This window comes from Mesorhizobium sp. M0772 (genome assembly GCF_040320135.1).
Taxonomy (GTDB): domain Bacteria; phylum Pseudomonadota; class Alphaproteobacteria; order Rhizobiales; family Rhizobiaceae; genus Mesorhizobium.
Map to the genome: position 1 here is coordinate 57,201 of NZ_JAMYPB010000016.1, position 57,671 is coordinate 114,871.

Annotated in this window: 48 protein-coding genes and 1 pseudogene (2 of these 49 cut by a window edge); 35 read left to right on the forward strand and 14 right to left on the reverse strand. The window is 63.0% G+C overall.

The annotated features are described in order from the left end of the window. The 11 genes from NKI06_RS13575 to NKI06_RS13625 form a co-directional block, all read left to right on the forward strand. Window positions 1-1,145, forward strand: the 3' portion of a protein-coding gene (locus NKI06_RS13575; RefSeq protein ID WP_352985741.1) for an amidase. It extends 859 nt beyond the left edge of the window; the window shows 1,145 of its 2,004 coding nt (coding positions 860-2,004); its start codon lies beyond the left edge, outside the window; its stop codon occupies window positions 1,143-1,145. Between the two features lie 80 nt (window positions 1,146-1,225). Beyond that, window positions 1,226-1,762: an isochorismatase family protein gene (locus tag NKI06_RS13580; protein ID WP_352985743.1), complete on the forward strand. Its 537-nt coding sequence runs from the start codon at window positions 1,226-1,228 to the stop codon at window positions 1,760-1,762. Window positions 1,763-1,794: 32 nt separating this feature from the next. Further along, window positions 1,795-2,259, forward strand: a complete 465-nt coding sequence (locus NKI06_RS13585) for a GFA family protein (RefSeq protein ID WP_352985745.1) — start codon at window positions 1,795-1,797, stop codon at window positions 2,257-2,259. Between the two features lie 265 nt (window positions 2,260-2,524). Beyond that, entirely contained in the window at window positions 2,525-3,538 is a 1,014-nt protein-coding gene (locus NKI06_RS13590; protein WP_352985747.1) for a LacI family DNA-binding transcriptional regulator, read from the forward strand. Then, window positions 3,535-5,052, forward strand: a complete 1,518-nt coding sequence (locus tag NKI06_RS13595; protein WP_352546133.1) for a sugar ABC transporter ATP-binding protein — start codon at window positions 3,535-3,537, stop codon at window positions 5,050-5,052. The genes NKI06_RS13590 and NKI06_RS13595 overlap by 4 nt, the downstream gene beginning before the upstream one ends. Then, window positions 5,052-6,104 carry an ABC transporter permease gene (locus tag NKI06_RS13600; protein ID WP_023705098.1) on the forward strand — a complete coding sequence of 351 codons (1,053 nt, stop codon included), beginning with the start codon at window positions 5,052-5,054 and terminating at the stop codon, window positions 6,102-6,104. The genes NKI06_RS13595 and NKI06_RS13600 overlap by 1 nt, the downstream gene beginning before the upstream one ends. 128 nt (window positions 6,105-6,232) lie before the next feature. Further along, a complete protein-coding gene (locus tag NKI06_RS13605; RefSeq protein ID WP_023689831.1) occupies window positions 6,233-7,216 on the forward strand; it encodes a substrate-binding domain-containing protein in 984 nt (327 codons plus the stop codon). Window positions 7,217-7,602: 386 nt separating this feature from the next. Then, window positions 7,603-8,901 carry a protein kinase domain-containing protein gene (locus NKI06_RS13610; RefSeq protein WP_352985749.1) on the forward strand — a complete coding sequence of 433 codons (1,299 nt, stop codon included), beginning with the start codon at window positions 7,603-7,605 and terminating at the stop codon, window positions 8,899-8,901. Continuing rightward, on the forward strand, window positions 8,898-10,031 hold the full coding sequence (locus NKI06_RS13615) for an ATP-binding domain-containing protein (protein WP_352985751.1): 1,134 nt from the start codon (window positions 8,898-8,900) through the stop codon (window positions 10,029-10,031). Before NKI06_RS13610 ends, NKI06_RS13615 begins: the two co-directional genes overlap by 4 nt. An 8-nt stretch (window positions 10,032-10,039) precedes the next feature. Then, window positions 10,040-11,473, forward strand: coding sequence for a hypothetical protein (locus tag NKI06_RS13620; RefSeq protein ID WP_352985753.1), 1,434 nt, complete (start codon window positions 10,040-10,042; stop codon window positions 11,471-11,473). A 512-nt stretch (window positions 11,474-11,985) separates the two neighbouring features. Then, window positions 11,986-12,309, forward strand: coding sequence for a methyltransferase domain-containing protein (locus tag NKI06_RS13625; RefSeq protein WP_352985755.1), 324 nt, complete (start codon window positions 11,986-11,988; stop codon window positions 12,307-12,309). 80 nt (window positions 12,310-12,389) lie between these two features. Here the strand turns inward: NKI06_RS13625 and NKI06_RS13630 are convergent, their stop codons facing one another. Continuing rightward, window positions 12,390-13,265, reverse strand: a complete 876-nt coding sequence (locus tag NKI06_RS13630; protein WP_352985757.1) for an SLC5/6 family protein — start codon at window positions 13,263-13,265, stop codon at window positions 12,390-12,392. A gap of 258 nt (window positions 13,266-13,523) precedes the next feature. Continuing rightward, window positions 13,524-13,676 (reverse strand): hypothetical protein, encoded by a 153-nt coding sequence (locus tag NKI06_RS13635; protein ID WP_352500360.1) that lies wholly within the window; start codon window positions 13,674-13,676, stop codon window positions 13,524-13,526. Window positions 13,677-13,908: 232 nt separating this feature from the next. Between NKI06_RS13635 and NKI06_RS13640 the strand changes: the two genes are divergently transcribed. The 4 genes from NKI06_RS13640 (at window position 13,909) to NKI06_RS13655 (ending at window position 15,731) form a co-directional block, all read left to right on the forward strand. Continuing rightward, window positions 13,909-14,064 carry a DUF1127 domain-containing protein gene (locus NKI06_RS13640; protein ID WP_352985759.1) on the forward strand — a complete coding sequence of 52 codons (156 nt, stop codon included), beginning with the start codon at window positions 13,909-13,911 and terminating at the stop codon, window positions 14,062-14,064. Between the two features lie 141 nt (window positions 14,065-14,205). After that, entirely contained in the window at window positions 14,206-14,379 is a 174-nt protein-coding gene (locus NKI06_RS13645) for a hypothetical protein (protein ID WP_023754596.1), read from the forward strand. A 173-nt stretch (window positions 14,380-14,552) separates the two neighbouring features. Continuing rightward, window positions 14,553-15,257: a Crp/Fnr family transcriptional regulator gene (locus NKI06_RS13650; protein WP_023685922.1), complete on the forward strand. Its 705-nt coding sequence runs from the start codon at window positions 14,553-14,555 to the stop codon at window positions 15,255-15,257. A 285-nt stretch (window positions 15,258-15,542) separates the two neighbouring features. Next, window positions 15,543-15,731: a hypothetical protein gene (locus NKI06_RS13655; RefSeq protein WP_023671412.1), complete on the forward strand. Its 189-nt coding sequence runs from the start codon at window positions 15,543-15,545 to the stop codon at window positions 15,729-15,731. 22 nt (window positions 15,732-15,753) lie between these two features. Here the strand turns inward: NKI06_RS13655 and NKI06_RS13660 are convergent, their stop codons facing one another. After that, window positions 15,754-16,494: a sulfotransferase family protein gene (locus tag NKI06_RS13660; RefSeq protein WP_023754595.1), complete on the reverse strand. Its 741-nt coding sequence runs from the start codon at window positions 16,492-16,494 to the stop codon at window positions 15,754-15,756. A 270-nt stretch (window positions 16,495-16,764) separates the two neighbouring features. Here NKI06_RS13660 and NKI06_RS13665 point away from each other — a divergent pair, with 270 nt between their 5' ends. Then, the gene (locus NKI06_RS13665) at window positions 16,765-17,979 is read left to right on the forward strand and encodes an aminotransferase-like domain-containing protein (protein ID WP_352770137.1); all 1,215 of its coding nucleotides are present in this window, start codon (window positions 16,765-16,767) and stop codon (window positions 17,977-17,979) included. A 152-nt stretch (window positions 17,980-18,131) separates the two neighbouring features. Here the strand turns inward: NKI06_RS13665 and yghU are convergent, their stop codons facing one another. Beyond that, window positions 18,132-19,001 (reverse strand): glutathione-dependent disulfide-bond oxidoreductase, encoded by an 870-nt coding sequence (gene yghU, locus NKI06_RS13670; RefSeq protein ID WP_352985761.1) that lies wholly within the window; start codon window positions 18,999-19,001, stop codon window positions 18,132-18,134. Window positions 19,002-19,376: 375 nt separating this feature from the next. On the opposite strand from yghU, the gene NKI06_RS13675 reads away from it, so the two are divergent. Next, window positions 19,377-20,567 (forward strand): integrase core domain-containing protein, encoded by a 1,191-nt coding sequence (locus NKI06_RS13675; RefSeq protein ID WP_023826017.1) that lies wholly within the window; start codon window positions 19,377-19,379, stop codon window positions 20,565-20,567. A gap of 187 nt (window positions 20,568-20,754) precedes the next feature. After that, the gene (locus tag NKI06_RS13680) at window positions 20,755-21,666 is read left to right on the forward strand and encodes a S1C family serine protease (protein WP_352985764.1); all 912 of its coding nucleotides are present in this window, start codon (window positions 20,755-20,757) and stop codon (window positions 21,664-21,666) included. Window positions 21,667-21,706: 40 nt separating this feature from the next. Here the strand turns inward: NKI06_RS13680 and NKI06_RS13685 are convergent, their stop codons facing one another. Continuing rightward, the gene (locus tag NKI06_RS13685) at window positions 21,707-22,321 is read right to left on the reverse strand and encodes a hypothetical protein (protein WP_352985766.1); all 615 of its coding nucleotides are present in this window, start codon (window positions 22,319-22,321) and stop codon (window positions 21,707-21,709) included. 171 nt (window positions 22,322-22,492) lie between these two features. Between NKI06_RS13685 and NKI06_RS13690 the strand changes: the two genes are divergently transcribed. The 9 genes from NKI06_RS13690 to NKI06_RS13730 all read left to right on the forward strand — a co-directional run bounded on the left by NKI06_RS13690 (window position 22,493) and on the right by NKI06_RS13730 (window position 35,717). Continuing rightward, complete coding sequence (locus NKI06_RS13690) at window positions 22,493-23,083, forward strand: YdeI/OmpD-associated family protein (RefSeq protein WP_031244294.1); 591 nt, start codon at window positions 22,493-22,495, stop codon at window positions 23,081-23,083. Window positions 23,084-23,294: 211 nt separating this feature from the next. Continuing rightward, window positions 23,295-24,353 (forward strand): GSU2403 family nucleotidyltransferase fold protein, encoded by a 1,059-nt coding sequence (locus NKI06_RS13695; protein WP_352840094.1) that lies wholly within the window; start codon window positions 23,295-23,297, stop codon window positions 24,351-24,353. A gap of 208 nt (window positions 24,354-24,561) precedes the next feature. Further along, a complete protein-coding gene (locus tag NKI06_RS13700) occupies window positions 24,562-25,770 on the forward strand; it encodes an ABC transporter substrate-binding protein (RefSeq protein ID WP_023743303.1) in 1,209 nt (402 codons plus the stop codon). A gap of 2 nt (window positions 25,771-25,772) precedes the next feature. Further along, window positions 25,773-26,576 carry an ABC transporter ATP-binding protein gene (locus NKI06_RS13705; protein WP_286441604.1) on the forward strand — a complete coding sequence of 268 codons (804 nt, stop codon included), beginning with the start codon at window positions 25,773-25,775 and terminating at the stop codon, window positions 26,574-26,576. After that, window positions 26,573-27,277: an ABC transporter ATP-binding protein gene (locus NKI06_RS13710; RefSeq protein WP_023743305.1), complete on the forward strand. Its 705-nt coding sequence runs from the start codon at window positions 26,573-26,575 to the stop codon at window positions 27,275-27,277. The genes NKI06_RS13705 and NKI06_RS13710 overlap by 4 nt, the downstream gene beginning before the upstream one ends. Window positions 27,278-27,378: 101 nt before the next feature. Continuing rightward, window positions 27,379-30,372 carry a sarcosine oxidase subunit alpha gene (locus tag NKI06_RS13715; protein WP_352985770.1) on the forward strand — a complete coding sequence of 998 codons (2,994 nt, stop codon included), beginning with the start codon at window positions 27,379-27,381 and terminating at the stop codon, window positions 30,370-30,372. Beyond that, window positions 30,350-30,982 carry a sarcosine oxidase subunit gamma gene (locus NKI06_RS13720; protein WP_352985772.1) on the forward strand — a complete coding sequence of 211 codons (633 nt, stop codon included), beginning with the start codon at window positions 30,350-30,352 and terminating at the stop codon, window positions 30,980-30,982. Before NKI06_RS13715 ends, NKI06_RS13720 begins: the two co-directional genes overlap by 23 nt. Before the next feature lie 349 nt (window positions 30,983-31,331). Beyond that, entirely contained in the window at window positions 31,332-33,701 is a 2,370-nt protein-coding gene (locus NKI06_RS13725) for a trimethylamine N-oxide demethylase (RefSeq protein ID WP_023704837.1), read from the forward strand. 306 nt (window positions 33,702-34,007) lie between these two features. After that, entirely contained in the window at window positions 34,008-35,717 is a 1,710-nt protein-coding gene (locus NKI06_RS13730; protein ID WP_023684441.1) for a trimethylamine N-oxide permease, read from the forward strand. 62 nt (window positions 35,718-35,779) lie between these two features. Here the strand turns inward: NKI06_RS13730 and NKI06_RS13735 are convergent, their stop codons facing one another. The 5 genes from NKI06_RS13735 to NKI06_RS13755 all read right to left on the reverse strand — a co-directional run bounded on the left by NKI06_RS13735 (window position 35,780) and on the right by NKI06_RS13755 (window position 44,404). Further along, window positions 35,780-37,135, reverse strand: a complete 1,356-nt coding sequence (locus NKI06_RS13735) for an LLM class flavin-dependent oxidoreductase (protein WP_023704836.1) — start codon at window positions 37,133-37,135, stop codon at window positions 35,780-35,782. A gap of 275 nt (window positions 37,136-37,410) precedes the next feature. After that, the gene (locus NKI06_RS13740) at window positions 37,411-40,548 is read right to left on the reverse strand and encodes an efflux RND transporter permease subunit (protein WP_023696637.1); all 3,138 of its coding nucleotides are present in this window, start codon (window positions 40,546-40,548) and stop codon (window positions 37,411-37,413) included. A 248-nt stretch (window positions 40,549-40,796) separates the two neighbouring features. Beyond that, window positions 40,797-41,936, reverse strand: coding sequence for an efflux RND transporter periplasmic adaptor subunit (locus NKI06_RS13745; protein WP_023692166.1), 1,140 nt, complete (start codon window positions 41,934-41,936; stop codon window positions 40,797-40,799). Between the two features lie 58 nt (window positions 41,937-41,994). After that, window positions 41,995-42,600 (reverse strand): TetR/AcrR family transcriptional regulator, encoded by a 606-nt coding sequence (locus NKI06_RS13750; RefSeq protein ID WP_023668564.1) that lies wholly within the window; start codon window positions 42,598-42,600, stop codon window positions 41,995-41,997. Window positions 42,601-42,763: 163 nt separating this feature from the next. Then, window positions 42,764-44,404 (reverse strand): acyl-CoA synthetase, encoded by a 1,641-nt coding sequence (locus tag NKI06_RS13755; protein ID WP_352985775.1) that lies wholly within the window; start codon window positions 44,402-44,404, stop codon window positions 42,764-42,766. Between the two features lie 190 nt (window positions 44,405-44,594). Between NKI06_RS13755 and NKI06_RS13760 the strand changes: the two genes are divergently transcribed. The 5 genes and pseudogenes from NKI06_RS13760 (at window position 44,595) to NKI06_RS13780 (ending at window position 48,899) form a co-directional block, all read left to right on the forward strand. Continuing rightward, window positions 44,595-45,566, forward strand: a complete 972-nt coding sequence (locus tag NKI06_RS13760; protein ID WP_023709943.1) for a sugar-binding transcriptional regulator — start codon at window positions 44,595-44,597, stop codon at window positions 45,564-45,566. Window positions 45,567-45,659: 93 nt separating this feature from the next. Beyond that, window positions 45,660-47,714, forward strand: coding sequence for a bifunctional aldolase/short-chain dehydrogenase (locus NKI06_RS13765; RefSeq protein WP_352985777.1), 2,055 nt, complete (start codon window positions 45,660-45,662; stop codon window positions 47,712-47,714). A gap of 215 nt (window positions 47,715-47,929) precedes the next feature. Continuing rightward, window positions 47,930-48,264: pseudogene (locus tag NKI06_RS13770) on the forward strand (D-alanine--D-alanine ligase A); the annotation flags it as partial. A 94-nt stretch (window positions 48,265-48,358) separates the two neighbouring features. Then, on the forward strand, window positions 48,359-48,619 hold the full coding sequence (locus tag NKI06_RS13775; RefSeq protein ID WP_023823503.1) for a ribbon-helix-helix domain-containing protein: 261 nt from the start codon (window positions 48,359-48,361) through the stop codon (window positions 48,617-48,619). After that, window positions 48,612-48,899: a type II toxin-antitoxin system RelE/ParE family toxin gene (locus NKI06_RS13780; RefSeq protein WP_352985779.1), complete on the forward strand. Its 288-nt coding sequence runs from the start codon at window positions 48,612-48,614 to the stop codon at window positions 48,897-48,899. The genes NKI06_RS13775 and NKI06_RS13780 overlap by 8 nt, the downstream gene beginning before the upstream one ends. Window positions 48,900-48,971: 72 nt before the next feature. On the opposite strand, the gene NKI06_RS13785 is transcribed toward NKI06_RS13780, so the two are convergent. From NKI06_RS13785 to NKI06_RS13795, 3 genes are all read right to left on the reverse strand, one after another. After that, a complete protein-coding gene (locus NKI06_RS13785) occupies window positions 48,972-50,024 on the reverse strand; it encodes a substrate-binding domain-containing protein (RefSeq protein WP_023692173.1) in 1,053 nt (350 codons plus the stop codon). 46 nt (window positions 50,025-50,070) lie between these two features. After that, window positions 50,071-51,066 (reverse strand): ABC transporter permease, encoded by a 996-nt coding sequence (locus tag NKI06_RS13790; RefSeq protein WP_352985781.1) that lies wholly within the window; start codon window positions 51,064-51,066, stop codon window positions 50,071-50,073. A gap of 74 nt (window positions 51,067-51,140) precedes the next feature. Next, a complete protein-coding gene (locus NKI06_RS13795) occupies window positions 51,141-52,652 on the reverse strand; it encodes a sugar ABC transporter ATP-binding protein (RefSeq protein WP_352985783.1) in 1,512 nt (503 codons plus the stop codon). Window positions 52,653-52,789: 137 nt separating this feature from the next. On the opposite strand from NKI06_RS13795, the gene mtnK reads away from it, so the two are divergent. From mtnK to fba, 3 genes are all read left to right on the forward strand, one after another. After that, a complete protein-coding gene (gene mtnK / locus NKI06_RS13800; RefSeq protein WP_352985785.1) occupies window positions 52,790-54,064 on the forward strand; it encodes an S-methyl-5-thioribose kinase in 1,275 nt (424 codons plus the stop codon). After that, window positions 54,061-55,155: an S-methyl-5-thioribose-1-phosphate isomerase gene (gene mtnA / locus NKI06_RS13805; RefSeq protein ID WP_352985787.1), complete on the forward strand. Its 1,095-nt coding sequence runs from the start codon at window positions 54,061-54,063 to the stop codon at window positions 55,153-55,155. The genes mtnK and mtnA overlap by 4 nt, the downstream gene beginning before the upstream one ends. Window positions 55,156-55,476: 321 nt before the next feature. Continuing rightward, window positions 55,477-56,541 (forward strand): class II fructose-bisphosphate aldolase, encoded by a 1,065-nt coding sequence (gene fba, locus NKI06_RS13810; protein ID WP_023749737.1) that lies wholly within the window; start codon window positions 55,477-55,479, stop codon window positions 56,539-56,541. A 161-nt stretch (window positions 56,542-56,702) separates the two neighbouring features. Here fba and NKI06_RS13815 read toward each other — a convergent pair whose 3' ends face one another. Beyond that, window positions 56,703-57,671, reverse strand: the 3' portion of a protein-coding gene (locus NKI06_RS13815; protein ID WP_352985789.1) for an isopenicillin N synthase family dioxygenase. It continues 138 nt past the right edge of the window; the window shows 969 of its 1,107 coding nt (coding positions 139-1,107); its start codon lies beyond the right edge, outside the window; its stop codon occupies window positions 56,703-56,705.

Consider the following 57,671-nt stretch of genomic DNA (forward strand, 5'->3'; position numbering starts at 1 on the left):
TGTATATCGGCCGCGATGGCGGCGCGCCCAAACCCATCGAGACCCGCGCCTCGGTGCTCGACCTCTGGCGGCAGGCGGCGCGTGACCTGGAAAAGCTCGGCGCGGAGGTGGTCGAGGTCGATTTCCCCGTCGTCTCGAACTATGAGCGCGACCGTCCGGGCACAAAAACCATGGTCGAACGCGGGCTGGTGCCGGAAGCCTTCGCCGAGCGCGAAATCTGGGATCTCTGCATGTGGGGCTGGGACGATTTCCTGCGCGCCAATGCCGATCCGGCGATCCCCGATCTGGCTGCGGTCGACGGCCCAAAGATTTTCCCGCGGCCGCCGGGCGCGCTGCCGGACCGCTATGGCGACGACGGTTTCGATCTGGCGGACTATGTCACACGCGCCAAACAGGGCGTGACGCCATTGCTGGATATTCCAAGGCTGGCGGAAGGTCTGAAGGGATTGGAGGCGACGCGGCGCATCGACTTCGAGGACTGGCTGGACGAGCACAGGCTCGACGCTGTCGTGCTGCCGGCGGTCGCCGATGTCGGCCCGGCCGATGCCGACGTCAACGAGACCTCTGCAGCAATCGCCTGGCGCAACGGCACCTGGGTTGCCAATGGCAATCTGGTGTGGCGTCATCTTGGCATCCCGACCGTCACCGTGCCTATGGGAACGATGGCCGATATCGGCATGCCGGTCGGGCTGACCTTTGCGGGCAAGGCCTATGATGATGCGGAGTTGCTGCGGCTCGCCGGCGATTACGAGCGCGCCACCCAACGCCGCACGGCCCCGCCGCGCACGCCGGAATTGCCGGGCGATGTGTTTGCGCAACATGGTGGATCGAAGTCCAGCGATGCGCCGCCGCCGGCACTCAGGCTTGTTGCGGAGACGATGGGGCAAGGAGACCAGGCCGAGATCGCCGTGACGGTTGAACTCGATGCGGAGACCGCTGATCTCAAGGTTCACGTCAATGGCGAAGCCGTTGTCATGGAGCGAAGCGGCACAAGCTTTCACGGTCGCATCCTGGTGCCGGCCGGCGAGCATGAAAGAATGCACAGTGTGTGGCGAGGCGCTTACGGCTCGATCGTTACGGCCGTCATGCGGCTGGAGGATGGACGCACGGCTGGTGCTTACGTGGTCGCGGGTGGAATCGGGTGAGGGTACAGGTAATCTCCCTAAGTGGGAGATCAGCAGCTTCGCCGTCTTGACCCTCCGATCGCCCGCGTTATCTTCGCGCCATGCCAAACCTCGCTCCCCTCATCGTCATCGACCTCCAGACCAACATGTTCGACGGCCGCGTCGAGCCGCCGATCCATGATGCGCCGGGTATCGCCGAGCGCACCCGTTCGCTCATCGGCTGGGCGCGGCGCGAGGGGCGCCGGATCGCGTTCGTCCGGCATGACGGGCCGGCCGGCGATCCGCTGGCTCCGGGCGAGCCGGGTTGGCCGGTATGGCCGGAACTCGGCCAGGCCAAGGACGAGCCGACATTCTCCAAGACCGTCCGCAACGCCTTCTCGAATGCCGAGCTTGGCGCCTGGGTGGCCGGGCAGGGGGCCGGCGAAGTCGTGCTTGCCGGAGCGCAAACCGATTTCTGCATCGCCGGCACCGTTGAGGGCGCCCTGGCCGAAGGCCTCGCCGTCACTGTCGTGTCCGATGCGCATTCCACGCTGGACACTGAAGGCGAGACCGCGACCGAGATCATCGCCCGGTACAATGCGGACTTCACCGATGCCGGCGTCACGCTGGTGACGACGAAGGCGCTGACGGGCGACTGAACCGCCGGCGGTTCGAAGACTGGGAGACTGCCGTGCCAACCCTGACCTTGCCGGCCGAAGGCGGATGCCGCTGCGGACGCGTGCGGCTCAAGATTTCCGCAAAACCGCTTTTGACCATGGCTTGCCATTGCACCGGCTGCCAGCGCATGTCGGCCAGCGCCTATTCGCTAAGCGCCGCCATTCCCTCCGACGGCTTCGAGATCACGCTAGGCGAGCCGGTGATCGGCGGGCTGCACGGCGCCTCGAAACATTTCTTCTGCCCACATTGCATGAGCTGGATGTTCACGCGCCCCGAAGGGCTCGACTGGTTCGTCAATCTGCGTCCGACCATGCTTGATGAACCCGGCTGGTTCACGCCGTTCATCGAGACATGGACCAGCGAGAAGCTGCCTTGGGCAACCACGCCTGCGGTGCACAGTTACGAGGCGCTGCCGGCCTTTGAGGAATATGAGGGGCTGGTGGCGGAGTTCGGTGAAACTGCGAATCTCCCCCCTTGATGAGGGGGAGATGGCCAGGAGGCCAGAGGGGGTCGCATCGCGTGAAGCGCCAACCTCCATCTGCCGCACGAGGCCGAGCCTAGTCGAACCGACCCCCTCTGTCGCTTTCGGCGACATCTCCCCCTCGAGGGGGGAGATAAGCCCCCCTAAAATTTCATCGAATCGATTGCGCAAACGTTTCGATCACCCTAAGCTCGCCCTGAAATCCGCCAACAGAGCGGATGGGAAACGCATAGGGAGGAGCGCTTGCAGGCGCTTAGTTTTATTGCCGACAATGGCTGAAGTGGCGCGGCGCGCCGGCGTGTCGGTGTCGACCGTCTCGCATGTCGTCAACAACACGCGCTTCGTTTCGCTGGAAAAGGCGAGGCTGATCAACGACGCCATTGCCGCCATGGGCTACCAGCCCAACGAGCTGGCGCGCTCGCTGAAGGCCTCGACCACCAACAGCGTCGGCCTGGCCATCTCGGCGATCTCCAACCCTTATTTCACCGACATCATCTGCGCGGTCGAGGCCGAATGCGCGCGGCTCGGGCTGATGGTCTTCCTGTCGGACACCCAGGAAGATCCCGACCGCGAACTGCAGGTGGTGCGCGCTTTTCATCAGCGCCGCGTCGACGGCGTCATCCTGGCGCCCTCGGGCTCGCCGCAGCGGGCCATCGATTACCTCGCCGACAAGAAGATGCCATGCGTTCTGATCGACCGTTTCGCCGACCAGCGCTTCGATCAGATCGGCGTCGAGAACGAAACGTCGATGCGCGCGCTGATCGACCATGTCGCCTCCTTCGGCCACAAGCGCATCGGCTATATCGCCGGACAGCCCGGCCTGACGACGACGCGCGAGCGCATCGAGGCGTTCCAGGCTTCGCTCGCCGCCAATGGACTTGAGTGCGTGCCGCGCTATCTCTCGGCCGAGAATGTCGACACGGCGGCGGCGACCGCATCCACCCACGCCATCCTGTCGCTGCCGTCGCCACCAACCGCATTGGTCACCGGCAACAACATGACGACGATCGGAGCCGTCCGCGCCATCCGCGAAAAGGGCCTCAGCATTCCGGGCGATCTGTCGCTGGCCGGCTTCGACGATTTCGAATGGGCCGATTGTTTCGAGCCGCGGCTGACGCTGGTCGCGCAGCCCGGCACCGAGATAGGCAGGCAGGCGGCGGCGCTGCTCAGCGCCCGTATAGCCGCGACCGGTTCCGCGCCGCGCTCGGTGCGGCTGCAGGCGACGCTGCGGGCGCGCGCCTCCTGCGGGAGGCCGACCCACACGAGGCTAACATGAGCGCGCCGCTGCTGGTAATGACCGGCGCCGTCAAACGCTTCGGCGGCGTGCAGGCGCTGCGCGGTGTCGACTTCGATCTCAAGGCCGGCGAAATCCATGCGCTGCTCGGCGAAAACGGCGCCGGCAAGTCGACGCTGATGAACCTTTTGTCGGGCGTCTACACGCCGGACGAAGGCACCATCGAGATCGACGGCAAACCCGTGCGCTTCAACAACCCGCGCGAGGCGCAAGCGGCAGGCATCGCCACCATCTTCCAGGAGCTCGACCTGGTGCCGTCGCTGGATGTCGCGGCCAATCTTTTCCTCGGCCGCGAACTGATGCGTCCGGGCGGCTTCCTCGACGTGCCGGCAATGCGCCGCGAGGCCAAGAAGCGGCTGGAAGCCATCGAGATCGCCATCGATCCGGCCGCCATGGTGGCGGATCTGTCGATCGGCCAGCGCCAGGTGGTGGCGATCGTCAAGGCGCTGTCTTACGCCTCGCGCGTGCTGATCATGGACGAGCCGACGGCCGCACTCACCGTCGGCGAAGTCGAGCGGCTGTTCGATATCATGCGCAAGCTCGCCGCCACCGGCGTCGGCATCGTCTACATCTCGCACCGGCTGGAGGAAGTGCCCGGCATTGCCGACCGGGTGACGGTAATGCGCGACGGCCGTGTCGCCGGCATCACCGAGCCGCACGCGCCGCAGGCCGAGCTGGTCAGGCTGCTGGTCGGACGTCCGCTGGACGAACTCTATCCGCAACGCGCCAAGGCCGCGGGCAAGCCGCTGCTCAGTCTGAGGAACGCCAGCTTCAAGCTCGCCCGCGACAGCGCCGGCTGGCAGGCGCCGCAAGGCGTTTCGCTCGATGTCCATGAAGGCGAGATCGTCGGTCTTGCCGGCATCATGGGGGCAGGGCGCACCGAGCTGCTGTCCGCCCTCTACGGCACCGGCCTGTCCGGCCGCTGGGAGGGCGAGGTCGCCATATCAGGCCGCCCGGTAAAACTGGATTCGATCAGTGCTGCCCGCCACGCCGGCATCGCATTCGTCACCGACGACCGCCGGGGCTCGGGCCTGATGCTGCGCATGGCGGTCGGCCTCAACCTGGTGATGTCGGTCATATCCCGAATCTCGCCGAACTGGCTGGTCTCGCCGCGCCGCCAGGCCGAGGCGGTGAAGGAATCCTTCGGTCAGTTCGATATCCGGCCGAAGAACCCCGATATCGCCGTCGGCGCGCTGTCTGGCGGCAACCAGCAGAAGGTGGTGCTGGCCAAGGAGATCCTCGGCAATCCGCGCCTGTTGCTGCTCGACGAGCCGACACGCGGCGTCGATGTCGGCGCCAAGGGCGAGATCTACCAGCGGCTCAGGGCACTCGCCGCGCAAGGGCTCGGCATTCTGGTGGCGTCCAGCGAGATGCCGGAGCTGATCGGTCTGTGCGACCGCATCGTGGTGCTGCGCCAGGGGCGCAATGTGGCGGAATTTTTGGGCGGCGTCGACGAGCACACGGTGCTGGCCGCGGCTAACGGCAGGGAGGCCTGATGTCTCAGGACAACAATCCAGTGGCAGCGAGCCCGGTGATGGCGGCGCCTCAAAAGCATCGCGACCCGCTGGCGCTCATCGTGCGCTTCCAGAGCCTGATCGGCCTGGTGCTGGTGGCGATCGGCGGCATCATCTTCTCGCCGCGCCGCCACGGCGAGATCCTGTTCCTCAACCCCGACAACATCGCCAACATCGTGCGCGCCGTGTCGGAGACCGGCATCATCGCCATCGGCATGACCTTCGTCATCATCACCGCCGGCATCGACCTGTCGGTCGGCGCAGTGCTTGGCCTGTCCAGCGTCGTCACCGCCTCTATGATGATCTCCGGCGGCTTCGGCCTGATCCCCACCATCCTCGCCGTGCTCGCTTTGGGCATCGTCTTCGGCGCCATCCAGGGCACCATCTCGACGCGCTTCCGGCTGGAGCCGTTCATCGTCACGCTGGCTGGCCTGCAGGCCGCGCGCGGGCTGGCGCTGGTCGTCTCCGGCAACCAGTACATCAACATTTCCTACGGCGAAGGGCCGGGCCTGGCGCCGCCGGTGTTCGCCGTGCTGGGCGAGCGGCTGTTCAACAACACCGTGCCGGTGGCGACGCTTGTGTTCGTCGTCTTTGCCGCGATCGCCACCATCGTGCTCAACACCACGCGTTTCGGCCGCTATGTCTTTGCCGTCGGCGGCAATGAGCGCGCCGCGCGCATATCCGGCGTGCCGGTGTCGATGGTGAAGATATCGGTCTACGCCATCACCGGCTTTGCCGCCGCCCTTGCCGGCATCGTCCATGCCGGCCAGTTCAATTTTGGCAGCGCCAATGACGGCATGGGCTATGAGCTGACGGCCATCGCCGCCGTGGTCATCGGCGGCACCAGCCTGTTCGGCGGCGCCGGCTCGATGGTCGGCACCGTTGCCGGCACCATCATGCTGGGTGCGCTCGCCAACATCCTGCAGCTCAACAATATCACGCCCGCCATGCAGCTGCTCGCGACCGCCGCGATCATCGTTTTGGCGGCAGTGCTTCAATCCCTCGTTCGCCGCCGCGAGGGGTTGGGTCGTTAGTGCATGTCGCGCAAAAGTGACATCGGTTTTGCGATGACGACATGCACAAACAAACAAGGAGGAGACGGCAACACGTGAACGTCAAACCAAGGTCTGGCCCCCCGGCCGGACGAGGAGGAGAGTGAGTTATGAAAACGACACTAAGAGGATCGACCCTCAAGGCCGTGCTGCTGGCCGGCGCCGGCCTGTGCATTGCAGGCTCCGCTTACGCCGCCGAGCCGCTGGTGAAAGCCTGCGCCAAGGACGGCCAGTTCGTCATCGGTTTTTCGCAGGCCAACAATGCCGAGCCCTACCGCCAGCACGTCAATGACGAGCTGGAGGCGGCCGCCAAGGAAGTGCCTGGTTTCACGCTGCAGATCGCCGACGGCGCCGGCAACGTCAACACGCAGACCTCGCAGGTCGACAATTTCATTACGCAGAAGGTCGACATCCTGCTGATCTCGCCCTTCGAGGCCGCACCGCTGACGCCGGCGGTGAAGCGCGCCATGGATGCCGGCATCCCGGTCATCGAGCTCGACCGCAAGACGGTCGGCGACCCCGGCAAGGACTACACCGCCTTCATCGGCGGCGACAATTTCAAGATCGCCGAGGAAGCCGGCAAGTACACCGCCAAGACGCTGCTGCCCGATGGCGGCGAGGCGGCGGTGCTGCAAGGTCTGCCGAGCTCGACGCCGGCGGTGGAGCGCCTCAACGGCTTCAAGGAAGGCGTGAAAGGCAACCCGAAGGTCCAGATCGTCGCCGAGCAGGCCGCCGACTGGGTGCCGGACAAAGCGCAGGTCGCCTTCGCCGCCATGCTGCAGGCACACCCCGACATCAAGGTGCTCTACGCCTCCAACGACATGATGGCCGCCGGCGCGCTGCTCGCCGCCAAGGGCGCGGGCAAGGACGTGAAGATCATCGGCACCGACGGCCTGCCGGGCCCGGCCGGCGGCATCGAGGCGGTGGCCAAGGGCGACTGGGTCGCAACCTTCACCTACCCGACCGGCGCCAAGGAAGCGATCGAAATGTCGAAAAAGATCCTGCTCGATTGCGCGACCGAGGTGGACAAGACGGTGACGGTGGAGACCACCGCGATCACGGCCGAGAATGCCAAGCAGCTGATGGGGAAGTGAGGGGGGCGGAACCGCTCTACGGCAGAGGTTGATACGCAAGGCCCCGGAAGGGGCCTTGTTGTTGAGAGGTATGGGCATCAACACTAGCTCGGTCTTCGATGCCGCTACCCGGCAGCGTCCGTTCCTTCGGCGTATAGCCATTTCCCAGCGCCGCCCGTATCACCAGTATCTACCTTAGCGAAGATCGACTTGGCGTTTGGGCGCTACTCGTTGCTTTCTTGGTCTCCTCACGCACGAAGTCAGTCGGTAGAAAGCTCATCTCCAATCCGAACGCCCATACTCTCTGTCTACCAATTTACTACTTCCGGTAACAATCGCTTTAGCGTATTAAACGCTGGGGATTGGGTGGCAGGCTACCTCAGCTTTGCCGGGCAGGGAGCGCTGTGTTGAATATTGACCGCGTAAAACAAATAGCAGAAAGATTCTGCAGAACTCAGGGTTGGGCGGCTCCAGAGTACATCGATAACGGCGCGTCCGCTGCGGTCTACAAAGTAGAGACCGCTGACGGCGTTGAAGCCCTAAAAATTTACGATCCGGAGTTCTTTGAAGGGGAAAATGCCCTCATAGAAGCCAAGCGGATCGATTTGCAGTGTGAGCTGAAAGGTCACGGATGCCCCTTTCTAGTCGAAGTTCACGATGCAGGTGAACTAGCAGAAGACGGCACTTGGTACCTCCTAATGGAGTTCTGCCCATGGAAGTCGCTCGAAAAACGACTCGCCGAGGTTCCGGACGATAAGATCCACGATCTCTTAAAGCAGCTGGTGAGTGCCGTAAAATTTTTAGATGATAAAGGACTAGTTCACCGTGACATAAAACCTGCAAATATAGTTGCCTCCGACGACTTCAATCACCTAAAGCTCCTAGATTTTGGGGTAATGCGTAAAATAGCATACGACGAAGGCAGTGGTACGGACGGAAATAAGTTTATAGCAACGGCTCAGTACAGTCCTCCGGAATTTTTATTGCGCGATGAAATTCCGGGAGAGTTGGGATTTAGGGCGATAAACCTATATCAGGTCGGTGCAGTTCTCCATGACTTAATTACAAAGACACCTATATTCGCCGAAGAAAAAGCGACGAAGAACAAGTTCAAACTCTTCAAAGCCGTCACCGAGAAACGCCCGCGGGTGATAAGTGCGTCGGTACAGCCTCGGCTGATTGCGCTCTGTTTGGCGGCGTTGGAAAAAGATCCCAATATCCGTGCAGCTAGCGTCCAACTGGATGATTTCTTGGCGGACGCTGACGATCTGGATGCACTGCGTAGACGAATCGGCAGAGGCGGACGGGGCGAAGCGGCGAGGGCAAACCCGTCTATAGCGGCTTGGAAGAAAAGGGTCCGGTCTTGGGGCCTGCAAGCTGCGCAGCTCGAATCAGAGCCACTAGGCGCAGTTACAATGAAGGAACAGGAAACCGCACGGGGAATCTGCTGGCGATTAAGTTTTGTTTCGGTGGAAGTACCTATTTACCTAGATTTGGCTCGAACTGACTACGGCTTAGCCGTGCGAGTCATTGATGTCCCTGATGCCGATCATGTGCCGGCTGTGCTGAAGATTTATTCGGAAGGACCCGATTTGCCTGAGGCGGGTATCCCCGATGTCCTGGCAGGGCAATATCTTTATACGCTGGACATTGCGCTGACAGCTCAAGCTACGTCTACATCTGTCACAGGGGAGAATATGTCTTGAATGAAACTTGGTGGGTAGACCCGTCGCAACTGGATAGTGACCAGAAAGCTGTCCTAATTGCCACTGCAGACAGTTCGCTTTTGATCGTTGGTCCACCTGGATCGGGAAAGACCAATATTCTTATGCTGAGAGCTAACTACGTCCGCCCGGTAGGAGCGCGACAAACGGTATTAACCTTCACTCGAGCACTTGCTGAACACTTGCGTTCGGGTCCCAATGTGGGTCGTGCCGATCAGATTCAGAGGGAAGAAATATCTACCTTTATGGCATGGGCCAAGTCTATCATCAGGAATCATGGCGGGACGCTGCCGGAGGAACGCGATAGTTTCGAAGAGGAACGCCTCGGGGTTGTGGCTGCGTTGGAGGACACAGTTGAACACCAAAGGCTAGGCAAGCTTTACGACGTTATTTTTGTTGATGAGGTTCAGGATTTTTTGGATCGCGAGCTTCAGCTAATTCGCCGCCTTGCGAACCGCGCCAACTTTGCAGGCGACATTAGGCAGCGGATTTGGAAGGGAGAGGGCCTCAAGACTGCTTCCACCATAGCAGATGAGACGATGGAATTGAGTCGCCACTATCGCATTGGAGAAAAGATTTGCGAATATGCCGATCAGATTTTGCCTCCCAGGGCTGACCAAGCGCCACTTCTAGAGGGGTGTAACTACCCTGAACGGCTTCGCCCGTCTTCCGTGGAACCCGTCCCTTGCGCAGATGAAAACGAAATGATTCAAAAATGCATCGCGAAAGTGAAGGAGCAGCTTCGTTACATAACTGAGGAGCCTATAGGTATAATCGGCCCTTTCAATGACTCATTGGACGAGTTCATGGCAGCGGTAGGTGCCGATGCTACACTTTCTTCAATTACGGTGCGCCACAAGAGCAACGACTACCACGCTTACGACGACAGCAGCCGTGTCCGTGTTATGACTGTTCATGCAGCTAAGGGTTCAGAATTTCGAGCAGTGCACCTCTTCCACGGCGAGGAGTTCAGAAGGCATAACAGGGAATTGGCCTTCACGGCTGTAACCCGTGCTAAGACGGAAGTGTCTGTCTATTATGTCGGCTCACTTCTCGGTCACATGGTGCCGGCAAGTGGCGAACTGACGACCGATTTGTCCACTCTGTTCTGAGATGTAAAATGCCTGAAACCTTTCGCGGTGGTCATTTCGAGCGTGACGCTCTCCCCGGAGCTATGGCGCGATTTGCGCGTGCGCCAGTAGAGCTGAACACTTGGGAGCGGTTCGTGCGCCAACGGCCGCCGTCTCGGGGTGGGGCGGTTGGCAGTTGGAGTTCCACACCAGGTGATCCGCTGGCAGAGGTGTTGGTCGTTCGTGACGAGGACTTTATTGACACCTTAGCATGGCTCAACTCGTACTTCCCGGCATTGTCTCCCGTGAGCCAGTGGTGTCGTATTCTTCCGGAATCCCAGGCTGAGCGGATTGCTAATCGACCTCCGGCTGTAACTCTTGGAAGGATGTTGGGTGCTTGGGTTGGTGTGGTTTTGGCTGAATGCAGTGTACAGGCTGGGGGCGTTCAAAATCTGCGGGATGTGCCTGGGTCTGCTGCGGCGTCGACCGCCAGTTTTGCCGCTGGACGAGCAGCAGCAGTGTGGACCAACGAGGTCAATTTCATCGAGCTGGCACGTCGTCATGACGAACTTTCGCAAAGTTTGCGCGATGGCAGCCGTCCCTTGGCGGCTAGCGCACTAGCTCCTTTGTGGTTTGTACTGAGCGGGCGGATTGACAAAGCAGCGCAGAGCAGTCATCAGGCTCTGGAGCCATTGATCAGTATCTTGTCGCACATTGCTCAGCAATCTGGAGAAGTGGAAACGGCCGAGCTTGTTTCAAGAACGGCCATGCAAGCTCGAGACTACTTTGATCTGCCTGAACTGACACTCTGCGCTCAAGGCCCCCAAGTCGAAAGAGTTCGGGCCCTTGATCGGCTGGCAGTACGCTTAGCCTCTGGACCCCGCTCTCCTGCCATTGATGCTCTGCTTGGCCTGGGTGCGTGCTTTATCGATCCGGGGGCAGCGGTGGCGCCGGAGTTGCTTCGCCAGCACGCTAATACCTTGCCGCTCGCGCCCATCTGGCAAGGCGCGTTTGCTGGCGCGATGGCACCTCTTCGAGTGATGTCTGACCAAGGCGGTTTAGGCCGTCTCGTCGCGAAAGGACTACTCGCGGCTGATGATTTTGAAGGACGTCCTTCATGCGACATCGCCTATGAGGAACTTTCTCGTTGGATAACGCCAGGCAGATCTGTCAAACTTGACGTCCGTGGCGCCTCCGCCCGTGTCTTGTCCGTAGAACTGATGTTGGGGGTTACCAGTGCCTTTCCTTACGGCCGTAGCGAGAGCGTTTCTCTGCCCTTAGTCAATTCTAAGGCAGACGCCCCACCACGTGTCAGGGGGGGACGCAGTCTTCAAGAGCTCGACTTTGCCCTACAGAACCTGCAGCAACGCATTGTGCGGCTTGAGGAGCAGGGGGGCAATTCTCAGCCCAGCCTGGCCCTCCCGGAGCCGAAAGAGAACAAGGGTCGGAAGGTGACGCGATACATCCCGGCCAAAAAGAGTTAGGTGTGGGAGTGGAGAAGCTGGCCGCAATGCCTTGCGAGCGTACGGCGTCAACAAAACTCCTGCCCTTCACCCTCAAGCCACTCGTCTGCGCTTTCCTCCCAAACCACTATGGCGGCGACATGGATAAGGTTAGAAAATGACCGCAAAGGCAGTCTATGCAGCGTTGGTCGACGACATATTCGGTGTTGGATCCGCGCGTTTCGACATATCCGTAGCCGAGAGGAACAACGTTGTCGGCGCGCTCGCTAGGCCCGACGACTTCGAGAACTTCAAAAAAACTTTGAACAAAGGCTCCGTCGACTGCACTCCGCAGTTGAGGCAGATTCCACCCTAAGAGCTGAAGTGCTCGCGGCCATCAACCGAATCGTGGATGTCGGCTGGTGCATACGCGGAATTGGTGGCGTTGGACTACTTCTTGGCCACTCCGGAAACCGGGCCTGGACAGGTCGCCTTAGATCGCACCGTGGCAGCTTCTGAAACCCTCGCCAGCGACTTGGGCATGCCCCGAGGGTGTGCGCTTTGTCGATTGGGAAGAGGCGCTTGCCGGCGCGTGGGATCTCGTCGCCATGTTCGACGTGCTCGAGCACATCCCGGACCTGGGTTTCCTCGCCCGCCTTCAGGCCCGCCATCTGGCCATCGCCGTGCCCTATTGCCGTTGGCGTGAACTCGGTGCCGAGGGCGATGCGTGGTTCGAGACGTGGCGCATGCGTCTGCCCAACGAGCACCTGCACCATTTCGACCGTCAATCGCTGGTGGCGCTGCTGGGGCACAATGGTTTTGAGTGCGCGACGCTGAACGGATTCGAAGACGGAATCAGGCTGCGGCCAGGCAAGTGAGTCCCAACATTCTGTCCGGTTTTTTCAGAAAGCTATAGGGGCGCCCTGCCGGGCGCGCCTTGAACGTGAACGTGGGTGGATTATTGCGCCGGCGCTGGCGCGGGTGCCACGGGCGCTGCGGCGGCCGCCGCCGTGAACCCGCACTGCTTCTGTTCCATCTCGATCTGCTTGGTGATGCGAATGGCGTTTTGGGCATAGGCTTCCGTCACGGTGCCGCTGTTGACGGTCTTGTCCTTCAGCGGGCTGACCGCTGCGCAGAGGTGGAAGACATGCTCGGTGTCGGACTTGGCGGCGCCGTTCGCCGGCGCGATCCAGTAGACGATATCCTGGCCATTCGGGTGTGCCGCGTCCTTCGTCGCCGCGGCCACCGTGGTGGAGTCGGTGGCGATCGCCTGCGCCTGGGCGGCGACTTCGGGCGAGCAGGCCGTGGTCGGCTGCCCCGCCTTGATCTGTTCCGCGCAGGTGTTCATGTCCTGCGTGTACTGCTCGACCGACGGCGGCTGGTAGCTGACCCCGATCAGCGTCGCCAGCACGGCCAGCACGGCGCCGATGCCGCCGGCCACCTTCTTGCTCTTCGGGTCCATGTTCTTGTCGTTGAGGATCAAGAGAACCAGCGGCAGGAAGGCAATCAGCGTGATGATCGCGCCGAGCTGGTTCTGGACGAAGAACCGGAACGTGTCGGATTCGCGGGCCGGGTCCTTCCGGTTGGCGGCCTTCCAGAGCAGGCTGCCGGCGATGGCGAAGATCGCGATCCCGACCAGGATGCCGATCAGCAGCGGCAGGTTGCCCTGGTCGAACTTGTGCTTGTAGAGCAGTACGATCCCGGCGATCTCGCCGCCAATGGCGATGACCCACGACAGCACGGCGAACAGGCGCAGCCGCGTGGCCCCGGACTTCTGGCCCTGCGTTGCCTGCCAGTCCTTGGTAACGTCTACGGTCGGCTTGTTGTCGGTCATGACCAGATCCCCCGGTGTCGACACTTTTGCGGGGCGGCGTCAAAGGCGCCCGGCGCAGCGTCATTGATCGAACGTCGCCTGCCCCGGCGCGAAAGCGCCACGGCAGACCCCATCCTTATTGCGCATGATGGGATTCGTCCATAGCCGAGGCGGGCGGACGACGATGCCGGCGATGGTGCGGAGGAGGGCAGGGCAATCGCATATGGAGCTGGCGCAATCCCATGCGATTGCCCGGGAAGAGGGAAGTCACCCCTTGGCCTACACGAACCGGCCCAGCGCATCGACGATCAGATCACAGAACTTCGCATGGTCGAGCTTCATCGCCACGCTATGGCGGAAGTCGGTCTGCTCGCTCGCCGTACCGCCGAAATGGTGCATCGCGCCCATTTTCTCGAAATTGCAGACCGTCATGCCCTTGGTCCAGCGTCCCGCAAGCTCGACGCGGATGTCGGCCCTTTGGACGCGGGCAGTCTGGCGCGGCCTCCTTAGCGACTCTCCCGTTCCCTGAATTGATTTGTATACAAATGTTTCTGGGCGGCATCGGTTTGTGAAGCGCTTCACCGTTGCCGCGCAATCGATCGGTTACAGAGGCCGTGCAAGAGCGGGCCCGAGGCAGCGCTCTGCTGCTGCATGGAGGTAACCGATGTTTGACAGTCTCAGCAGAATTCGCGCTGCCCTGGCGCGCGCCAGCAAGCACAGGAAGACCGTGCGCGCACTGAATGCGCTGCCGACGGAGATCCAGAAAGACATTGGCTGGACGGAGTCGAGGTCGATCGATGAGATAAGGCTGCCGTTCTAGGGCCGCATCCCAGCGTCGCTAATATATCGCTCGCCATCGATTGTTCGGAAGCGTACAGTATAGCATCGTCGGCCACATCAATGGGCGCTGACGCTTGGGAGCGACCATCGCACTCCTGCCCCGACAGGAGGCATTGGAGCCATGGCGGAGCAACCGAGACAGTCCGGTCTGAGCGCCGAGGCGCTCGCGGCCTTGGCGCGGGAAACCGGGGCCTCCGAGCAGCAGATACAAGAGATCGCATCGCTGATCGGCAACGATCGCCCCTCCATCGTGCGCGAAGCGCGCATGGTTGCGGCTGACCGCCCGAAGCGCTGATCCAGGAACAAGCTGCTGGATTGATTGATGGGGCGTCGCCCCTGATTTGTCGGTTTTGTACGAAGTACAATGGCTGAATCCGAGTCAGCTATCGTCCAATGACCGTTTGCATTTGGGCAGGGCGCCGACGGCTGGGAGATGACATGTGCTCTTGCCCTTGACGGGAGAGAGCGATGGACCAGTCGGTCAGCAAGGAGAAAAGCGGCCTCTTGCGCCGCATGAACCCGGCCGACTTCGCACTGCTTGCGCCGCATTTGCACCATCGTGTGCTCGATCTCAAAGCCCCGCTCGAAATGGCGGGCGAGCCGGTCGCCTCGGTCTGTTTCCTGGAAAGCGGCCTGGCCTCGGTGGTGGCGAGGAACCGGCCGGGGCTCGACACCGAGGTCGGCATCATCGGCCACGAAGGCATGTCGGGCTCCGCTTTGGTGATGGGCGCCGACTGGGCGCCCCATGACTGCTACATGCAGATGCCGGGCGAGGCGGTGTGCATCGATTCCGAGCCGTTCAAGGCAGCGCTGCAGAAAAGCCCGACGCTTCGCGCCTTCCTGCTGCGCTATGCCCATTATCTGCACGGCCAGACCAAATCCACGGCGCTGAGCAATGCCCGCGCCAAGCTCGAGGATCGGCTGGCCCGATGGCTCCTGATGTGTGACGACAGGGTGGTCGGCCATCAGATCCAGATCACGCATGAGTTCCTGTCCGTCATGCTCGGCGTCAGGCGTCCGGGCGTCACCATCGGCCTGCAGATCCTGGAAGGGCGCGGCCTGATCCGGTCGCGGCGCGGCGAGATCGTCATTCGCGACCGGGATGGCCTGATCGCCGTCGCCGACGGTTTCTACGGCCAGGCCGAGGCCGAATACGAACGCCTGCTGGGCTGAGCCTGGCACGGGCTGGAAATGGCCGACGCGAATGCCGGTGAAAGCATGTTGCCAGAGCCGCGCCGGCCATTTGCGGCCGTCTGGGGAGAGGCCGCCCGGCAAATCTAGCATCGGCGCAAAAGCGGGCAACGAACCGCAATGGCTTGGTAAAAACCGTACAATCGAATTGTGTTGAACCTTGGTTCGGCAAGAGTATGAATCTGCTGTCGTCGACCATGTATATGGGGCGCTGGCGCCTGAGGCTTCGACAGGCTCGCGCGCCCGATGTGAACGGGGAAAACCGAAATGGCAGAACTGCTTTTCGATGTATCCGCCTTCGATTGCGCCATCCTGCGCGCCGCCTTCATCAAATCGGTGATGGAAGACAATGTCCCGGAAAAGCGCTGGCGCGCGCTCGCCGCCTCCCTGGTTCGCGACCTGACCGACCACGAAGATGTCGAGCCGGATCTCCTCGGCTGGATCACGCGCAAGTAGCGGTACCCTGACGGTCCGGCGGCTACCCCAGCCACCACCACAGCGCCGCGACCGCCGCAAGCACCGCCACCACCGACAGCCCCAGCATGATGTAGCTGCCCTTGATGATGTCGCGGATGATCTTCTTGACGCTTTCGCGGTCGTTGAGGTTGGGGAAAGGCTCGTTGGGCAGCGCCACGCCGAGGAAGCCGCAGAGCGGCGCCCAGCCATCGCTGACCTTGAACACCAGAAGCTTCTCCGGCGGCACGGCCGCTATCACCTCCTCGGTATAGGCGTTGTAGCGCGCCACCGCCTTGGCGCGGTCGTCCATCACGCCGGCAAGCGTGCGGCCCCAGATCAGCCTGTGCGACATGTCGCCGAATTTGCGGCCGAACGGCGTCAGCCATTCCAGCACCTTGAACTGCCACAATGTCTCGGTGAAGTGGATCGTGTCGATGGTGCTGTCGTACCAGGCCTCGGCGCCGCGCGGATGCAGGGTGAGCAGCACCTTGGCGTCGGGATAGGCGGCCATCAATTCGCGCCACACGCAGCATCCCGGATTGTCGACCGTCGCCTTGTAGTTGGCAAAGACTCTGGTCCAGTCGTGCTGGCTGCCGGGCGGGCTGTTGGCCACCTTGCGCCAGAAGTCGAGATGGCCCTTGTTGGCCTTGTTGAGGATGACTTCCTGCATGTGGTAGCTGGGAAGGCCCAGCCTGTTCAGCGCGGCAAAGGTCGACCATGTGCCGGTGCGGCCGAATCCGGCCCCGATGAGCTCAAGCGCCATTTTATCTCCCCTGGTTGAGACCGCTTTTCTTTTTATGCCGGTCCGCTCGGAATGAGGTTGCATCCGCGCCCCTCGGCGCGCAACAATTTTCCCTGTGCAGGGGTCAAAATGTGTTTGCTTTTTCGTCTGGGCCACGCGGAATGACGGTCTGGCTATTCCCGCGGGTGGGGGAGCCTGATAATAGGTCAGCCAGATTGACCTAAATTCGCATGGCCGGGACGGTCATGCTGGACCAGATGCCGTATCCCGGGAGGTTGGCTCGTGAGTTTGATGGACCTGTTGGCGTCGCGCGCCTCGCGCATGAAGGCGTCGGAAATCCGCGAGCTGCTCAAACTGCTCGACCAGCCCGATATCATCTCCTTTGCCGGCGGCATCCCCGATCCGGCCTTGTTTCCGGCGCAAGCCATCGCCGATGCTTACGCCTCGGTGCTGGGCGGCGCGGAGGCGAGCGCAGCACTTCAGTATCAGGTCTCCGAAGGCTATCTGCCGCTCAGAAAATGGCTGGCCGGCCAGATGGGCAAGCTTGGCATCGCCTGCGACGAGCACAACATCTTCATCACCTCCGGCTCGCAGCAGGCGCTGGATTATCTCGGCAAGCTGTTCCTGTCGCCGGGCGACACAGCACTCGTGACATGGCCGACCTATCTCGGCGCGTTGCAGGCCTTCAACGCCTATGAGCCGCGCTACGACCGGCTGACGCCGGATGGCGGCAACATGACGCCGGCCGCCTACCAGGCGGCGGCTGCTGCCCCCTCTACTTTTGCAAAAGAGGGCGGCAAGGTGAAGTTCGCTTATCTCGTTCCGGATTTCGCCAACCCGACCGGCGAGACGCTGAACCGCCAGCAGCGCGAGGCGGTGCTCGACCTTGCCGGCGAGCTCGACATTGCCGTCATCGAGGACGCCGCCTATCGCGCGCTGCGCTATGACGGCGAGGGCCAGCCGCCGATCCTGGCGCTCGACTGCGAACGCTCAGGCGGCATCGACAATGCCCGCACGCTCTATTGCGGCTCGTTCTCAAAGATTCTGTCGCCGGGCATGCGCGTCGGCTGGGTCTGCGCGCCGCGCCGCGTCGTCGAGCGGCTGGTGCTGATGAAGCAGGCGTCGGACCTGCACAGCCCGTCGATCAACCAGCTGGTCATGCACCGCGTCTCCGAGGCCGTGTACGACAGCCAGGTGGAAAAGCTGATCGGCGCCTATCGCCAGCGCCGCGACGGCTTGCTTGCAGCACTCGAAGCGGAAATGCCGGATGGCGTCAGCTGGAGCCGACCGGAAGGCGGCATGTTCGTCTGGCTGACATTGCCTGAGGGTTCGGATGCCACCGCGCTGCTCGCCCGCTCGGTCAAGGAAGCCCGCGTGGCGTTCGTGCCGGGCAACGCATTCTACGCCGACGGTTCGGGACGCAACACGATGCGGATGAGCTTTACGCTCGCAGATGAACGCGCCGTGGGTGAAGGCGTGCCGAGGCTGGCGAAATTGATGGGCTAATCTCCCCCCTCGAGGGGGAGATGTCGCCGAAGGCGACAGAGGGGGTCGCCGCGCGTGGAGCGCTAACCTCCTTCCGTCGCAGGAGGTCGAGCCCAGTCGAGCCGAGCCCCTCTGGCCTGCCGGCCATCTCCCCCTCAAGGGGGGAGATTAGCTCACTCCGCCACAACCAATTTATCCTGCGTCTTCGTATCGAAATCGCTGGCGTCGTGGCGCTCGTGCAGTTGCATGGCGGGGTCGCCGAAGGCGCGGTTGACCATGCGGCCGCGTTGCACGGTCGGGCGGGCGTCGATCGCCTTGGCCCAGCGTTGTACGTGCTCGTAGTCCTGCACCGACAGGAATTCGGCGGAATCATTGTACATGCGGCCGAGCGCCAGGCCGCCATACCAGGGCCACACCGCCATGTCGGCGATCGAATAGAAGGCGCCGCCGAGATATTCAGTCTCCGCCAGCCGCCGGTCGAGCACGTCGAGCTGGCGCTTGGTCTCCATGGCGAAGCGGTCGATGGCGTATTCGAACTTTTCCGGCGCATAGGCGTAGAAATGGCCGAAGCCGCCGCCGAGATAGGGCGCCGAACCCATCTGCCAGAACAGCCACGACAAGGTTTCCGCGCGCGCCGGCTGTTCGGTCGGCAGGAACTCGCCGAACTTTTCCGCGAGATAAAGCAGGATCGAACCGGATTCGAAGACGCGGACAGGCGTCTTGCCGCTGCGGTCGAGCAGCGCCGGGATCTTGGAGTTGGGGTTGACCTCGACAAACCCCGAGCCGAACTGGTCGCCATCGTTGATGCGGATCAGCCAGGCGTCGTATTCGGCGCCCTTGTGGCCGAGCGCCAGAAGCTCCTCCAGCATGACAGTCACTTTGACCCCATTCGGCGTCGCCAGCGAATAGAGCTGCAGCGGATGCTTGCCGACCGGCAGCACCTTGTCATGCGTCGGACCGGCAGTAGGCCGGTTGATGCTGGCGAACGTGCCGCCATTGGCTTTCTTCCAGCTCCAGACTTTCGGCGGGGTGTATTCGGTCATGCGGGGAATTCCTTGGGTTTGGCGGACCTTGCGCTGTTGGCGCGAGACTGATGCGGAAAGTCGACTCGAAGCTAGATACCGATAGAGATAGGTGCAATTCAGAAAGGTTCAACTTGTGTTGAACTATTATCGATGTCAGCGCCGCCCCTCATGGCCCTGCCGGGCACTTCTCCCCGTATAGTGACGGGGAGAAGGAAGCTGTCGCCTACTGATTTCGCCAATTGCCAGCGTTGCCAAGAGCGCCGATGTTGCGGCCATCTCCCCTCTCCCCGTCACTGTACGGGGAGAGGATGCCGCTGTCCGAACCGGATAGATAGGTAACAGAATGGACCGATAGCATGGGTGACAGTTTTCTTGTCCGCCGGAGGACCGGCGATGGTTTGGCGAGAGACTGGCATCATGGACGAGCGGCTACGGTTTGTTGTGGAGTGTCTTTCTGGGGATGAGACGATGGTTGCGCTTTGTGCGGCCTACGGGATCTCACGCAAGAACGGCTACAAATGGCTAGGACGCTATCGGACGTTTGGGCCTGAGGGTTTGCACGACCTGCCGCGAGCCCCGCTCAATCATGGCCGGGCGACAGCTCAGGATCTGGTTGAGCGGATTGTGGCGGCCAAGGAGCTGCATCCGCTCTGGGGTCCAAAGAAGATCGTGGCACGGCTCAGGCGCACGGCTCCCGAGTTCATGTGGCCTTCAGCCTCGACGGTCGGCGCGATCCTTGCGCGGCATGGGCTTGTCCGCGCCCGCAAGCGACCCCGCCTGCGGGCCTGCGGCAATGGACCCTGGCCACAGCCGCAAGAACCGAACGCGGTGTGGACTGGCGATCACAAGGGCTGGTTCCGGACCCGCGACGGCTGGCGTTGCGAACCCTTGACGGTGATGGATGCGTCGAGCCGCTATCTTCTGGCGCTCGAAGCGACGGGGTCGACGGCCGATAGCGAAGCCTGGCCGGTGTTCGAACGGCTGTTTGAAGAGCATGGCCTGCCGGATCGCTTCAGAAGCGACAATGGCCCGCCCTTCGCATCGGCCGGCGTCACCGGGCTGACGCCGCTTGTCGTGCGCTTCATCAAGCTCGGCATCACCTTGGAGCGGATCGCACCCGGCAGGCCACAGCAGAACGGACGTCACGAGCGCTTTCACCTGACCATGCTGCCGATGGCCGAGGCACCGGAAGCCGACCGAACGGCACAGGGCCAGGCCTTCGAGACCTTCCGCCACAGCTACAATGAGGAACGTCCCCATGAGGCGCTGGGCATGGATACGCCCGCCCAGCACTACCGGTCCTCACAGCGCGCCATGCCCAGGACACCACCCGAGCCCGTCTATCCGGCCGAGGCCTCGGTCCGCCGCGTGCGCCACAATGGCGAGATCCGATGGAATGGCGGCTTCATATATGTCTCGCAAGCGCTGGCGGGCGAACCGGTCGCTGCGTTGGAGACCGAAGACGGACAATGGACACTCTCATTCCATGCCCACCCGCTCGGCATCATCGACACACGGCACATGAAGCTTGTCCGCCGCAGCGCCGCGCCAACCAATCCGCTTGGCGCTGCGGCGGACGCATAGGGGGAGAGAAGTGTCACCTATGTATCCGGTTCAAAGTGTTACCCATCTATCGGCTGGATACCGGCAGGCGGACGAGGAGCAGCGCCAGCCTCTGAAATGATTGCCTTGTTGCCTAAGCCCTTGCGCCCTGTGCAGCGCGGCATACCTATAGAGGATACTGCCCACGCATATCTGCCAGGATGAAAGCATGCCGATCGATCCCGTTTCCCCGCTCTTGCGCTCCGTCGTTGGCGTGCGCGCCATGGTTCCCGACGATGCCTTCACGGCCAATGCCCTGGGCACGCGCCGGGAAGGCAGCGGCGTCGTCATCCGCGGCGACGGGCTGGTGCTCACCATAGGCTATCTCATCACCGAGGCCGAGGAGGTCTGGCTGACCGACCAGGACGGCCGCGTCGTGCCGGCACATGCGCTGGCCTATGACCAGGAGACAGGCTTCGGCCTAGTGCAGGCGCTGGCGCCGCTCGGCCTGCCGGCGGTGGCGCTGGGCGACGCCTCGAAGGCCAAGATCGGCGACCCCGTGGTGTTTGCCGACGGCACCGGCCGCTCGGTCAAGGCACACATCGTCACCAAGCAGGAATTCGCCGGCTATTGGGAATATCTGCTTGACGAGGCGATCTTCATTGCCCCGGCGCACCCGTCCTGGGGCGGCGCGGCACTCATCGGCCAGGATGGCAGCCTGCTCGGCATCGGTTCGCTGCTTTTGCAGATGAGCCGCAACGGCGAGGTCGCCGACATCAACATGGTCGTGCCGATCAACCTTCTGACCCCGATCCTCGACGATCTGCTGACGCGCGGCCAGGCGGCGAAGCCGCCGCGCCCATGGCTCGGCGCCTTCTCGGCCGAGTCGAACGGTGCGGTCGTGGTGATGAGCGTCGCCGAAGGCGGCCCCGCCGCCAAGGCCGGCCTGCGCCAGGGCGACATCATCTCCGACGTGCGCGATGGCGAGGTCGACGGTCTCGCCGATTTCTACCGTAAGCTATGGCAGAATCCGGCGGGTTCGGAGATTCCTCTCAGGGTCGTACGCGACGGCCGCGAAACCTGGCTCAGGGTAAAATCCGCCGACCGCAACAGTTTCTTGAAGAAACCGCATCTGCAGTGAAAGCCAATCTCCCCCCAAGTGGGGGAGATTGGCTGCCCCCTCAATCTCCGCATACCCTAAAAGGCGTCCCTGTGTCCCACTCCGCGAAGGGCACGACCCGGCCTTCGACCGACACGACACTGTCCACCTTGCTGCCATCCTCCTGCGTCTTCATGCTTTTGCCTTTGCCGGTAAGCACATCGTAGTCGCAGCTGCTATCGATTATGTCGGTCTGGTATTTGTAACTGTCATAGGCCACGCCTGCGACGACGAAGGCTTCGTTGCGCCAGGCGATGGTCAGCGTCATGTCGGTCCGCTCGCCGGGGCCGATCAGCCCCGGCAGATAGATCTTGATCGAGCCGTTGGGCAGCAAGGTCAACTCCGGTTCGATGCCGGAGCCCTCATAATGCGGCTGGTCGTAGTCGTTCCATTCGCCGTAGACCTGCTCATGCACGACGCCGGCGGGTTTCAGAAAATTGTACTTTTTGTCCCTCAGGAAGAAATGCATGTCCATGGTATCGTCTTCGGGCTCGGTCTCGACGATCATCGCCAGATCGGCGGCGCCGTCCCCATTGAAGTCGCCGGTCAGCGCGGTGATGATCTTCTGGGTTTCGATGGGTTCGGCGAGCGCCGAGGCCGGCAGCAGAAGGATGAGGCCGAGTAACATCGATCGCATGGCATTTCCCCCGAATTGCAGTCTGCCTTGCCCGGCTCGACCAGCCGGGAAACTGCCATGAGCGCCGGCTTGGGCGCAAGCCGGCTCGCAATAGGCTAGGGGGTATCGACGCCGCTGACGGAAACTGGCATCGACAGCCGATACAGCCGGCCCGGCAACAACGAGGTGATGATGGCGCCGTTCAAGGTCGATCCCGACAAGGTTCATGAATTCCCCGATCCCGACAGTTTTTACGCCTGGCTGCGCGAAAATCATGCCGGCGAGAGCGAGGTCTGGATCAAGGTCCACAAGGTCGGCTCGGGCCTCGCCTCGATCACGCCGAAGCAGGCCATCGACGTGGCGCTGTGCTTCGGCTGGATCGACGCCATACGCAAGCCGCTCGACGACAAGAGCTTTCTGCAGCGCTACACGCCGCGCGGCAAGAAGAGCATCTGGAGCAAGATCAACATCGACAATGTCGCCCGCCTAGTCGAGGAGGGCCGCATGACCGAACACGGGCTGAAACAGGTCGAGGCGGCCAAGGCCGACGGCCGCTGGGACCGTGCCTACGGCTCAGCCATGAAAATTCCCGACGATCTCCGGGCCGCCATCGATGCCGAACCCGCGGCAAAAGAGATGCTGGCGAAGCTTTCCGCCCAAAACCGCTTCGCGCTCGCCTTCCGCACCCACAACATGAAGACGGAGGCGGGGCGCAGGAAGAAGATCGAGGCTTTCGTCGCGATGCTGAAGCGCGGCGAGACGATCTATCCGCAGAAGCGGTGAGGCGACGGCAAGCGGCTGCCATGGTGCGCGCAGCTAAAAACCCGCTTGTGAGGTTCTGGCCTCCCTTGCTCGGACATAACCTATTGTTTTTACGGTATTTTCCACTCCTCGTTCGGGTGATAGCTGCGATAGTGGAAAAAACATAACAACATGTTGTTAATTAAGAGTTTTCCACTATGTTGACTTGATCCTGACTTAAGAGTGGAAACCGATGCTGAGAGAGTTGACCGGCGAGCAGCGGCGCCAACTCATAGATACGCAACAGGTCTACGAGGCCTGGCAGCATGCTGATGACCAGCGCCAAAGGCGCTTTGCAGGCAGCATGCGCTGGGTTGAGCGCAACGGTGCTGAATACCTGCTGCGGAAGGTCCGGCAGGTCGAGAATTCACTCGGGCCAAAAAGCAGCCAGACGGAGAAGGCGTTCGCTGCGTTTTCCGAGGGCAGGGTGCAGAACAAGGATCTGCTGGCAGGTCTGGCCGATCGCCTGAACGGCCTGGCGAAAGTCAATGTGGCAATGGGGTTGGGCAGGGTACCGGCCATCGCCGCACGGATATTGCGGCGGTGCGCCGAAACAGACCTGCTGGGCAAGCAGTTGCTGGTCGTCGGCACGAATGCGCTGTTCGCTTACGAGGCTCTGGCGGGCGTCCAGATCACCAGCGGTCTCACGGCAACCGGCGACATCGACCTGCTCTTCGATTCCCGAGGCCGCATCAGCTTCGTGACCGGCGAGAGGGTAAGCCAGTCCGGCCTGATAGGCGTGTTGCGTAAAGTGGACAGGTCCTTCAAGCCGCTCCAGCCCCGGGCCTTCAGGGCAGCGAACCGTGATGGCTATCTGGTCGACCTGATCCGTCCGCAGGCAAGACATGTCCTCAAGGACAACGCCACTACCTCGATTACACAGCTTGCCGACGATCTCGACAGCGCACCCATGGAGGGGCTGCAATGGCTCATCAACGCTCCAAAGGTGGAGGCTGTGGCGATCGATGAGCGTGGCTATCCCGTAAGCATGCCGACGGTCGACCCTCGAATGTTCGCTCTGCACAAGGCTTGGCTGGCCACGCTGCCTGATCGGTCTGCGGTCAAGGCAATGAGAGATCGTGAACAGGCGGAAGCGGCTGCACGCATTGCCACGGGCTATCTTGCGCTTCCGCTGGACAGCGAGCATCTCAAAGGGCTTCCGGGGGCACTGCTGGACGCTTCGGCCGCAACGCTCTCTCTGCCTGGCCCGAGCGGCTTTTCCGAAGACTCTCCAATTGAGCCCGACTGGTAGCGGCCGCGCTAGCACGCCATGCTACGAAAATAGCATTCTCGCCTCGCGAAATGTGATGCTACGGTTCCCGGCGCACCCAGGGCGGAGGGGTTGCCAAGAGGAGAAGTGGCGGGCGCTGGCCCGGATTTCAGCGAGAACCGGACGGAACTGTTGAACCATTGCAAGGCCGCCGCGTTTTCCAGCGTCGGCCACAAGGGAGGAACCACCTGTGAAAGCATCCTATCTCGTCTCAGCCGCGCTGCTTGCGGCGACTGCGATGCCGGCGGCGGCCGGCGAAATTTCCGACGGCAAGGTCAAGATCGGCATCCTCAACGACCAGTCGGGCGTCTATGCCGATTTCGGCGGCAAATGGTCGGTCGAGGCCGCCAAGATGGCGGTCGAGGATTTTGGCGGCAAGGTGCAGGGCGCGCCGATCGAGATCGTCAACGCCGATCACCAGAACAAGCCCGACATTGCCTCCAACATTGCGCGCCAGTGGTACGACACCGAGCAGGTCGACGCGATCATGGAACTGACGACATCCTCGGTGGCGCTCGCCGTCCAGGGGTTGTCCAAGGAAAAGAAGAAGATCGACATCGTTACCGGAGCGGCATCGGCCGACCTGACCGGCAAGCAATGCTCGCCCTACGGTTTCCACTGGGCTTACGATACCCACTCGCAGGCGGTCGGCACCGGCGGCGCGCTGGTGCAGCAGGGCGGCGACAGCTGGTATTTCATCACCGTCGACTATGCCTTCGGCTATTCGCTGAAGGAGCAGACCTCAAAGGTTGTTGAGGCAAGCGGCGGCAAAGTGCTGGGCGAGGTGCGTTACCCCTTGGGATCGACGGATTATTCCTCCTTCCTGCTGCAGGCGCAGTCCTCCGGCGCCAAGGTTATCGGCCTTGCCAATGCCGGCCTCGACACCTCCAATACCATCAAGCAGGCGGCCGAGTTCGGCATTGTCGCCGGCGGCCAGCGGCTGGCAGCCCTTCTGTTCACCCTTGCCGAGGTGCACGGCCTCGGCCTGCAGGCGGCGCAGGGCGTGGTGCTCACCGAAGGGTTTTACTGGGACCGCGACGACAAGAGCCGCGACTTCGCCGGGCGCTTCTTCAAGCGCACCAACCGCATGCCCAACATGATCCAGGCCGGCACCTATTCGGCGGTGCTGCAATATCTCAAGGCCATCGACAAGGCCGGCACCGACGAGACCGAGGCGGTCGCCAAGCAACTCCATGAAATGCCCGTCGACGACATCATCAACGCCAACGGCAAGGTACAGGCCGACGGGTCGATGGTGCACGACATGTATCTCTATCAGGTCAAGAAGCCCGAGGAGTCGAAGAAGGACTGGGACTACTACACCTACCTTGCGACCATTCCGGGCGACAAGGCCTTCATCAAGGCCGAAGACAGCGGCTGCCCGCTCGTCACCAAGTGACGATGGCGCAAGCCGTGGCCGTCCAGCCGGACGGTGCCGAAATCAAGCCGCGGGTGGTGCTCTCCGCCCGCGGCCTGCGGCGCGACTTTGCCGGTTTCATTGCCGTCAACAATGTCGACCTCGACGTCCATCACGGCCAGATCCATGCGCTGATCGGGCCGAACGGCGCCGGCAAGACGACGATCTTCAACCTCTTGACCAAGTTCCTGCAGCCGAGCAGCGGCAGGATCGAACTGTTGGGCAACGACATCACCCGCACCGCGCCGGCCAGGGTGGCGCGCATGGGTCTCGTCCGCTCGTTCCAGATATCGGCGATCTTTCCGCATCTGAGCGTGCTCGACAATGTCCGCGTCGCCTTGCAGCGGCCGAGCGGGCTCGGCTTCCAGTTCTGGCGCTCGCTGGCCGCGCTTGACCAACTGACGCCACGGGCGCGCGAACTGCTTGCCGTCGTCGGTCTCGACGATGTCGCGCATCGTCCGGCCGGCGATCTCTCCTATGGCCGAAAGCGCGTGCTCGAGATCGCCACCACGCTGGCGCTCGACCCGAAAGTGCTGCTGCTCGACGAGCCGATGGCCGGCATGGGGCACGAGGATGTCGGCGTCATTTCCGGCATCATCCGCTCGCTGGCAACGGACCGCGCCGTGCTGATGGTCGAGCACAATCTCACCGTCGTCGCCGACCTTTGCGACTGGATCACCGTCATGCAGCGCGGCCAGGTGCTCGCCGCCGGCGACTACGCAACGGTGAGCAACGATGAGCGCGTCAGGGTCGCCTACATGGGGACCGAGCAGGGGGACCGAGCATGAGTGAGCCGCTGCTTGCCGTGCGCGATCTCCATGCCTGGTATGGCGAGGGCCATGCGCTGCATGGCGTCAACCTCGACGTTTTTCGCGGTGAGACGGTGACGCTGCTCGGCCGCAACGGTGTCGGCAAGACCACAACGCTGCGCGCCATTATGGGGCTGGTCCGCAAGCGCAGCGGCAGTGTCACCTTCGACGGCAGCGACCTGATGCGCCTGCCGCTGCATCGTGTTGCCCATCGCGGCATCGGCTTCGTGCCGGAGGAACGCGGCATCTTCGCCACGCTCACCGTCGACGAAAACCTGATCCTGCCGCCGGTTGTGGCCAAGGGCGGCATGAGCGTCGAGGAAATCTTCGGTCTCTTTCCCAACCTCAAGGAGCGCCGCAACAGCCCCGGCACCAAACTCTCCGGCGGCGAACAGCAGATGCTGGCCATCGCCCGCATCCTGCGGACGGGCGTGCAGATGCTGCTGCTCGACGAGCCGACCGAGGGCCTGGCGCCGGTCATCGTCCAGCGCATCGGCGAACTGCTGGCGACCTTGAAAAAGCGCGGCATGACCATCCTGCTCGTCGAGCAGAATTTCCGCTTCGCCGCCCGCATCGCCGACCGCTTCTACCTGATGGAGCACGGCAAGGTGGTGGAGGGTTTTGCCGCAAGCGAGCTTGCCGCTCACACGCAACAGCTGCACGAGGTGTTGGGGGTATGATGACGACAGCCCACGGCAGTACCCCCACCCCGCTGCTGCGCAGCGACCCTCCCCACAAGGGGGAGGGTAAGGGGCGGCGCCATCCTTCGCCATGACACCATATGGATCAGAGGCTGGACATCGTGACCTCTCATCGTCTCTCATCCGGCGGTCTCATCGACCGTTCCACCCCCCTCACCTTCCGCTTCGACGGCACGACATTTTCCGGCTTCCAGGGCGACACGCTGGCGTCGGCGCTGGTCGCCAATGGCGTCAAGCTGGTCGGCCGCTCGTTCAAATACCATCGTCCGCGCGGCATTCTGACTGCGGGCTCGGAAGAACCCAACGCGCTGGTCGAACTGCGCACCGGCGCACGGCGCGAGGCCAACACCAAGGCCACGACGGCCGAACTGTATGAAGGCCTCGAAGCGGCAAGCCAGAACCGCTGGCCCTCGCTGCGCCACGATGTGATGTCGGTGAACCAGCTGTTCGCACCGATCTTCGTCGCCGGCTTCTACTACAAGACCTTCATGTGGCCGGCAAAATTCTGGGAAATGGTCTACGAGCCGGCGATCCGACGCGCCGCGGGTTTGGGTCGCGCGGCGGTCACCCCCGATCCGGATCACTACGACAAGGCCTGGGCGCATTGCGATGTGGTGATCGCCGGCTCCGGTCCGGCCGGTCTCGCCGCCGCACTCGCTGCAGGCCGCAGCGGTGCGCGCGTCATCCTGTGCGAAGAAGATTTTGCGCCCGGCGGCCGTCTGTTGTCGGATGGCGGCACGATCGACGGTCTGCCGGCCGCGGAGTGGCTGTCGCGCACACTGGCCGAGCTCAGCTCGATGCCGGATGTCCGCATCATGACCCGCACGACCCTGTTCGGCGTCTATGACGGCGGTACCTATGGCGCGATCGAGCGGGTCAACGATCATCTGCCGGTGCCGCCCGAGCATCAGGTGCGCCAGCGCCTGTGGCGCATCGTGGCCAAGCGCTGCGTCGTCGCCGCCGGCGCGATTGAGCGTCCCATCGTCTTTGCCGGCAATGACACGCCCGGCGTGATGATGGCGTCCGCCATCCGCACCTACGTCACACGTTATGCGGCGACGCCGGCAAAGCGGATCGCGCTGTTCACCAACAATGAGGATGGCTGGCGCACGGTCGAGACGGCACTTGGCGCCGGGCTGCAGATCGCGGCGGTGATCGACGCGCGGCCTGACGTCTCGCCTGCCCATCGTTCTCTCGCTTCCAGGAACGGCTTCACCGTGCTGCATGGTTCGGTCAGCGGCGTCGACGGCGGCAAGGACGGCGTAAGAAAAATAGCGGTGTCGCTGACCGGCGGCGCGCGCGCCGAGGGCGAGGCCGACGGGCTTGCCGTTTCCGGCGGCTGGAATCCGGCGGTCGGGCTCACCTCTTACCATCGCGGCCGGCCGAAATGGCGAGACGACATCGCCGCCTTCGTGCCGGACGGCGCGCCGCCCGGTATGGTCGCCGCAGGTGCGGCTAACGGCAACTTCGGGCTAGGCGCCTGCCTGCGCGCAGGTTTCGAGGCCGGCGCCGCAGCGGCGCGGGACGCCAGCCGGATCGGCAATGCGGGATCGGCACCGGTCGCCGACGACGAGGCGTTCTCGCTGACCCCGCTTTGGCACGTCGCCGGCAAAGGCAAGGCCTTTGTAGACCAGCAGCATGACGTCACCGCGTCCGACATCGAGCTGGCGCAGCGCGAGGGTTTTGAATCGGTCGAGCATCTGAAGCGCTACACCACGCTCGGCATGGCGACCGACCAGGGCAAGACGTCCAATGTCGCCGGCCTCGCCATCATGGCGGCGGTGTCGGGCAAATCCATTCCCGAGACCGGCACGACCATCTATCGCCCGCCCTACGTGCCGGTCGCCATCGGCGCTTTTGCCGGCCACCATCGCGACGAAAATTTCCATGCGACGCGGCTGACGCCGTCGCATCACTGGGCGGCCGAACAAGGCGCGATCTTTGTCGACACCGGCCTGTGGAAGCGCGCGCAATGGTATCCGCGCGCGGGCGAGAAGGACTGGCTGGAATCGGTCACCCGCGAGGTCAAGGCGGTGCGCTCGGGCGTCGGCTTCTGCGATGTCTCGACGCTGGGCAAGATCGACGTGCATGGCCCGGATGCCGGCGCCTTCCTCGACCGCGTCTACATCAACACGTTCTCCAGCCTCGCCGTCGGCAAGGCGCGCTACGGGCTTATGCTGCGCGAGGATGGCCTGGTCTACGATGACGGAACCACGTCGCGGCTGGCCGAGGACCATTATTTCCTCACCACGACCACGGCGAAGGCCGGGCTGGTGATGCAGCATCTCGAATTCTGCCGGCAGGTGCTATTCCCCGAACTCGACGTGCAACTGACCTCGGTCTCCGACCAGTGGGCGCAGTTCTCGATTGCCGGGCCAAGGACGCGAGACCTGTTGAAGGAAATCGTCGACCCTGCCGAGGACCTTTCGAACGAAGGTTTTCCCTTCATGGGCGTGCGCGAAGTCGCTTTGCGCGGCGGCATCAAGGCGCGGCTGTTCCGCATCTCCTTCTCCGGCGAGATGGCGTTCGAGATTTCTGTGCCGGCGCGTTACGGTGAAGCGATGGCACGCAATTTGATGCTGGCGGGAAAACCGTTCGGCGTGACGCCGTATGGCACAGAAGCCCTCGGCGTCATGCGCGTTGAAAAGGGCCATGTCGCCGGACCGGAACTGAGCGGCACGACGACCGCCGCCGATCTCGGCCTCGGCAAGATGATGTCGACCAAGAAGGATTTCATCGGTCGCGTCATGGCCGGCCGCGAGGCGCTGGTGGCGCCGGACCGGCAGGTCGTGGTCGGCATCAAGCCGGTCGACAAGGCGCGCCGCCTGCGCTCCGGCGCGCACATCATCCCGAAGGGCCAGACGCCCGGGCCTGATAACGACCAGGGCTACGTCACCTCGGTCTGCTTCTCGCCGACGCTCGACCAGTGGATCGGTCTCGGCCTTGTCGAGCGCGGCCGCGAACGCATCGGCGAGATCGTCCACGCGCATGATCCGCTGCGCGGTGAAGACTATGATGTCGAACTCTGCAATCCCGTCTTCTACGATCTCGATGGAGGGCGCCAGCGTGGCTGATTTTTCCTGGGATGTTCGTAGCCCGCTCGAGCGCGCGCTCGCTCCTGGCGCTTACGGCCCGCAAGGCGATGCCGGTGTGTCGCTGACCGAGATCCGCAATTTCGACCTCGTCCAGGTGATGGCACGGCGCGGCAAGGCGGGTGATTTGGCCAAGGCCGCGAACGCTCGTTTCGGCGTCGCGGCTCCGGAAACGCCGAAGGCGGTTGGCACCGCGGATGCGACGCTGATCTGGTCGGGACCGGATCAGTTTTTTGTCCTGTCGAAGGGTGGCAGGACTGAGGTGCTCGCTCAGACCTTTGCATGTTCCGCTTCGCTATCCGACCAATCGCATGCACGCGTGCTGATCAGCATCTGCGGCCTCAAGGCGCGCGTCATGCTGGCGAAACTTTCGTCGATTGATTTGCATCCCGATGCGTTTCCGGTTGGCGCTGCTGCCGCGACCTCGATGGATCACACCAGCGTCACGCTCTGGCGTGGTGGTGACAAGGCGGATGGGCAGGCGGTGTTCAACCTCCTGGTGTTTGCGACGTTTGCCGAAAGTCTGTGGCACACGATGTTGGATTCGGCTGCGGAGTATGGTGTGGCTATCGGGCATTCCGAGGAGCTTTAGCTCGATAGTTTCAAATGTTGGCGCCGCCCCTCATTGCCCTGCCGGGCATTTCTCCCCGTATAGTGACGTGGAGAAAGAAGCTGGTCGCAGCCTCGGCGCTCGTCCTGCAACGCTGGCGATTGGCGAAACCGGCGACGACAGCTTCGCCCGTTTACGGGGAGAAGATGGCGGCAGCCAGATGAGGGGCGGCGCTGGCGTTCGGAAGATGGGTTTGATTGGAAGGGTCTAACCTGCAGCGACCGCGTCGAGAACGCCACCTCCACCTTGCCAAACCCAACCGCGCTGCTATTCTTGCAGCTAAAGTAATTTTACACACAGGCAAACTTGTTTCTCGAACCGCAAGGCTGAGATGAGCCAGTCGCCCTACCCTTCAGTGACAGCCGGGCCGCCCCGGCCAAGCCTCATCCTGCGGCCCGGCCAGATCGCGCTGCCGCCGGGCATGGAGCGGTATGCGGCCCCCGGTAACGGCGCGGTGCTGATCGATATCGAGGCCGGCGATACATTTGCCATCCGCAATGTCGAGGGCGGCCAGGCCTGCGAGCTTTTGGCCTGGGACAAGTCAGGCGCCACCGACCCCGCCATCTTCGGCGAAAAGTCCAATAGCAATGCCGCCGGGATCAAGGCGCTATTGGCCGAGGGCGACGATAGCCTCGCTTCCGTGCGCCGCGGACTCGAGCGCCGCCAGGTGCAGCTTGACCAGGCCAAGGCGGTGCGCGTCTTCGGCGGCGCCACGCCGGCAGGCACCGAGCAGGCCTTCACCGTCGCGCGCGATGGCGGCTTGCTGATTGCAGCGCCTAGCGGGCCGATGCTGGTCGACGGCCACGACACGGCAACGCCGCTCACCGTCATGGTGCGCCGCGCCACCGTGCGCCTGAAGACAAAGTCGCAGCTGGCCGATCCGCTTGCCGATCCGGTGCTCGATCTGCGCGTCCATTCGGCGACAGCCGAACCCTATTTCGTCAAGGCGGGCGACTACCTGCAGATCATCGATGTCGACGGCCGCCAGTGCACCGATTTCCAGTGCTTCTCGGCGCGCAAGCTGGACAAGGGGCTGGACCATCCGCTCGACGTAACGACCACGCGCACGCTGATGGGGTCGAGCTACCCGATGCCCGGCCTTCACTCGAAATATTACGACCAGGACATGGAGCCGTTGGTCGAGGTTATCCAGGACACATGCGGCCGGCATGACGCGTTCGCGCTGGCGTGTGCCGCCAAATATTACGACGACATCGGCTATCCCGGCCACACCAACTGCTCGGAGAATTTCAACCGCGCGCTGGCCGACAAGGGTGTCACCCCACGTGCCGGCTGGATGGCGATCAACTTCTTCTTCAACACGGCGATCGACGCCCATGGCGTCATGGTGTCGGATGAGCCGTGGTCGCGCGCCGGCGACTATGTCCTGCTCAGGGCGCTCACCGACATCGTCTGCGTCTCCTCCGCCTGTCCCGACGACACGACACCGGCCAATGGCTGGAACCCGACCGACATCCATGTGCGAACCTATTCCGGCCAACACAAATTCTCGCGAGCGATCGCCAGACGCATGACGCCCGATTCGGAACCGAAAATGACCCGCGAGACCGCCTTCCATTCAAGCTTCGCCAAGCACACCCGCAACTTCGTGGAATACCGGGGTTATTGGCTGGCCAATTCCTTCGCCAAGGAAGGCGCCATCGCCGAATACTGGGCCTGCCGGCAGGATGCCGTGATCATGGACCTGTCGCCGTTGCGCAAGTTCGAGGTCACCGGCCCGGATTCCGAGGCGCTGCTGCAATACACGCTGACCCGCGACGTCAAGAAGCTCGGCGTCGGCCAGGTCGTCTATTCCGCCATGTGCTACGAGCATGGCGGCATGATCGACGACGGCACGCTGCTGCGGCTCGGCAAGGACAATTTCCGTTGGGTCGGCGGCGACGACCTGTCCGGCGAATGGCTGCGCGACACCGCGAAAAAGCTTGGCCTCAACGTGCTGGTGCGTTCCTCCACCGATCAGATGCACAATGTCGCTGTCCAAGGGCCGAAGAGCCGTGACATTTTGCGAGAGGTGGTCTGGACCTCGCCGCTGCAACCGTCGATCGACGAACTCGAATGGTTCCGCTTCGCTGTCGCGCGCATCGGCGGCGGCAATGGCATTCCGGTCGTGGTGTCGCGCACCGGTTATACCGGCGAGCTCGGCTACGAAATCTGGTGCCACCCACGCGACGCCGAAAAAGTGTTCGATGCCATCTGGGAGGCCGGCCAGCCGCACGGGCTGAAGCCGATGGGCCTGCAGGCACTCGACATGGTGCGCATCGAAGCCGGGCTGATCTTCGCCGGTTACGAATTCTCCGACCAGACCGACCCGTTCGAGGCGGGCATTGGCTTCACCGTACCGTTGAAGGCCAAGACCGACGATTTCATCGGCCGCGAGGCTCTGATAAGGCGCAAGGAACATCCGCAGCACAAGCTCGTTGGCCTTGACATCGACAGCAATGTCGCCGTCGGCCATGGGGATTGCGTCCATATCGGCCGCGCCCAGATCGGTGTCGTCACCTCGGGCATTCGCTCGCCGGTGCTGAACAAAAACATCGCTCTGGCGAGGCTTGACGTCACCCACGCGGCAATCGGCACAGAGGTGGAGATCGGCAAGCTCGACGGTCATGCCAAGCGGCTGCCGGCGCGCGTCGTGGCCTTCGCCCACTACGATCCGCAAAAGACCAGGCCGCGATCCTGAGGGTTGCACCCCCGGCCCTTCGCAGGCTCAGGGCGTTCGAAGCTCGAAAGCAATTGGCTTTCCGTCCGCTACCGCGGACCGCTTCTCACCCCACAAGGGGAGAAGGACAAAGCGAGCGTTTCGCAACCGTGATGTGCACGACGCCACAAATCACTTGACGTGAAAGCGCGCCGGATCAATCTTCACTGTTAAGAAAAAAATACGACTGAGTGGAAACACTGGAGTCGTGCGGTCATGTACCGGGGAACAAGCTTCGCGAAGCCGAGGCATCACCGGCCGGGAACACAAAATGGGGAATTCAGACAGATGAGCACGATTACCACTGCCCTGGAGCAGCCCGCTGAAGGCAAGCTGCTCCGCAACATCGACTGGCGCGGCGCCTTCTGGGTGGCGAGCGGCGTTCCTGCCCTTGTCCTGTTTTCGATCGGCGGCATTGCCGGAACGACGGGAACGCTGGCCTTCGGGATCTGGATCGCTTCCATGATCATGGGCTTCCTGCAATCCTTCACCTATGCCGAGATCGCCGGCCTGTTCCCGAACAAGTCGGGCGGCGCCTCGATCTACGGCGCCACCGCCTGGCTGCGTTATTCCAAGTTCATCGCGCCGCTGTCGGTGTGGTGCAACTGGTTCGCCTGGTCGCCGGTGCTGTCGCTGGGCTGCTCGATCGCCGCCGCCTATATTCTCAACGCGCTGGCGCCGGTGCCGCTGTTCACCGAGGCGTCGCCGGACGTCGTCGCCTATATCGCGGCGCATGCCGGAACGGTGCCTGCCGACGCCATCGCCGCGGTGACCGCGGCGGCCACGCCGGCGATCCGCAACTGGACGCTGTTCAGCCACACGCTAGGTCCTGTCTCCTTCACCCTCAATGCCACTTTCTTCATCGGCGCGGTGCTGATGCTGATCATCTTCTCGATCCAGCATCGCGGCATTCTCGGCACCGCCAATGTGCAGAAGTATATCGGCCTCCTGGTCATCATCCCGATGCTGATCGTCGGTGTCGTGCCGATCGTCACCGGCCAGATCAACTGGGCGAACTTTTCGCCGCTGGTGCCGCTGGCGGCGGCTTACGCGCCGGAGCCCGGCTCGTGGAACATTGCCGGCTGGACGCTGGTGCTGGGCGGCATGTTCATCGCCGCATGGTCGACCTATGGTTTTGAGACCGCCGTCTGCTACACATCGGAGTTCAAGAACCCGGGCACCGACACGTTCAAGGCGATTTTCTATTCCGGCCTGCTCTGCATGCTTCTGTTCATCCTGGTGCCCTTCACCTTCCAGGGCGTGCTGGGCCTCAACGGCATGCTGGCGACGCCGATCGTCGACGGCTCGGGTGTCGCCGATGCACTGGCCGGCATGGTCGGGGGTGGCGCATTGATCCACAGCCTCTTGGTGATGCTGATGATCCTGGCGCTGGTGCTGTGCATCATGACGGCAATGGCCGGCTCGTCGCGCACGCTCTACCAGGGCTCGGTCGATGGCTGGCTGCCGCGCTATCTCAGCCACGTCAACGAGCATGGCGCGCCGACGCGCGCCATGTGGACCGATCTCGTCTTCAACCTGATCGTGCTGGCCATCGCCTCGGCCGACGCGACGAGCTTCTTCTTCATCCTCGCCGTGTCGAACTGCGGCTACATCATCTTCAACTTCCTCAACCTCAATGCCGGCTGGATCCACCGCATCGACAACGGCCACATCAACCGGCCTTGGAAGGCGCCGAGCTGGCTGCTCGGCCTCGGCGCCATCTTCGCCTATGTAAACGCCATCTTCATGGGCGCCGGCGCCAAGGTGTGGAACCCGATGGCGCTCTGGGCCGGCCTGATCACAGCCGCCTTGATCATCCCGGTGTTCTGCTACCGGCACTACGTCCAAGACAAGGGCAAGTTCCCCGACCACATGCTGGCCGACCTCGGCATGGCGGGCGCAGACCTCTCGGTCAAAAAGGCAGGCATGCTGCCCTACCTGACGCTGGTCGCCGGCGTGGTGGTGATGCTGCTCGCCAACTGGTACTTCGTCATCTGAAAGTGATGGCTTGAAAAGAATGGGCGCGCTTCGGCGCGCCTGTTTCTTTTTATGGCAGGACGTCAGCCGGCCTTGCGAATGGCCCCTTCGGAGCCTTCGAAGAACCGGTTCGGCGGCCGCTTCAGGCCGAGATTCTCGCGCAAGGTGGTGCCCTCATACTCGCGCCGGAAGAGCTTTCGCCGCTGCAGCTCGGGCACCACCTTCTCGGCGAAGTCGTCGAGCCCGGCTGGCAGATAGGGGAACATGACGTTGAAGCCGTCTGACCCTTCGGCAAACAGCCATTCCTCCATCGAATCGGCGATGGTTTTCGGCGTGCCGACGAAAGCAAGGCCGGAATAGCCGCCGAGCCGCTGCGCCAGCTGGCGGACGGTCAAAGTCTCTCGGCGCGCCAGCTCGATGACGCGCTCACGGCCGCTCTTGGAGGCATTGGTCTCGGGGATTTCGGGCAAGGGCGCGTCGGGATCGAAGCCGGATGCGTCGTGCCCCAGCGCGATCGACAGCGAGGCAATGCCGCTCTCGTAATAGACCAGGCTGTCGAGCTTGGCGCGTTTGGCCTGTGCTTCCTCGACGCTGTCGCCGACGATGACGAAGGCGCCGGGCAGGATCTTGATGTCGTCGCGCGAACGGCCGAGCTTCTCGGCCCGGCTTTTGACATCGGCAAAGAAGCGCTGCCCGGACGCCAGATCGGAATGGGCGGCGAAGATCACCTCCGCCGTTTCGGCTGCCAGCTGCCGCCCGGCCTCAGATGCGCCGGCCTGGACGATGACCGGCCAGCCCTGCACCGGCCGCGCAATGTTGAGCGGGCCGCGCACCGAGAGATGCTCGCCCTTATGGTCGAGCACATGCAGCTTCGCGGGATCGAAATAGAGCCCGCTCTCGGCGTCGCGGATGAAGGCGTCGTCGGCAAAGCTGTCCCAGAGGCCGGTCACCACATCGTAGAATTCCCGCGCATTGTGATAGCGCTCGTCGTGCTCGACATGCTCGTCGAGGCCGAAGTTCAGCGCGGCGTCGGGATTGGATGTGGTGACGATGTTCCAGCCGGCGCGGCCGCCGCTGATATGGTCGAGCGAGGCGAAGCGACGGGCAATGTGATAGGGCGCGTCGAAGGTCGTCGATGCGGTGGCGACAAGGCCGATATGATCAGTGACGGCGGCGAGCGCCGACAGCAGCGTGAACGGCTCGAACGAGGTCACCGTGTGGCTGCGCCGTAGCGCCTCGATCGGCATGTTGAGAACGGCCAGATGGTCGGCCATGAAGAAGGCGTCGAACTTCGCCGCCTCAAGCGTCTGCGCAAAGCGCTTCAGATGGGCGAAGTTGAAGTTGGCATCGGGATATGAGCCGGGATAGCGCCAGGCCCCGGTGTGAAGACTGACCGGACGCATGAAGGCGCCGAGCCGCAATTGCTTATTGTCTACCATGGGATGATCACCTGATGCGAACGAGGGTTGCCGCTCCGATATGTAAGCAGGATCGGACGGCTTTGCCGTCCTGGGAAGGAATTCTGTTTTGCAAAACCGGCGCCGCGAAGCATTTTCATACAGGTGGCCGTTCAACCTATTTTGATGAACCCGCCTGGTGTTGAGATACTTGCCTGGGTGCTCGGTGCCACCGGCAAGGAGAAAGCCAGAACGCCGCACGTCAAGCGTACGGCGTTCCAGCATTTTCCAAGGAAGATCCTGTGCCCCAGCAGCGCCTACTCGGCGGCCAGCGCCAGTGGCGGCCTGTCATTGTCCTGCACGGCCTCATCAGCCGGCTTCCTGCCTTTCTTCGGCTCGCGGCCGAAGAACAGCGCGTAGCCTGCCGGCAGCACCAGGATGGTGAGTACGGTGGCGACGAGGATGCCGCCCATCATGGCGTAGGCGAGCGGTCCCCAGAACACCGCACGCGAGATCGGGATCAGCGCCAGCACCGCCGTCATCGCCGTCAGCACGATCGGCCGGAAACGGCGCACGGCCGAGCCGATGATGGCCTCCGATCGGTCCATCCCCCTGGCGATGTCCTGATCGATCTGGTCGACCAGGATGATCGAGTTGCGCATGATGATTCCGAGCAGCGCGATGACACCAAGGATGGCGACGAAGCCGAACGGCGCGCCGCTGATCAACAGAGCCGCCGCCGCACCGATGATGCCGAGCGGACCGGTGGCCAGCACGAGCATCGCCTTGCCGAAATGCTGCAGCTGGATCATCAGGAGCACGACGATGACGGCCAGCATGATCGGCGCCTTGGCGGCAATCGAGGCCTGGCTTTCGGCGGAATCTTCCGCACCGCCCTGGATCTCGATCTTGTAGCCGGGCGCCAGGCCGGCGCGCATGCCCTGCATGTCATTGTAGAGCTTGGTGACGACGTCGTTCGACTGCACGCCATCCGGCAGCGTGGCGCGCACCGAGATGGTCGGCAGGCGGTCGCGCCGCCATTCGACGCCCTGCTCGAGCACCGGCACCACCTTGGCCACCTGCGACAGCGGCACGAAGCCGCCGAAATCGGTCGGGATATAGACCGAGTCGACCGAGGACAGCAGGCTGCGGCTGGCGTCCGGTTCGCGGGCGACGATGGAAACCGTCTCCTCGCCATCACGGAAGTCATCGAGCGGCGCGCCGGACATCGCTGCCTGCAGCATCTGGCGGATGCGCTGCGAGGTGACGCCAAGCGCACGGGCGCGGTCCTGGTCGATGACCAGCTTCATCGCCGGTACCGGCTCCAGCCAGTCGTCATGGACGGCGCCGAGGAGCGGATTTTCGGCGAATTTCGCCTTCACCTGGTCAGCTATGCGGCGCACCTCCTGGCGGTCCGGACCCATGATGCGCATCTGCACCGGCCAGCCGGTCGGCGGGCCGAGGAACAGACGGTCGACCTTGGAGCGGATCGAAGGGAAATCCTGCGCCAGGACTGAGCGCAGCTTGAGGATCAGCCGCTCACGTGCCGGCTCGTCATTGGCCATCACCAGAAGCTGCGCATAGTTCGGATTGCGCAATTGCTGGTCGAGCGGCAGGAAGAAGCGCGGCGCGCCTTCGCCGATATAGGTGGCGATGAAGCGCTTGTCCTTGTCGTCCATCATCCGGGCTTCCAGCGCTTTGGCCTGCGTCTCGACCTCCTTGATCGAGGTTCCCTCAGGCAACCAGAGATCGACGAGGATTTCCGGCCGCGAGGATTGCGGGAAGAAGTTTTGTGGGATGAACTGGAACGCCCACAGGCTGGTGGCGAAGGTGACCAGCGTCATCACCAGAACGATGATGCGGTGGCGCACCGCCCAGCCGACCGTGGCGCGCAGCCGCCGGTAGAAGCCGGTGTCGAAGGCGTCATGATGGTTGCCGGCGTGTTTGCGCTGCTTGAGGATCATGTAGCCCAGCCACGGCGTGAAATAGACGGCGACGAACCACGACACGACCAGCGCGATGCCGACCACATAGAACAGCGTGCGCACATATTCGCCTGCGGTCGAGGCGGCGAAGCCGACCGGGATGAAGCCGGCTATGGTGATCAGCGTGCCGCTCAGCATCGGGAAGGCGGTCGAGGAATAGGCGAAGCTCGCCGCCTCGATCTTGACCAGCCCCTCCTCCAGCTTGCGCTCCATCATCTCGACGACGATCATGGCGTCGTCGACCAACAGCCCGAGCGCGATGATCAGGGCGCCGAGCGAAATGCGCTGCAGATCGATGCCGAGCTCGTACATGATGGCGAAGGTGGCGGCCAGCACCAGCGGAATGGCAATGGCGATGACCAGGCCGGAACGCCAGCCGATCGACAGCAGCGAGACAGCAAGCACGATCAGCAGCGCCTCGCCGAGCGCCTCCATGAACTCGTTGACGGCGTCCTTGACAACCTCGGGCTGGTTGGAGATCTGGTCAACCGCAACGCCGTAGGGCAGCGCTTCCTCAAAGCGCTTGTAGGTCGCCTCGACATCCGTGCCGACGTCCCTGACGTTAAAACCCTTGGCCATGACGACGCCGACCTGGACGCTTTCGTGGCCGTTGAAGCGGTACTTGCGCTGATAGGGATCTTCGAGACCGGAACTCACGGTGGCGATGTCGCCAAGACGTGTCACCTGACCACCGGCGCGCAGGCGCAATTCCCTGATGTCGGCAGCCCTGGTGACATCGCCCTCGACCGAGATGCGCACCGAGCGCAGGCCGGTGTCGACGGAGCCCGCCGGATCGACATTGTTCTGGCCCTTGATGGCGTTCTGCAGGTCGGTCAGCGTCAGGCCGCGTTCGGCCAGGGCCTTGGACGAGACGTCGATATAAAGCTTCTCCGGCTGGTCGCCGATGATGACGGCCTTCTCGACGCCCGGCGTCGTCAGCAGCATGTCGCGAGCCTGGGTGGCGAATTTCTTCAGCTCCGGATAGCTGTAGCCGTCGCCGCCGATCGAGTGCAGGGTGATGAAGGTGTCGCCGAACTCGTCGTTGAAATAGGGCCCGAGCAGGCCTTGCGGCAGGTCGCCGGAGATGTCGCCAACCTTCTTGCGCACCTGGTAGAAGGCGTCCTTCACCTCCTCTGCATTGGTGTCGCCCTTGATCTGGACGGTGATGATGGCGCTGCCGGCGCGGGTGTAGGAACGGACGAAGTCGAGGTGCGGCGTTTCCTGCAGCTTGCGCTCGATCTTGTTGACGACCTGGTCTTCCATCTCCTGGATCGAGGAGCCCGGCCAGATCGCCTGGACGACCATGACGCGGAAAGTGAAATCGGGGTCTTCCTTCTGGCCCATGCGCATTAGGCCGAGCGCGCCGGCAATGATGATCAGACCGAACAGGAAGCGCGCGATCGAGGGATGGCCGATGGCCCAGCGCGAAAGATTGAAAGGCTGCTTTTCAGTGCTGTCGGTGGTGGTCATCGGCGTCAGTCCAATTCGTTGATCGTGCGCGCATACGCTTTGCATGCAGCTAGGATATTCCGATGCTGGCTTCCGGGCGGCGAGGCTTTCCGAGCGGAGAGACACTCATCGCGGTGGGACGCGCGGATCGATGCGGGGGAACTTGATCTTGGCGTCTCGACCATCGGGCGCTCGCCGCCCGGAAACCCTGAATTCGCTTGCCCAGCCCTTTCGCCGAAGCGACGATCAAGCCGGCTTCATGCCTGCGGTCAGCGCAGGGCCTTTGCGGCATCGCCTTCCGCAGAGGCGGCCTGGACCGCATCGCCGGTCAGCTTGACCTTGAGATTCTCGGTCATGAACTGGGTGCCGGCGGCAACGACGACATCCCCCGGCTTGAGCCCGTCGGCGACGCTGACGCCGTCGGCGGTGAACTCCGCAACCTTGACCAGGCGCTCGTGCACCGTCTCGCCGGCGCGGTCGACGGTCCAGACAATCTTGCGACCATCCTTTTCCGCAAGCGCGCTGAGCGGGATCGACACCATCTCCTGCTTCTTGGCCACCGAGGCCTCGATGTTGGCGGTCATGCCGAGCAGCACGCGCGGGTCGTCGGGCAGCGAGACGCGGACGGCAAAGGTGCGCGACTGCTGGTCGGCGCTGCCGGCGACTTCACGCACTTTGCCGGAGAGCGCCAGCGCGTCATCGGACCAGAAGCTGGCCTTGACGTCCTTTCCCGGCTTGAAGGCGGCGATGTCCATTTCGGGAACCGCGATCAGCACTTCCTTTTCGCCGTCGACGGCAACGGTCATCACAGGCGTTCCGGCGCCGACCACCTGGCCGACATCGGCCGAGACCGCCGTGACGATGCCGTTCTCGCTCGCCTTGAGATCGGTGTAGACGACCTGGTTCTGCGCCTGGGCAAGGGTAGAGCGGGCGGCATCGCGCGTCGCTACCGCCTGGTTGTAGCTCAGCGTCGCCTGTTCGAGTTGCGACTTGGAGGTGAAGTTCTTGGCAAAAAGCTGTTCGGCGCGCTTGCGGGACAGATCGACCGTCTCGACCTGCCGCTCGGCGGCGTCGAGGCTGGCCTTGGCGCTCTTGACCGACAGCTCATAGTCCGTGGGATCGATACGGGCTAGCACATCGCCTGTCGTCACATGCTGGCCGATGTCGACCAGGCGCTCAGTGACCTTGCCCGAGATGCGAAAGCCGAGGTTCATTTCGGTACGGGCTCGCACCGAGCCGGAATAGGTGAGTTCGCGACTCTTTTCGGCCTGGCCGATCTCGACCACCTTGACCGGACGGATGATGTCCTGGACCTCGGTCTTCTCCTGGCTGCAGGCGGCGAGCCCGAGCGTGGCGACGATCAGGCCGGCGACCGGCAGCTTGCGGATGATGGAACTGGACAAAGACACTTTCGTGCTCCCGACTGGAGATGAACGGTCGACACCGGCGCCCGGCGGGCGGCGGCTGTTACTTCAGAGCCTTGATCGCGTAATCGATGAGATCGTCGGGCATCGCCCGATTGGTCTTGGCAAGGCATTGCGCCACCATTTGGGGGTGACACAGAATGACGGTGGCGGCGCCGAAGCAGCGCGATGCGATGACCGGATCCTGGTCGGCAAACTCGCCGGCCTCGATGCCCTCGCGGATCACCTCGGCAAACAGGTCGTGAATGCTGTCGATATGCTTGTCGATGACGCCCCAGTCGCGCTCGAGCGCGACGATGACCATTTCGTGGACCTTCTGGTCGTCGAGCATGACTTCCAGTGTCATCTTGTACTGCGCATGCACGTAGCGGCGCAGCCGCTCCTCGGCGCTGATCGGCAACCGGGAAATCTCGTAGGCCATGTTGTAGCTGGCGAGGAGCATGCGGCCGCAGACGGCCTGGTGGATTTCGACCTTGGAGGCGAAGAAACGGTAGATGTTGGCCGGCGACATGCCGAGTTCGCGGGCGATGTCGGCGACATTGGTCTTGCCGTAACCATAGTGCCGGAACAGGCGTTCGGCACAGTCGAGAATGCGGGTGACATTCTCCTGGCGGGTGGAGTCGGCCATTATGCTGGCGGCTTCGGACATGGCTCTCTGTCGATTTATGAGTGACGAATTTCAACTTTCGTCAGTCGTAAATCGAAAAGAGGGAAGTGTCAATGCGAATTCGACGTACGCGTATAATTTGGTGACAGAGGGTGACAGAGGGTGTGCGCGAACTCGACCTTGCGCGTGCCGTTGCGCTCTGGAACTAAGATCCCTTCGCCATTTCCCGCAGCTGAAACTTCTGGATCTTCCCCGTCGATGTCTTCGGGATCTCGGCAAAAATCACCGCCTTCGGCACCTTGAAGCGGGCGAGCAGCGCGCGGCAGTGTTCGATGATCTCGGCCTCGCTTGCCACCTTGCCGGGCTTCAGCTCGACATAGGCGACCGGCACCTCGCCCCATTTGTCGTCTGCCTTGGCGACGACGCCGCAGGACGCCACGGACGGGTGTTTGTAGAGGGCTTCCTCGACCTCGATCGATGAAATGTTCTCGCCGCCGGAGATGATGATGTCCTTGGAGCGGTCCTTGAGCTGGATGTAGCCGTCGGGATGCATGACGCCGAGGTCGCCGGAGTGGAACCAGCCGCCGGCAAAGGCCTCTTCGGTCGCCTTCCTGTTCTTCAGATAGCCCTTCATGACGATGTTGCCGCGAAACATGACCTCACCGATCGTCTCGCCGTCGGCCGGCGTCTTCTGCATCGTCCCCGGGTCCATCACGGTCAGGCCTTCGAGTGCGGCATAGCGCACGCCCTGCCTTGCCTTCTTCTGCGCCTTCGATCCCTTGTCTAGATCGTCCCACGCGTCGTGCCATTCGTTGACGACCGCCGGGCCATAGGTCTCGGTCAGCCCGTAGAGATGGGTGACGGCAAAGCCGGCATCGGCCATGCCCGACAGCACCGCTTCCGGCGGAGGTGCTGCCGCCGTATTGAAGGTCACCGTCTGGGAGAACGTCCGCTTGTCTTCGTCCCTGGCGTTGATCAGCACCGACATGACGACCGGCGCACCGCACAGATGCGTCACGCCGTGGTCGGCGATGGCATCATAGATCGGCTTCGGCCGCACCCAGCGCAGGCAGACATGGGTGCCGGCCTGGACGGCCATTGTCCATGGGAAGCACCAACCATTGCAGTGGAACATCGGCAGCGTCCACAGATAGACGGCGTGCTTGGCCATGCCGGCATGGATGGTGTTGGTGTAAGCCATCAGGGCAGCGCCGCGATGGTGGTAGACGACGCCCTTCGGATTGCCTGTCGTGCCGGAGGTGTAGTTGAGCGAGATGGCGTCCCATTCGTCGTCGGGCATCGACCAGGCGTAGCCCTGGTCACCGCCGGCGACGAACGCCTCATAGTCGATCGCGCCGATGCGCTCGCCCTTGGGATAGGGTGCATCGGCGGCATAGTCGGGATCGTCATAGTCGATGACCAGCGGCTTCACCTTGGCCAGTGCCAGTGCCTGTTTGACGACAGCGGAAAATTCGCGGTCGACGATGAGCACCTTGGTCTCGGCATGGTCGAGCTGGAACGCGATGACGGCGGCATCGAGCCTTGTGTTGAGCGAATGCAGCACCGCTTTGGCCATCGGCACGCCGAAATGCGCCTCCAGCATGGGGGGCGTGTTGGACAGCATGACGGTCACCGTATCACCCTTGCCGATGCCGCGCTTCGACAGCGCCGAGGCCAGCTTCAGCGAGCGCCGCCAGAAGGTGCGATAGGTGATGCGCTGGCTGCCATGGATGATGGCGACATGATCGGGATAGGTGCTTGCCGCCCGCTCCAGATAAGTGAGCGGCGTCAGCGGCTGATGGTTGGCGGCGTTCTTGCCGAGATCCTGCTCGTAGGGACTGCCCATCCCGTGCTCCCCGAATTTTCATTGTTGAGAACTTCTAACCACAGGTTCCCGCCACGTCACCATCGGCGATTCCCGACCGGGCACATTTGGCGCAATGATCGTCCAGATTCGATGGGCAAAGAGGTATCGTGTACCCACGCCAGTTTGACTTTTGTCGAGAGCCGTGAATAATGTCAGCCGAGGAGACGGCATGGCGATCCGACCGGCAGAACAGCTTATCCACAAGGCCGCATGGCTCTATTATGCCCATGGTCTGCGCCAGGACCAGGTCGCCAGCCAGCTTAACATTTCCCGCGCCTCGGTCGCCATGTATTTGCGCAAGGCGCGCGAGACCGGCATCGTCAACATCTCGACCTCGACGCAGCTGTTCACCGACGACGTGCTTGCGCGCCAGCTCGAGGACGCGCTCAAGCTTGATGCGGTGTGGATCGCGCCGGAGAATGCCTATGTCGTCGACCCTTCGACGGACGTTGCGGTGCTGGCGGCGGGCGTCTTTCTCGAACTGGTCAAGAAGGGCGACCGGATCGGCGTCGCCTGGGGCCGCACCGTCTACACTATCGCCGACGTCATGTCCTATGCCGACCTGCAGGACGTCACCGTTGTGCAGCTCTGCGGCAATCTCGGCGCGCCCTACTCCTACCGTCCCGACCAGTGCACGATGGAGATCGCCCGGCGGCTCAACGCCAAGGGCCTCAATTTCTACGCGCCGCTGGTGCTGACGACGGAATTGCTGGCGCATGGGCTGCGCGCCGAACCGGTGATCCGCGAACAACTGGCCGATATTGCCAACTGCGATCTGGCGCTCTATTCGGTCGGCACGGTCGATGGCGACAGCCATGTCGTCAAATGCGGCGCGCTCAGCCCCGGCGAGATGGGGCTGTTGCGAGAAGCGGGCGCCGCCGGAGTCGTTGCCGGCCAGATCATCGATGCCACCGGCAAGGCGCTCGACTGCAGCTACAACCGCCGCGTCATCTCGGCCTCGCTGTCGTCACTGCGCCAGATCGAAAAGCGGCTGATGGTGGTCCAGGAAGACAGCAAGTTCGAACCGCTGCTCGCAGCACTCGCCGGCGGACTCTGCACGCATCTGGTCGTCGGCGCCGGCATGGCGCGGCGGCTGCTCGAATATGCCGGAGCCAGCGCGGGGGCAAAAAAGGCTTCCTGACAAACGAAATCCTTGCAGCGGCGCATTGTCATCAAGGCGTCGCGGCACTCCTGTTCACAGCAACATCAAAGACAGCAAAGCGGACATAGCGACATGAAGAACCTTTGGAATGACGACGACGCGGAAAGACTGGTGGGCGATTATGCGAAAAAGGGCGTGGCCCGCGACCTCGCGTTGCGCGTCTACACCACCCGGCTGCTCGGCGGCGAGCCGCGGCTGGTGCTGCATGGCGGCGGCAACACTTCCTGCAAGACCAAGGCCATAGACCTCGTCGGCGACGAATGGGACGTGCTGTGCGTCAAGGGCAGCGGCTGGGACATGGGTGTGATCGAGCCGCAAGGCCTGCCGGCGGTCAAGCTCGGCGCGCTGCTGAAGGCGCGTGCGCTGGCCAGCCTCGCCGACGAGGACATGGTGGCGCTGCAGCGGGCGAACCTCATCGACCCCGCCTCCCCCAATCCATCGGTCGAGACGCTGCTGCACGCCTTCCTGCCGCATAAATTCGTCGACCACACGCATTCGACCGCGATCCTCGCCATCGTCGACCAGCCGGACAGCAAGCCGCTGATCAAGACCGTGTTCGGCGACAAGATGGGGTACGTGCCCTACATCAAGCCGGGCTTCGACCTCGCCAAGGTGGCCGCCGATGTCTACGACGCCGACCCCAGCGTCGAAGGCCTGATCCTCGACAAGCATGGCATCTTCACCTTCGGCGACGATGCGAAGCAGGCCTATGACCGCATGATCCATTATGTGAACGTGGCCGAAGACTATGTGGCGAAGAACGGCAAGCCGAAGACAGCGAAAGCCGCACTGCCGGCCAAGCTCGCAACGCCGGCAGCGATCGCGCCGATGCTGCGTGGCGCGGTCGCGGTGGCGCGTGGCGAAGGCCGCTTCGACCGCATGATCAGCGATTTCCGCACTTCGGACGCCATCGTCGATTTCATCAACTCGGCCGGCATTGCAGACTATGCCGGACGCGGCGTGTCGACGCCCGATCTGTCGATCCGCATCAAGACCGGACCGATGGCGGTTCCGGCGCCAGACGCCGACAAGGCCGGCGACTACAAGGCCGTCATCAAGAGCCATGTCGACGCCTTCGCCAACGACTACCGCGCCTATTTCGAAACCAATGACGCGCTGGACGACGTCGAGCGCACCATGCTCGACCCGATGCCGCGGCTGACGCTGGTGCCGGGCCTCGGCATGTTCGGCCATGGCCGCACGCTGAAGGATGCGAAGATCGCATCTGACGTCGGCGAGATGTGGATCGAGGCGGTGCGCGGCGCCGAGGCCGTCGGCAGTTTCCATCCTCTATCGAAGGCCGATCTCTTCCCGCTGGAGTACTGGTCGCTTGAGCAGGCCAAGCTCGCCTCCAACAAGCCGAAGCCGCTGACCGGCCAGGTGGTGCTGATCACCGGCGGCGCCGGCGCGATCGGTGCAGCGACGGCAAAACTGTTCGCCGCCAATGGCGCGCATGCCGTCGTCGTCGATCTCGATGCGGTCAGGGCGGCCGAGGCGGCAAAGGCAGCCGGCAACAATTCGATCGGCGTCGGCGCCGACATCACCAGCCCGGCCGAGATGCGCGCCGCCTTCGACAAAGCTGTCGCTGTCTATGGCGGCGTCGACATTCTGGTCTCCAACGCCGGTGCCGCCTGGGAAGGCCGCATCGGCGAGCTCGACGATGCCCTGCTGCGCAAGAGTTTCGAGCTCAACTTCTTCGCCCACCAGTCGGCGGCGCAGAACGCGGTGCGCATCATGCTGGAACAGGGCACCGGCGGTGTGTTGTTGTTCAACACCTCCAAGCAGGCGGTCAACCCGGGTCCGAAATTCGGCGCCTATGGTGTGCCGAAGGCGGCGACGCTATTCCTGTCCCGGCAATATGCGCTCGACTACGGCGCGCACGGCATCCGGTCGAACGCCGTCAATGCCGACCGCATCCGCTCCGGCCTGTTGACCGACGCGATGATCGCCAGCCGCTCCGGCGCGCGCGGCGTGTCGGAGAAGGAATACATGTCCGGCAACCTGCTCGGGCAGGAAGTGACCGCAGACGACGTGGCGCAGGCCTTCCTGCACCACGCGCTAGCCGAGCGCACCACCGCCGATGTCACCACGGTCGACGGCGGCAATATCGCGGCGGCGCTGCGTTAGACATAGACCTGGAGCGGTTCATCGTTTTACCAAAACGGCGAACCGCTCTCCCACCTGAAGGACTCCAGGCGGAGAACTGCTTTTTCAGGTCGTGCTGAAAAACTGCTCGAACTGGTCAAAATCCACTCCAATCCTTGGCCTATTGCTCGACCACTTTAGGGCGCGCCTTGTGTTTCGCATGCGAGCTCCGACCCTGATCCTTGGTGGAGTTGTCGATGGCTGCGAAGAGACTTCGTGTCGGCGTGCTGTTCGGCGGGCGCTCCGCCGAGCATGAGGTTTCGCTGCTTTCGGCAACCATGTCATGCGTACTCTGGATCGGCGAAATACGACTCCGTTCCCACCTTCGTCACCCGCGAAGGCCAATGGCTGCTGAGCGATTTCAAGGACGGCGCGCTGGCGACACCGTCTGATGGGACGCAGCTTTGCCTGCCGCCGGGCGGGCATGGCGGATGCTGGCGATCCCGCCAAGGGCGCCGCATGGCCTGCCTGCCATCGAATATGGTGTTCCGGTGCTGCACGCCTGCATGGCGAGGACGGCGCGGTGGCTGGTGCGCGTCGGGCGGTCATGATGCAGGGGCAGATTCCTAACAGATATTGTTAGATCTTGTTGGACGCATTATAATGTGGGTATGAAAAACGAACCTATGCGCACCCTCACTATATCCCTTACCGCGCAGCAGATAGCTCGCCTGCAAAGCGCTATCGAAGGTGGCGGTTATGCTTCCAACAGCGAGATTGTCCGCGACGCCCTGCGCTTATGGGAGCAGCGCGAGGAATTGCGCACGCTCGAACTCCAGCACTTGAAGCGGGCCTATGCCGACGGGATGGCCAGCGGCGAGCCAGTGGCTGTCGACCACACCGAGTTCATTCGCAGCCTGAAGGCAGAACGCCGCGCCCGTGGCTAGCCATCGGCTCACACCGCGCGCTTCGCAGGATTTGCGAGACATCTGGTACACCATCGCCGCCGACGATGAAAAGGCAGCAGACAGACTGTTGATGCGCATTTTCGAAAGACTGGAGCTGGCGGCGCAGCACCCCAAGATGGGCAGCGCACGGCCCGAGTTAAGCGCAACGGCCCGCGTGCTCGTCGAAGGCAGCTATATCGTCCTCAACGAGCCGCAGCCCGATGGTGTTATCGCTGTGGCGATTGTCCACGGGATGCGCGATCCAGACCATTGGTTGTAGGCCGGCAGGCTTACCATCAATATGAAAAGAGCGGCCCATAGCCGCCCTTCGCATCTATCAGACGACCAATCCCTACTTCGCGTTCGGGTTCGGCATCCAGGCCGGCATGGCGACATCGGCATGGGCGAATTGCGGCAGCTTGGCCGACAAGTCCTCCATGTTCTTGATGTCCTTGTCGATCAGGTCCTTCTGGGTGATCAGCGTCGGCGGCACGATGACGTTGTGGCCGGGATCTTCACCGGCGAGCAACTGCGCCAGCGCACGCACCGAGACCTGGCCGACGACGGCCGGGTTGGTGGCGGCGGTCGCTGCCCAGGCACTGTCGGTTTCGCGCATCGCCGCGATATCGGAGGTCGAGATGTCGGCCGAGTAGATCTTGATCTTCTTGTTCAGCCCCGCTTCGTCGACGGCGATCTTCACACCCTTGGCGAACTCGTCATAGGGCGCGAACATCACATTGATGTCGGGATGCGCCTGCAGCACCGAGCGCGCCTGGTTGGCGACCGAGTTGGCGATCGGGTTGTCGAGCGTGCCGAACATCGCGACTTCCTTGATGCCGGCATGTTTCTTCTTCACGTCGACCCAGGTCTCGTTGCGGCGGTCGAGCGGCGCGATGCCAGCGACATAGACATAGCCGGCGTTCCAGCTCTCGCCATTGTCCTTGACCGCCTGCTCGAGCGCCAGGCGCGCCAGGTCCTTGTCGGACTGTTCGATCTGCGGGATCTTGGGGTTTTCGACATTGACGTCGAAGGCGACGACCTTGATGCCGGCATCAACCGCGCGCTGGGCGGCGTCCTTCATCGATTCCGTCAGGCCGTGCTGGATGATGATGCCCTGCACGCCGAGTGCGATGGCCTGGTCGACCATGTCGGATTGGAGGGCGGCATCCTGGCGGCTGTCGAGCACGCGCAGGTCGATGCCGAGCGCCTTGGACTGGGACTCGACGCCCGAGAGATAGGCCTGGAAGAAATCGCCGGTCGAGAGATAACGCACCAGCGCGATCTTGACGCCAGGCTTGTCGAACGGCGCCGGCTTGTCGGCGGCAAAGGCCGGGACCTGCATCAGCATTGTTGCGCCGGCCAATCCGAGCGCGACCTTCCCCAAAAGTCGTCTTGTGATGTTCACGTTCTTTCCTCCGTTTGTTGAACCCAAAACTGTCCCGGCAGCCATTCTATCTCCTGCCCCGGCCGGAAAGGGCGAAGGTAAAGACAAGGGCGACGACGAGAACCACGCCCTTGACGAAATCCTGCGTGTAGTAAGGCGCGTTCATCATCGTCAGGCCTTGCAGCAGGATGCCGACGAACAGCGCGCCGATGGCGGTGCCGAAGGCGTTCGGCTTGGCGGCGCCGAGCACCGCGTAGCCGATCAGCGCCGCGGCAACCGCATCGAGCAGCAGATTATTACCCGACGCGATGTCACCGCGTCCAAGCCGTGCGGCCAGCAAAATCCCGCCGATCGAGGCAAAAACTCCTGAAATGACGTAGGCCCAGATCTTGTATGCCTTGACAGGCGCGCCGGCGAGTTCGGCGGCCCGTTCATTGCTGCCCACGGCATACATCATGCGGCCGAAGCGTGTGTATTCGAGGAAGAACCAGATCAGCACGGCGAGCACGATCAGCACGATCACCGAGACCGGAATGAGGTTCGGGATGAAGAAGTCGAAGCGGTGGCGGCCGAGCGCCAGGAAGGCGTCGGAGAATTTGCCGTTGGCGACCGAGCCGTCCGGCATTGTCATACCGGTGGCGATGGAGCGTCCTTCAGTCGGGATGCGCTGGAGGCCGACGAGCAGGAACATCATGCCGAGCGTCGCCAGCAGATCGGGCACGCGCATATAGACGATCAGCCAGCCATTGATGAGGCCGACAAGGGCGCCGATGAGCAGGCAGATGAGGACAGCGACGACAACGTTCTGCTCCAGCACCACCATGACATAGGCAGCCGCCATCATGGCCGATGTGGCAACCGAGCCGATCGAGAGATCGAAGCCGCCGACAACCAGTGTGGCGGTGACGCCCAGCGCCAGCACGCCGGTGATGGCGACCGACTGGAAAATGAAGACGGCACTTTGCGGCGAGACGAACCCGTCGGCGGCGATGGCGAAATACGCGATCAGCCCGAACAGAAGCACGATGAACCCGTAGCGGATAGCGTAATCGCGCAGCGTCATTCAGCGCCCGCCGTCAATACCCAACTCAAACCCGTGCACTCCATTCCAACCCTCAGTTCTTCAATCATCGTGGCTCAGGCCGCACTGTGCAACGGCCCGCCCGCGACTTCGGCCAGCAGACGGTCGAGATCGACATCGGCGTTGCGGTGTTCGCCGACGATGGTCTGCTCGGACATCACCAATATGCGATCGGCCGTCTCCAGTGCCTCGTCGAGTTCGGTGACGAACAGCAGCGTGGCGCGGCCATTGGCGCTGGCCCTCAGCTTGGCGGCGATGTCGCGCCTGGCGGAGATATCGACGCCCTGGAACGGTTCGTCGAGAATGAACAATCGGGCGTCCTGCGCCATCCAGCGGGCCACCATCACCTTCTGCTGGTTGCCGCCCGACAGAGTGGTCATCTCGTCCTTCTCCGAGCGGCAGACGATGCCGAGATCCTCGATCTGCCGGCGGGCAATAGTGCGTTCAAGGCCGCGTTTGAGAACTGAAAAGCGCGACATGCGCTTGTGGAAGGGCAGGCTGATGTTTTCCTGGATGTTGAAGCCGCCGACGACGCCGTTTTCGCCACGGTCCTTGGCGACCAGAAACACGCCGGCGGCGATGGCTTCGCCGGTCGACGCGGGCGCATAGGGCTTGCCATATAAAGTCATCGTGCCGGACAGCGGTTTGCGCAAGCCGAACAGCGTCTCGGCGAGCGCGGTCTTGCCGACGCCAACGAGGCCGGTGATGGCAACGACCTCGCCGTCGCCGAGCGTCAGCGAGAATGGCCGGGCACCAGGGGCGATGCGCAAGGCATCGACGGTCAGGATCGGCTTGGCAGAACTCCTGGCTTCGATGCGGTCAAGATGGATCTTGCGGCCGAGCATGGCGTTAACGGCGCCCTCATAGTCGAGAGGCTTGCTATCGAAGACGCCTGAGATGACGCCATCGCGCATCGAGACGATGCGGTCGGCCAGCCGCCTGATATCCGACATGCGATGCGAGATGTAGAGGATGGCGACGCCCTGCTCGCGCAAGCGGTCGAGCAGCGCAAACAACCGGTCGGCCTCGGCGCTGGACAGCGACGAGGTCGGCTCGTCGAGGATCAGCACTTTCGGCTGGTGCGCCATGGCGCGCGCGATGGCCACCATCTGGCGATCGGCCAGCGACAGGTCGCTGATGCGGGCCTTGAGGTCGATGGCGAGCCCCATGCGGTCGGCCACCGCTTTGGCGTCGCGGCGCACCCGGCCGGGGTTGAACAGCAGCGGCGCGCCCTTGCCGGTCAACCGGTCGAGCGTCAGATTGGTGGCGACATCGAGATCGGCGACGACGCCGTCATTGATGTTTTGGTGCACGGTAACGACACCGGCGCGGATCGCCTCTGCCGGCGTGTTCGGCGCGAAATCATGACCGGCCAGGTGCATGGTGCCGCCGGCATGGTCATAGACGCCGCTGATAATTTTCACGAGGGTGGACTTGCCGGCGCCATTGGCGCCCATCAGCACGGTGATCTCACCGGCATGCAATTCGAGCGAGACGCCGCCAAGCACCTCGATATGGCCAAAGGATTTCCTCAGGCCGCCCACGCGGAACACGGCATCATTGCCCATTCGTTCCTCCCTGACGATGACGCTATGGGCTGCGTCATCAATTGTCAACTCGATTGACAATTGCCAGTCAGCTTCCTAGCTTGGCCTCACCGCCATCGCTCCACTATGATTGGAGCGAGCAAGCGGGAGGGTGAGGAATGACTGCGAAATTGCCGTTCGAAGCACTGTCGGTGGAGACGCTTGCAACGCGCCTTGGCACGAACGATGCGCTGTGCGCAAAAATCGGCCTCGATACCGGTGCCTGGAAGGTGCGCGAGGTCGGCGACGGCAATCTCAACCTCGTCTTCATCGTCGAGGGCGTGTCGGGTGCGGCCGTGGTCAAGCAGGCCCTGCCCTATGTTCGCCTCGTCGGCGACAGCTGGCCATTGCCGCTCAAACGCTCCTTCTTCGAGTATCACGCGCTGACGCGGCAAGAGGCGCGCGCGCCGGGCTCGGTGCCGGCGATCCTCCATTTCGACGAAGCCCAGGCGCTGATCATCATGGAATATCTGGCGCCGCCGCACATCATCCTGCGCCGTGCCCTGATCGACGGCCGCGAGTTGCCAAATATCGCCCGCGACATCGGCCTGTTCATGGCCCGCACTTTGTTCCGCGGCTCTGATCTCTCTATGCCCACCAAGGACCGCAAGGCCGACCTGGCGCTGTTTGCCGACAATGTCGAGCTCTGCGGCATCACGGAAGACCTGGTGTTTTCCGATCCCTATTTCGACGCCAAGCTGAACCGGCACACCTCGCCGCAGCTCGACGGCCTAGTCGCCGAGCTGCGCGCCGACCGCGACCTCAAGGTCGAGGCGCAGCGGCTGAAGCATATCTTCGCCGCCAACGCCGAGACGCTGCTGCATGGCGACCTGCATTCGGGCTCGATCATGGTCACCGACACCGAGACGCGGATGATCGATCCGGAATTCGCCTTCTACGGTCCGATGGCCTTCGACGTCGGCATGCTGCTCGCCAATTTCTGGATGTCCTACTTCTCGCAGCGCGGCCATGAACACAAGGGCAAGCGTGACGCCATGCGTGCCTATCTGCTCGGGGTGACCAATGACACCTGGACGGTGTTCCGCGCCGAGTTCTCGCATCTATGGCGCACCGAGCGCACCGGCATGCTTTACCAGAAGAGCCTGTTCGAGGATCAGGGCGACATTCTCGCCTCGGAGCAGGCGCTCGACCATGTGCTGCACCAGATCTGGACCGACCTCTTGGGCTTTGCCGGCATCGAGGTGCACCGGCGCATCCTCGGCCTCGCCCACAATGCCGATTTCGAGACCATTGAAGACGAGGATCTGCGAGCCTCCTGCGAGGCCAAGGCGCTGAAATTCGGCCGTCACATCGCCGTCAACCGGCGCCAGATTCACGGCATGGACGAGGTCAATAATCTGGCCGCTTCGATCGAACGGGAGAGCAGGATTTGAACGTCGGCGAGCGCCACTACCGCACCATCTGGCTGAGCGACGACCAGCGTTCGGTCGAGATCATCGACCAGCGCTGGCTGCCGCACGAGTTCCGGGTCGAGACGATCGGGAGCGTTGCCGGCATCGCCACCGCGATCCGTGACATGTGGGTTCGTGGCGCGCCGCTGATTGGCGTCACCGCGGCCTACGGCGTGGCCATCCAGATGGCGGACGATCCGTCTGACGAAGCGCTCGACGCGGTCTGGGAGACGCTGCACAAGACGCGGCCGACTGCGATCAATCTACGCTGGGCGCTGGACGAGATGCGGCGGTTCCTCAGGCCGATCGTATTGGGACAGCGCGCGGAGGCGGCCTATAAGCGCGCTGCCAAAATCGCCGACGAGGATGTTGATCTCAATCGCGCCATCGGCGAGAACGGGCTTGCCATCATCAAGGAGATCGCGGCACGCAAGAAGCCGGGCGAGCCGGTCAACATCCTCACCCACTGCAACGCCGGTTGGCTGGCGACGGTCGATTACGGCACCGCCACGTCGCCGATCTATCTCGCCGTCGAGGCCGGCATTCCGGTCCATGTCTATGTCGACGAGACGCGCCCGCGCAACCAGGGCGCCCAGCTGACCGCCTGGGAGATGGCCGGCCACGGCGTGCCGCACACGCTGATCGTCGACAATGCCGGCGGCCATCTGATGCAGCGTGGCGCGGTCGACATGGTGATCGTGGGCACCGACCGCACCACGGCCAATGGCGACGTCTGCAACAAGATCGGCACCTATCTCAAGGCGCTCGCCGCCTCCGATAATGAGGTGCCCTTCTACGTCGCTCTGCCCTCGCCGACCATCGACTGGACGGTGGGTGATGGCCTGACCGAAATCCCGATCGAGGAACGCTCCGGTGACGAGGTGTCGCTGGTCTGGGGCAAGACGGCGGACGGCAAGATCGCGCAGGTGCGGGTTTCGCCCGAAGCGACGCCGGCGGCAAATCCGGCATTTGACGTGACGCCGGCACGGCTGGTGACGGGGCTGATCACCGAGCGCGGTGTGGCCAAGGCTTCGCGCGAAGGATTGAAGGCGATGTTCCCCGAACGCGGATAATCTCCCCCTTGAGGGTCCGGGGGAGATGTCGCCAAAGGCGACAGAGGGGGTCGGCGCGTCCTGACGCGAACTCCCAGCACCGACAGATGACGCTAGCGCTCCAGTCGAACCGACCCCCTCTGGCCTGCCGGCCATCTCCCCCTCAATGGGGGAGATTAGCGCCTCACCGGCTGGCTACCGGATTTCAGCCCTGCAACAAGAATTGCGGCCCCGATGGCCGCTGACGGTTGCGGTTCTGGCGAAATCCGGCCAGAAGCATCTAGGCCGGCAACCGGCCGGCCCGCGACGTTGCGCTTGAAACCAGATACGGGAGACTATTGGGTGGCTCGCATAACACTGAGACAATTGCTCGATCACGCCGCCGAGTACGGCTACGGCGTACCCGCTTTCAACATGAACAATATGGAACAGGGCCTCGCCATTATGGAGGCGGCCGAGGAGACCAAGTCGCCGGTCATCCTGCAGGCAAGCCGCGGCGCCCGCGCCTACGCCAATGACGTGGTGCTGGCCAAGCTGATCGACGCGCTGGTCGAAATCCACCCCGACATCCCGGTCTGCATGCATCTCGACCATGGCAACAACGAAGCCACCTGCGTCACCGCCATCCAGTACGGCTTCACCTCGGTGATGATGGACGGCTCGCTGAAAGAGGACGGCAAGACGCCGGCCGACTATGCCTACAATTCCGGCATCACCCGGCGCGTCGTCGACATGGCGCATTGGGGCGGCGTGTCGGTGGAAGGCGAGATCGGTGTGCTCGGTTCGCTTGAGAGCGGCGGCGGCGAGCAGGAAGACGGCCACGGCGTCGAAGGCGCCATCAGCCACGACCAGCTCTTGACCGACCCAGTGCAGGCGGTCGAATTCGTCAAGGACACCCATGTCGATGCGCTGGCTGTCGCCATGGGCACCAGCCACGGCGCCTACAAATTCTCGCGCAAGCCGGACGGCGCGGTGCTGGCGATGAATGTCATCGAGGAAATCCACCGCCGCCTGCCCAACATGCATCTGGTCATGCACGGCTCGTCCTCGGTGCCCGAGGACCTGCAGGAGATCATCAATAGATATGGCGGCCAGATGAAGCCGACCTGGGGCGTGCCGGTGGAAGAGATCCAGCGCGGCATCAAGCACGGCGTGCGCAAGATCAACATCGACACCGACAACCGCATGGCGCTGACCGGCGCCATCCGCAAGGTGCTTACCGAAAACCCGTCGGAGTTCGATCCGCGCAAATATTTGACGCCGGCCATGGCTGCGATGCGCAAGCTGTGCAAGGAGCGCTTCGAGCAGTTCGGCACCGCCGGCAACGCGCAGAAGATCAAGCCGCTGCCGGTAGCCGAGATGGCCAAGCGCTACAAGTCGGGGAGCCTTGATCCGAAGTTTGGGTGAAGTCCCCTGGCGCCTCTTCCTTCTCCCCTTGTGGGGAAGAAAGAAGAGCTATTGACATAAAAAAGGCCGGGCGCGAAAGCGGCCCGGCCAAAAGAAGGTCAAGAACCTTCAGAGGGGAACACCGCTCGGTGGAATGGGAGGAAACCGCCGAACGATAATTCCTATATGCGCGTATTCGCGGCACATGGCGACGAACGGCTTTCTAAAACGACGCGAGATTCGGAAATTTCGTTCTCGTTTTGAAAGATTTCAGCCGGTGAGGCGTCGGTTACCAGAAGATCGGCATAGTGCCGGCGCGCCACGTCGGGATGCGAGCGCAGGCGGCTCTTCAGCACATTGGTGCCGACATTGCGAAACAGCGGGTTGTCGGGATCGCTGGCCGGCCCCCGCGCCTCGGCCGCCAGATCCTCGGGCAGGTCGAGCAGCGGGATCGTGGCGTCGAGCCGGGCGCTGAAGAAGAAGGGCACCGAAATCCGCTCGACACCGGCCGGTGGCGTTACCACGCGGTGGACCGTTGCTCTCAGATACCCGTTGGAGGCCAGCTCGAGCAGTTCGCCGATGTTGACCACCAGCGTGTCGGGCAGCGGATCGACGTCGACCCAGGCACCGTCATATTCGACCTGCAGCCCCTTGCTCTCGTCCTGCAACAGAAGCGTCAGGAAACCGCCATCCTTGTGCGCGCCGACGCCCTGGTTGTCGCCGGTGGCGTCGCGGCCGGGGTAGCGCACGATCTTCATGCGATGGTTGAGCTCGGCCCGGTAGACGGGATCGAAGGCGTCCTCGGCCTGATCGAGCGACAAAGCGAAGGCCCGGAGCAGCCGGATCGCCACCGCCGTCGCCTTGGCCTGCCATGCGAGCAGCGCCGGCTTCAGCTCGGGCAGCGTGGCCGGCCACTGGTTGGGCCCTTGCAGCCGCGTCCAGGCGGGCACGCCGGGGCCTTGTTCGATGGCCGGGCGTTCGACGCCGATGTCGAGCTGTTCGCGCCAGTCGGCCTTGCCTTTGGTCAGCTCGCCGCCGGCGCGCGTATAGCCGCGGAACTGCGAGGACTTCACCATTTCGATCGCCAGTTTGTCGGCTTCCGGCAAGGCAAAGAACCGGCGCGAGGCGTCGAGCACTTTTGCGGTATCCGC

Bases quoted from the DNA above. Each gene is read 5' to 3' on its own strand.
- NKI06_RS13580 (WP_352985743.1), top strand. From the start codon at position 1,226: ATGCCAAACCTCGCTCCCCTCATCGTCATCGACCTCCAGACCAACATG.
- NKI06_RS13595 (WP_352546133.1), top strand. From the start codon at position 3,535: ATGAGCGCGCCGCTGCTGGTAATGACCGGCGCCGTCAAACGCTTCGGC.
- NKI06_RS13600 (WP_023705098.1), top strand. From the start codon at position 5,052: ATGTCTCAGGACAACAATCCAGTGGCAGCGAGCCCGGTGATGGCGGCG.
- NKI06_RS13605 (WP_023689831.1), top strand. From the start codon at position 6,233: ATGAAAACGACACTAAGAGGATCGACCCTCAAGGCCGTGCTGCTGGCC.
- NKI06_RS13620 (WP_352985753.1), top strand. From the start codon at position 10,040: ATGCCTGAAACCTTTCGCGGTGGTCATTTCGAGCGTGACGCTCTCCCC.
- NKI06_RS13630 (WP_352985757.1), bottom strand. From the start codon at position 13,265: ATGACCGACAACAAGCCGACCGTAGACGTTACCAAGGACTGGCAGGCA.
- NKI06_RS13635 (WP_352500360.1), bottom strand. From the start codon at position 13,676: ATGACGGTCTGCAATTTCGAGAAAATGGGCGCGATGCACCATTTCGGC.
- NKI06_RS13640 (WP_352985759.1), top strand. From the start codon at position 13,909: ATGTTTGACAGTCTCAGCAGAATTCGCGCTGCCCTGGCGCGCGCCAGC.
- NKI06_RS13645 (WP_023754596.1), top strand. From the start codon at position 14,206: ATGGCGGAGCAACCGAGACAGTCCGGTCTGAGCGCCGAGGCGCTCGCG.
- NKI06_RS13650 (WP_023685922.1), top strand. From the start codon at position 14,553: ATGGACCAGTCGGTCAGCAAGGAGAAAAGCGGCCTCTTGCGCCGCATG.
- NKI06_RS13655 (WP_023671412.1), top strand. From the start codon at position 15,543: ATGGCAGAACTGCTTTTCGATGTATCCGCCTTCGATTGCGCCATCCTG.
- NKI06_RS13660 (WP_023754595.1), bottom strand. From the start codon at position 16,494: ATGGCGCTTGAGCTCATCGGGGCCGGATTCGGCCGCACCGGCACATGG.
- NKI06_RS13665 (WP_352770137.1), top strand. From the start codon at position 16,765: ATGGACCTGTTGGCGTCGCGCGCCTCGCGCATGAAGGCGTCGGAAATC.
- yghU (WP_352985761.1), bottom strand. From the start codon at position 19,001: ATGACCGAATACACCCCGCCGAAAGTCTGGAGCTGGAAGAAAGCCAAT.
- NKI06_RS13675 (WP_023826017.1), top strand. From the start codon at position 19,377: ATGGTTTGGCGAGAGACTGGCATCATGGACGAGCGGCTACGGTTTGTT.
- NKI06_RS13680 (WP_352985764.1), top strand. From the start codon at position 20,755: ATGCCGATCGATCCCGTTTCCCCGCTCTTGCGCTCCGTCGTTGGCGTG.
- NKI06_RS13685 (WP_352985766.1), bottom strand. From the start codon at position 22,321: ATGCGATCGATGTTACTCGGCCTCATCCTTCTGCTGCCGGCCTCGGCG.
- NKI06_RS13690 (WP_031244294.1), top strand. From the start codon at position 22,493: ATGGCGCCGTTCAAGGTCGATCCCGACAAGGTTCATGAATTCCCCGAT.
- NKI06_RS13695 (WP_352840094.1), top strand. From the start codon at position 23,295: ATGCTGAGAGAGTTGACCGGCGAGCAGCGGCGCCAACTCATAGATACG.
- NKI06_RS13705 (WP_286441604.1), top strand. From the start codon at position 25,773: ATGGCGCAAGCCGTGGCCGTCCAGCCGGACGGTGCCGAAATCAAGCCG.
- NKI06_RS13710 (WP_023743305.1), top strand. From the start codon at position 26,573: ATGAGTGAGCCGCTGCTTGCCGTGCGCGATCTCCATGCCTGGTATGGC.
- NKI06_RS13715 (WP_352985770.1), top strand. From the start codon at position 27,379: ATGGATCAGAGGCTGGACATCGTGACCTCTCATCGTCTCTCATCCGGC.
- NKI06_RS13720 (WP_352985772.1), top strand. From the start codon at position 30,350: ATGGAGGGCGCCAGCGTGGCTGATTTTTCCTGGGATGTTCGTAGCCCG.
- NKI06_RS13725 (WP_023704837.1), top strand. From the start codon at position 31,332: ATGAGCCAGTCGCCCTACCCTTCAGTGACAGCCGGGCCGCCCCGGCCA.
- NKI06_RS13730 (WP_023684441.1), top strand. From the start codon at position 34,008: ATGAGCACGATTACCACTGCCCTGGAGCAGCCCGCTGAAGGCAAGCTG.
- NKI06_RS13735 (WP_023704836.1), bottom strand. From the start codon at position 37,135: ATGGTAGACAATAAGCAATTGCGGCTCGGCGCCTTCATGCGTCCGGTC.
- NKI06_RS13740 (WP_023696637.1), bottom strand. From the start codon at position 40,548: ATGACCACCACCGACAGCACTGAAAAGCAGCCTTTCAATCTTTCGCGC.
- NKI06_RS13750 (WP_023668564.1), bottom strand. From the start codon at position 42,600: ATGTCCGAAGCCGCCAGCATAATGGCCGACTCCACCCGCCAGGAGAAT.
- NKI06_RS13755 (WP_352985775.1), bottom strand. From the start codon at position 44,404: ATGGGCAGTCCCTACGAGCAGGATCTCGGCAAGAACGCCGCCAACCAT.
- NKI06_RS13760 (WP_023709943.1), top strand. From the start codon at position 44,595: ATGGCGATCCGACCGGCAGAACAGCTTATCCACAAGGCCGCATGGCTC.
- NKI06_RS13765 (WP_352985777.1), top strand. From the start codon at position 45,660: ATGAAGAACCTTTGGAATGACGACGACGCGGAAAGACTGGTGGGCGAT.
- NKI06_RS13775 (WP_023823503.1), top strand. From the start codon at position 48,359: ATGCGCACCCTCACTATATCCCTTACCGCGCAGCAGATAGCTCGCCTG.
- NKI06_RS13790 (WP_352985781.1), bottom strand. From the start codon at position 51,066: ATGACGCTGCGCGATTACGCTATCCGCTACGGGTTCATCGTGCTTCTG.
- NKI06_RS13795 (WP_352985783.1), bottom strand. From the start codon at position 52,652: ATGGGCAATGATGCCGTGTTCCGCGTGGGCGGCCTGAGGAAATCCTTT.
- mtnK (WP_352985785.1), top strand. From the start codon at position 52,790: ATGACTGCGAAATTGCCGTTCGAAGCACTGTCGGTGGAGACGCTTGCA.